Annotated in this window: 58 protein-coding genes and 1 tRNA gene (2 of these 59 cut by a window edge); 29 read left to right on the top strand and 30 right to left on the bottom strand. The window is 62.3% G+C overall.

Going from position 1 to position 55,519, the window contains the following annotated elements:
* The 5 genes from KI610_RS06735 to KI610_RS06715 all read left to right on the top strand — a co-directional run.
* Positions 1–1,275, top strand: partial view of a cyanophycin metabolism-associated ABC transporter gene (locus KI610_RS06735; protein WP_226497890.1) — the 3' portion only. The gene continues 1,023 nt to the left of window position 1, outside the view; 1,275 of the gene's 2,298 nt are visible here — the last part of the coding sequence; its start codon lies beyond the left edge, outside the window; it ends in the stop codon at positions 1,273–1,275.
* A gap of 4 nt (positions 1,276–1,279) precedes the next feature.
* Positions 1,280–1,750, top strand: coding sequence for a cyanophycin metabolism-associated DUF1854 family protein (locus KI610_RS06730; protein ID WP_226497889.1), 471 nt, complete (start codon positions 1,280–1,282; stop codon positions 1,748–1,750).
* Between the two features lie 118 nt (positions 1,751–1,868).
* On the top strand, positions 1,869–4,121 hold the full coding sequence (locus KI610_RS06725; RefSeq protein ID WP_226497888.1) for a cyanophycin synthetase: 2,253 nt from the start codon (positions 1,869–1,871) through the stop codon (positions 4,119–4,121).
* Positions 4,122–4,137: 16 nt separating this feature from the next.
* Complete coding sequence (gene cphA, locus KI610_RS06720) at positions 4,138–6,711, top strand: cyanophycin synthetase (RefSeq protein WP_226497887.1); 2,574 nt, start codon at positions 4,138–4,140, stop codon at positions 6,709–6,711.
* Between the two features lie 147 nt (positions 6,712–6,858).
* Positions 6,859–7,515: a hypothetical protein gene (locus tag KI610_RS06715; protein ID WP_226497886.1), complete on the top strand. Its 657-nt coding sequence runs from the start codon at positions 6,859–6,861 to the stop codon at positions 7,513–7,515.
* On the opposite strand, the gene ahbB (KI610_RS06710) is transcribed toward KI610_RS06715, so the two are convergent.
* From ahbB (KI610_RS06710) to KI610_RS06675, 8 genes are all read right to left on the bottom strand, one after another.
* A complete protein-coding gene (ahbB, locus tag KI610_RS06710; protein WP_226497885.1) occupies positions 7,512–7,988 on the bottom strand; it encodes a siroheme decarboxylase subunit beta in 477 nt (158 codons plus the stop codon). The two genes, KI610_RS06715 and ahbB (KI610_RS06710), sit on opposite strands and share 4 nt — an antisense overlap.
* Complete coding sequence (locus KI610_RS06705) at positions 7,985–8,443, bottom strand: Lrp/AsnC family transcriptional regulator (protein ID WP_226497884.1); 459 nt, start codon at positions 8,441–8,443, stop codon at positions 7,985–7,987. The genes ahbB (KI610_RS06710) and KI610_RS06705 overlap by 4 nt, the downstream gene beginning before the upstream one ends.
* A complete protein-coding gene (gene ahbB, locus KI610_RS06700) occupies positions 8,436–9,407 on the bottom strand; it encodes a siroheme decarboxylase subunit beta (protein WP_226497883.1) in 972 nt (323 codons plus the stop codon). Before ahbB (KI610_RS06700) ends, KI610_RS06705 begins: the two co-directional genes overlap by 8 nt.
* Positions 9,408–9,421: 14 nt before the next feature.
* On the bottom strand, positions 9,422–10,585 hold the full coding sequence (locus tag KI610_RS06695) for a cytochrome D1 domain-containing protein (RefSeq protein WP_226497882.1): 1,164 nt from the start codon (positions 10,583–10,585) through the stop codon (positions 9,422–9,424).
* Positions 10,586–10,592: 7 nt separating this feature from the next.
* The gene (locus KI610_RS06690; protein WP_226498520.1) at positions 10,593–10,871 is read right to left on the bottom strand and encodes a c-type cytochrome; all 279 of its coding nucleotides are present in this window, start codon (positions 10,869–10,871) and stop codon (positions 10,593–10,595) included.
* A gap of 37 nt (positions 10,872–10,908) precedes the next feature.
* Positions 10,909–11,259 carry a plastocyanin/azurin family copper-binding protein gene (locus KI610_RS06685; RefSeq protein WP_226497881.1) on the bottom strand — a complete coding sequence of 117 codons (351 nt, stop codon included), beginning with the start codon at positions 11,257–11,259 and terminating at the stop codon, positions 10,909–10,911.
* Between the two features lie 6 nt (positions 11,260–11,265).
* Positions 11,266–12,099, bottom strand: coding sequence for an ethylbenzene dehydrogenase-related protein (locus tag KI610_RS06680; RefSeq protein WP_226497880.1), 834 nt, complete (start codon positions 12,097–12,099; stop codon positions 11,266–11,268).
* 132 nt (positions 12,100–12,231) lie between these two features.
* The gene (locus tag KI610_RS06675) at positions 12,232–13,917 is read right to left on the bottom strand and encodes a cytochrome D1 domain-containing protein (RefSeq protein WP_226497879.1); all 1,686 of its coding nucleotides are present in this window, start codon (positions 13,915–13,917) and stop codon (positions 12,232–12,234) included.
* A 258-nt stretch (positions 13,918–14,175) separates the two neighbouring features.
* Here KI610_RS06675 and cobA point away from each other — a divergent pair, with 258 nt between their 5' ends.
* The 5 genes from cobA to KI610_RS06650 all read left to right on the top strand — a co-directional run bounded on the left by cobA (position 14,176) and on the right by KI610_RS06650 (position 16,089).
* Entirely contained in the window at positions 14,176–14,940 is a 765-nt protein-coding gene (gene cobA, locus KI610_RS06670; protein WP_226497878.1) for a uroporphyrinogen-III C-methyltransferase, read from the top strand.
* On the top strand, positions 14,937–15,335 hold the full coding sequence (locus KI610_RS06665; protein WP_226497877.1) for a Rap1a/Tai family immunity protein: 399 nt from the start codon (positions 14,937–14,939) through the stop codon (positions 15,333–15,335). Before cobA ends, KI610_RS06665 begins: the two co-directional genes overlap by 4 nt.
* A 25-nt stretch (positions 15,336–15,360) precedes the next feature.
* Positions 15,361–15,445, top strand: a tRNA-Leu gene (locus KI610_RS06660).
* A 161-nt stretch (positions 15,446–15,606) separates the two neighbouring features.
* Positions 15,607–15,813, top strand: coding sequence for a hypothetical protein (locus KI610_RS06655; RefSeq protein ID WP_226497876.1), 207 nt, complete (start codon positions 15,607–15,609; stop codon positions 15,811–15,813).
* A gap of 60 nt (positions 15,814–15,873) precedes the next feature.
* Complete coding sequence (locus KI610_RS06650; RefSeq protein ID WP_226497875.1) at positions 15,874–16,089, top strand: hypothetical protein; 216 nt, start codon at positions 15,874–15,876, stop codon at positions 16,087–16,089.
* A gap of 120 nt (positions 16,090–16,209) precedes the next feature.
* On the opposite strand, the gene KI610_RS06645 is transcribed toward KI610_RS06650, so the two are convergent.
* Entirely contained in the window at positions 16,210–16,716 is a 507-nt protein-coding gene (locus KI610_RS06645; RefSeq protein ID WP_226497874.1) for an OmpH family outer membrane protein, read from the bottom strand.
* Between the two features lie 220 nt (positions 16,717–16,936).
* Here KI610_RS06645 and queA point away from each other — a divergent pair, with 220 nt between their 5' ends.
* Genes queA through secF form a run of 5 tightly spaced genes read left to right on the top strand, consistent with a single transcriptional unit; the run spans position 16,937 to position 22,364 of the window.
* Positions 16,937–18,010 carry a tRNA preQ1(34) S-adenosylmethionine ribosyltransferase-isomerase QueA gene (gene queA, locus KI610_RS06640; protein ID WP_226497873.1) on the top strand — a complete coding sequence of 358 codons (1,074 nt, stop codon included), beginning with the start codon at positions 16,937–16,939 and terminating at the stop codon, positions 18,008–18,010.
* The gene (tgt, locus tag KI610_RS06635; protein WP_226497872.1) at positions 18,000–19,109 is read left to right on the top strand and encodes a tRNA guanosine(34) transglycosylase Tgt; all 1,110 of its coding nucleotides are present in this window, start codon (positions 18,000–18,002) and stop codon (positions 19,107–19,109) included. Before queA ends, tgt begins: the two co-directional genes overlap by 11 nt.
* Before the next feature lie 45 nt (positions 19,110–19,154).
* The gene (gene yajC, locus KI610_RS06630) at positions 19,155–19,481 is read left to right on the top strand and encodes a preprotein translocase subunit YajC (RefSeq protein WP_226497871.1); all 327 of its coding nucleotides are present in this window, start codon (positions 19,155–19,157) and stop codon (positions 19,479–19,481) included.
* Between the two features lie 48 nt (positions 19,482–19,529).
* Positions 19,530–21,407 carry a protein translocase subunit SecD gene (gene secD / locus KI610_RS06625; RefSeq protein ID WP_226497870.1) on the top strand — a complete coding sequence of 626 codons (1,878 nt, stop codon included), beginning with the start codon at positions 19,530–19,532 and terminating at the stop codon, positions 21,405–21,407.
* Positions 21,408–21,419: 12 nt separating this feature from the next.
* Positions 21,420–22,364 (top strand): protein translocase subunit SecF, encoded by a 945-nt coding sequence (gene secF, locus KI610_RS06620; protein ID WP_226497869.1) that lies wholly within the window; start codon positions 21,420–21,422, stop codon positions 22,362–22,364.
* Between the two features lie 105 nt (positions 22,365–22,469).
* Here secF and KI610_RS06615 read toward each other — a convergent pair whose 3' ends face one another.
* The 6 genes from KI610_RS06615 to purB form a co-directional block, all read right to left on the bottom strand.
* Positions 22,470–22,949, bottom strand: coding sequence for a hypothetical protein (locus tag KI610_RS06615; protein ID WP_226497868.1), 480 nt, complete (start codon positions 22,947–22,949; stop codon positions 22,470–22,472).
* Positions 22,950–23,172: 223 nt separating this feature from the next.
* Positions 23,173–23,865: a cytochrome b/b6 domain-containing protein gene (locus KI610_RS06610; RefSeq protein ID WP_226497867.1), complete on the bottom strand. Its 693-nt coding sequence runs from the start codon at positions 23,863–23,865 to the stop codon at positions 23,173–23,175.
* Between the two features lie 73 nt (positions 23,866–23,938).
* On the bottom strand, positions 23,939–24,397 hold the full coding sequence (locus KI610_RS06605; protein WP_226497866.1) for a c-type cytochrome: 459 nt from the start codon (positions 24,395–24,397) through the stop codon (positions 23,939–23,941).
* A gap of 164 nt (positions 24,398–24,561) precedes the next feature.
* Complete coding sequence (locus KI610_RS06600; RefSeq protein WP_226497865.1) at positions 24,562–24,879, bottom strand: DUF2322 family protein; 318 nt, start codon at positions 24,877–24,879, stop codon at positions 24,562–24,564.
* A 118-nt stretch (positions 24,880–24,997) separates the two neighbouring features.
* Positions 24,998–25,273 (bottom strand): zinc ribbon domain-containing protein, encoded by a 276-nt coding sequence (locus KI610_RS06595; protein WP_226497864.1) that lies wholly within the window; start codon positions 25,271–25,273, stop codon positions 24,998–25,000.
* Positions 25,274–26,641 carry an adenylosuccinate lyase gene (gene purB / locus KI610_RS06590; RefSeq protein ID WP_226497863.1) on the bottom strand — a complete coding sequence of 456 codons (1,368 nt, stop codon included), beginning with the start codon at positions 26,639–26,641 and terminating at the stop codon, positions 25,274–25,276.
* A gap of 94 nt (positions 26,642–26,735) precedes the next feature.
* On the opposite strand from purB, the gene KI610_RS06585 reads away from it, so the two are divergent.
* Complete coding sequence (locus tag KI610_RS06585; protein ID WP_226497862.1) at positions 26,736–27,344, top strand: glutathione S-transferase; 609 nt, start codon at positions 26,736–26,738, stop codon at positions 27,342–27,344.
* A 151-nt stretch (positions 27,345–27,495) separates the two neighbouring features.
* Positions 27,496–28,101 (top strand): HD-GYP domain-containing protein, encoded by a 606-nt coding sequence (locus KI610_RS06580; RefSeq protein ID WP_226497861.1) that lies wholly within the window; start codon positions 27,496–27,498, stop codon positions 28,099–28,101.
* 6 nt (positions 28,102–28,107) lie between these two features.
* On the opposite strand, the gene mnmA is transcribed toward KI610_RS06580, so the two are convergent.
* From mnmA to KI610_RS06565, 3 genes are read right to left on the bottom strand one after another with little or no spacing between them, the layout of a single operon-like run.
* A complete protein-coding gene (mnmA, locus tag KI610_RS06575; RefSeq protein ID WP_226497860.1) occupies positions 28,108–29,205 on the bottom strand; it encodes a tRNA 2-thiouridine(34) synthase MnmA in 1,098 nt (365 codons plus the stop codon).
* Positions 29,198–29,752, bottom strand: coding sequence for a hypothetical protein (locus tag KI610_RS06570; RefSeq protein WP_226497859.1), 555 nt, complete (start codon positions 29,750–29,752; stop codon positions 29,198–29,200). The genes mnmA and KI610_RS06570 overlap by 8 nt, the downstream gene beginning before the upstream one ends.
* Complete coding sequence (locus tag KI610_RS06565; protein ID WP_226497858.1) at positions 29,752–30,201, bottom strand: NUDIX hydrolase; 450 nt, start codon at positions 30,199–30,201, stop codon at positions 29,752–29,754. Before KI610_RS06565 ends, KI610_RS06570 begins: the two co-directional genes overlap by 1 nt.
* An 89-nt stretch (positions 30,202–30,290) precedes the next feature.
* Here KI610_RS06565 and KI610_RS06560 point away from each other — a divergent pair, with 89 nt between their 5' ends.
* The 8 genes from KI610_RS06560 (at position 30,291) to KI610_RS06525 (ending at position 37,010) form a co-directional block, all read left to right on the top strand.
* Positions 30,291–31,211 (top strand): branched-chain amino acid transaminase, encoded by a 921-nt coding sequence (locus tag KI610_RS06560; RefSeq protein ID WP_226497857.1) that lies wholly within the window; start codon positions 30,291–30,293, stop codon positions 31,209–31,211.
* A 15-nt stretch (positions 31,212–31,226) separates the two neighbouring features.
* Positions 31,227–31,415: a zinc-finger domain-containing protein gene (locus tag KI610_RS06555; protein WP_226497856.1), complete on the top strand. Its 189-nt coding sequence runs from the start codon at positions 31,227–31,229 to the stop codon at positions 31,413–31,415.
* A gap of 48 nt (positions 31,416–31,463) precedes the next feature.
* Complete coding sequence (waaF, locus tag KI610_RS06550) at positions 31,464–32,477, top strand: lipopolysaccharide heptosyltransferase II (RefSeq protein WP_226497855.1); 1,014 nt, start codon at positions 31,464–31,466, stop codon at positions 32,475–32,477.
* On the top strand, positions 32,474–32,905 hold the full coding sequence (locus KI610_RS06545) for a nuclear transport factor 2 family protein (protein WP_226497854.1): 432 nt from the start codon (positions 32,474–32,476) through the stop codon (positions 32,903–32,905). The genes waaF and KI610_RS06545 overlap by 4 nt, the downstream gene beginning before the upstream one ends.
* Positions 32,902–33,858, top strand: a complete 957-nt coding sequence (locus tag KI610_RS06540; RefSeq protein WP_226497853.1) for a YheT family hydrolase — start codon at positions 32,902–32,904, stop codon at positions 33,856–33,858. Before KI610_RS06545 ends, KI610_RS06540 begins: the two co-directional genes overlap by 4 nt.
* Positions 33,859–33,960: 102 nt before the next feature.
* Positions 33,961–35,337 carry a phosphomannomutase/phosphoglucomutase gene (locus KI610_RS06535; protein ID WP_226497852.1) on the top strand — a complete coding sequence of 459 codons (1,377 nt, stop codon included), beginning with the start codon at positions 33,961–33,963 and terminating at the stop codon, positions 35,335–35,337.
* Between the two features lie 9 nt (positions 35,338–35,346).
* Positions 35,347–36,597, top strand: a complete 1,251-nt coding sequence (locus KI610_RS06530) for an EAL and HDOD domain-containing protein (RefSeq protein WP_226497851.1) — start codon at positions 35,347–35,349, stop codon at positions 36,595–36,597.
* 95 nt (positions 36,598–36,692) lie between these two features.
* On the top strand, positions 36,693–37,010 hold the full coding sequence (locus KI610_RS06525; RefSeq protein WP_226497850.1) for a hypothetical protein: 318 nt from the start codon (positions 36,693–36,695) through the stop codon (positions 37,008–37,010).
* On the opposite strand, the gene KI610_RS06520 is transcribed toward KI610_RS06525, so the two are convergent.
* The 5 genes from KI610_RS06520 to KI610_RS06500 all read right to left on the bottom strand — a co-directional run bounded on the left by KI610_RS06520 (position 37,011) and on the right by KI610_RS06500 (position 42,554).
* The gene (locus tag KI610_RS06520; RefSeq protein ID WP_226497849.1) at positions 37,011–37,313 is read right to left on the bottom strand and encodes a hypothetical protein; all 303 of its coding nucleotides are present in this window, start codon (positions 37,311–37,313) and stop codon (positions 37,011–37,013) included.
* Positions 37,310–39,931, bottom strand: a complete 2,622-nt coding sequence (alaS, locus tag KI610_RS06515; protein WP_226497848.1) for an alanine--tRNA ligase — start codon at positions 39,929–39,931, stop codon at positions 37,310–37,312. The genes KI610_RS06520 and alaS overlap by 4 nt, the downstream gene beginning before the upstream one ends.
* A 165-nt stretch (positions 39,932–40,096) precedes the next feature.
* Positions 40,097–40,450, bottom strand: coding sequence for a hypothetical protein (locus KI610_RS06510; RefSeq protein ID WP_226497847.1), 354 nt, complete (start codon positions 40,448–40,450; stop codon positions 40,097–40,099).
* A 65-nt stretch (positions 40,451–40,515) separates the two neighbouring features.
* Entirely contained in the window at positions 40,516–41,259 is a 744-nt protein-coding gene (gene ugpQ / locus KI610_RS06505; RefSeq protein WP_226497846.1) for a glycerophosphodiester phosphodiesterase, read from the bottom strand.
* Entirely contained in the window at positions 41,259–42,554 is a 1,296-nt protein-coding gene (locus KI610_RS06500) for an extracellular solute-binding protein (RefSeq protein WP_226497845.1), read from the bottom strand. The genes ugpQ and KI610_RS06500 overlap by 1 nt, the downstream gene beginning before the upstream one ends.
* Positions 42,555–42,647: 93 nt before the next feature.
* Between KI610_RS06500 and KI610_RS06495 the strand changes: the two genes are divergently transcribed.
* The 4 genes from KI610_RS06495 to KI610_RS06480 all read left to right on the top strand — a co-directional run bounded on the left by KI610_RS06495 (position 42,648) and on the right by KI610_RS06480 (position 47,637).
* Complete coding sequence (locus tag KI610_RS06495) at positions 42,648–43,064, top strand: hypothetical protein (protein ID WP_226497844.1); 417 nt, start codon at positions 42,648–42,650, stop codon at positions 43,062–43,064.
* Positions 43,065–43,107: 43 nt separating this feature from the next.
* Positions 43,108–45,654, top strand: a complete 2,547-nt coding sequence (locus KI610_RS06490) for a sensor histidine kinase (protein ID WP_226497843.1) — start codon at positions 43,108–43,110, stop codon at positions 45,652–45,654.
* Positions 45,638–46,003 (top strand): response regulator, encoded by a 366-nt coding sequence (locus KI610_RS06485; RefSeq protein ID WP_226497842.1) that lies wholly within the window; start codon positions 45,638–45,640, stop codon positions 46,001–46,003. The genes KI610_RS06490 and KI610_RS06485 overlap by 17 nt, the downstream gene beginning before the upstream one ends.
* Before the next feature lie 161 nt (positions 46,004–46,164).
* On the top strand, positions 46,165–47,637 hold the full coding sequence (locus KI610_RS06480) for a DEAD/DEAH box helicase (RefSeq protein WP_226498519.1): 1,473 nt from the start codon (positions 46,165–46,167) through the stop codon (positions 47,635–47,637).
* 671 nt (positions 47,638–48,308) lie between these two features.
* On the opposite strand, the gene KI610_RS06475 is transcribed toward KI610_RS06480, so the two are convergent.
* From KI610_RS06475 to hyi, 7 genes are all read right to left on the bottom strand, one after another.
* The gene (locus tag KI610_RS06475; RefSeq protein WP_226497841.1) at positions 48,309–49,082 is read right to left on the bottom strand and encodes a PP2C family protein-serine/threonine phosphatase; all 774 of its coding nucleotides are present in this window, start codon (positions 49,080–49,082) and stop codon (positions 48,309–48,311) included.
* Positions 49,083–49,168: 86 nt separating this feature from the next.
* Entirely contained in the window at positions 49,169–50,062 is an 894-nt protein-coding gene (locus KI610_RS06470; protein ID WP_226497840.1) for an HDOD domain-containing protein, read from the bottom strand.
* Positions 50,059–51,294, bottom strand: a complete 1,236-nt coding sequence (glcF, locus tag KI610_RS06465) for a glycolate oxidase subunit GlcF (protein WP_226497839.1) — start codon at positions 51,292–51,294, stop codon at positions 50,059–50,061. The genes KI610_RS06470 and glcF overlap by 4 nt, the downstream gene beginning before the upstream one ends.
* Entirely contained in the window at positions 51,294–52,355 is a 1,062-nt protein-coding gene (glcE, locus tag KI610_RS06460) for a glycolate oxidase subunit GlcE (RefSeq protein ID WP_226497838.1), read from the bottom strand. Before glcE ends, glcF begins: the two co-directional genes overlap by 1 nt.
* Positions 52,355–53,836 (bottom strand): FAD-linked oxidase C-terminal domain-containing protein, encoded by a 1,482-nt coding sequence (locus KI610_RS06455; protein ID WP_226497837.1) that lies wholly within the window; start codon positions 53,834–53,836, stop codon positions 52,355–52,357. Before KI610_RS06455 ends, glcE begins: the two co-directional genes overlap by 1 nt.
* A 5-nt stretch (positions 53,837–53,841) precedes the next feature.
* Positions 53,842–55,098, bottom strand: coding sequence for a glycerate kinase type-2 family protein (locus KI610_RS06450; RefSeq protein ID WP_226497836.1), 1,257 nt, complete (start codon positions 55,096–55,098; stop codon positions 53,842–53,844).
* Between the two features lie 117 nt (positions 55,099–55,215).
* Positions 55,216–55,519, bottom strand: partial view of a hydroxypyruvate isomerase gene (gene hyi / locus KI610_RS06445; RefSeq protein WP_226497835.1) — the 3' portion only. Its footprint extends 482 nt past the window's final position; the window shows 304 of its 786 coding nt (coding positions 483–786); the start codon falls outside the window, past its right edge; its stop codon occupies positions 55,216–55,218.

Here is a 55,519-nt window from a genome sequence, read left to right as displayed (position 1 = left end):
ATCATCGGCTGGCTGATCCACTTCGTGCGCGAGAAGCTGCGCACCGGCTTCGAGAAAATCGACCGCGTCTGGGCCGAAGTGACCAACGTGCTGGCCGACACCATCCCCGGCATCCGCGTGGTCAAGGCCTTTGCCCAGGAAAAGCGCGAAGGCGAGCGTTTCCGCGCCGCCAACGAGCACAACCTGCAGATGAACGACAAGCTCAACAAGACCTGGTCGCTATTCACGCCGACGGTGACGCTGCTCACCGAAATCGGCCTGCTCGTCGTCTGGGTCTTCGGTATCTGGCAGATTTCCAAGGGCGACTCGACGGTCGGCGTGCTCACCGCCTTCCTCGCCTACATCGGCCGTTTCTACACCCGCCTCGACTCGATGAGCCGCATTGTCTCGGCGACCCAGCGTGCCGCATCGTCGACCAAGCGCATCTTCGACATTCTCGACCACGTCTCCAGCGTCCCCGAGCCGACCAACCCGGTGCATCTGTCCGGCGTCACCGGCCGGCTCGAACTGAAAAAAGCCAGCTTCCGCTACGGCACCCGCTCGGTCACCCGCGACGTCGATCTGGTCATCGAACCCGGCGAAATGATCGGTCTGGTCGGCCATTCCGGCTCTGGCAAGTCCACGCTGGTCAACCTGATCTGCCGCTTCTACGACGTTTCCGAAGGCCAGGTGCTGATCGATGGCGTCGATGTCCGCTCGGTGCCGGTCGCCGAATTCCGCAAGCACATCGGCCTCGTCCTGCAGGAACCCTTCCTCTTCTTCGGCACCATCGCCGACAACATCGCCTACGGCAAGCCCAACGCGACGCGCCAGGAAGTCATCGCCGCCGCCCGCGCCGCCCACGCCCACGAGTTCATCCTGCGCCTGCCGCACGGCTATGACTCGCTGGTTGGCGAACGCGGCCAGGGCCTGTCCGGCGGCGAGCGCCAGCGCATTTCCATCGCCCGCGCCCTGCTCATCGATCCGCGCATCCTGATCCTCGACGAAGCGACTTCCGCGGTCGACACCGAAACCGAGAAGGAAATCCAGAAGGCGCTCGACAATCTCGTCAAGGGCCGCACCACCATTGCCATCGCCCACCGCCTGAGCACCCTGCGCAAGGCCGACCGGCTGGTCGTCATGGATCGCGGCCGCATCGTCGAAGTCGGCAACCACGACGAATTGATGGCGACCGAAGGCCATTACTTCAAGCTCTACATGGCCCAGGCCCGCAACGTCGATACCGAGCCGGAACTGCCGCGCTCGACCAGCCTGCCCAAAACTCACGCGGAATAAGCCCATGTCGAACGCCAATTTCCAACTGCAACGCGATTCCTACGGTCGACTGGTATTAACGGCCGAAAATGGAATCGTCCACGAAGGCGTCACGCCGGTGCGCGCCTTCCCCATCGCCGCTCCCGACGAAGGTCTGTCGCTGGTCAATTACGAAGGTCACGAAGTCGCCTGGATCGACAGCCTCGCCGACCTGCCACCGGCCATCGCCGGCCTGATCGAAGCCGACCTCGCCAGCCGCGAGTTCGTCCCGGAAATCGAAGGCATCGAAGACGTTTCCAGCTTCGCCTGCCCGAGCACCTGGCGACTGCGTACCAATCGCGGCCCGGCCGAGCTGATCCTCAAGGGCGAGGAAGACATTCGCCGCCTGAGCCAGACCCGTTTGCTCATCGCCGACGCCCATGGCATCCAGTTCCTGATCCGCGACCTGAGCACCCTCGACCGACACAGCCGCAAGCTTCTCGACCGCTTCCTGTAACGCTTTGTCCTCTTGAGTGACATTTTTAGACAGCGGTCAGCCGCAAGCGGACGAAAGCGTTAATAATGCTGAAATCAAACATTCATCACCGCAGGCCAACGGAGCCAGAGCCAAGAGCATGAAGAAAAAGGACATCATTTTCCGGGACACCATTTCACTGCGTGGCCCCAATATCTGGACCTACCCCCCGGTCATCGAAAGCTGGATCGATATCGGCGAACTCGAAGACTTTCCCTCGGACAAGATTCCCGGCCTTTACGAGCGCCTGAGCGCCTGGCTACCGGGCCTTGTCGAGCATCGCTGCAACTACGGCGAACACGGCGGCTTCCTGCGCCGCCTCAAGGAAGGCACGTGGGCCGGCCACATCCTCGAACACATCGTGCTCGAACTGATGACTCTGGCCGGCCTGCCCGACGGTTTCGGCCGCACCCGCGAAACGACGACGCGCGGCGTCTACAAGCTGGTCGTCTCCAACTTCCACGAAGAAGTGACCCGCATGTCGCTCGATGTCGGCCGCGAACTGCTGCTCGCCGCCATCGCCGACGAGCCCTACGACCTTGACGAAGCCGTCCGCCTGCTTCGCCGCAAGGTCGACCGCAAATACCTCGGCCCATCGACCGCAGCCATCGTTCTGGCTGGCGAAAAGCGCGGCATTCCGCACATCCGCCTGCTCGACGACGGCAACCTCGTCCAGCTCGGCTACGGCGCCGCCATGCGCCGTATCTGGACGGCCGAAACCGACCAGACTAGCGCCATCGCCGAAACCATTTCGCGCGACAAGGATTTGACCAAGGAACTGATCTCCTCGGTCGGCGTCCCGGTCCCGGAAGGCCGCGAAGTCGATAGCGCCGACGATGCCTGGGATGCCGCCGAAGACATCGGCGTGCCGGTCGTCGTCAAGCCGACCGACGGCAATCATGGCCGTGGCGTCTTCATCGACCTGACGACCAAGGAAGAGGTCGCCAAGGCCTACGCCATCGCTGTCGAGGAAGGCTCCGGCGTGCTCGTCGAACGTTCCATCCAGGGCATCGAGCATCGCCTTCTGGTTGTCGGCGGAAAGCTCGTCGCGGCCAATCGCAGCGACCTGATCACCGTAACCGGCGACGGCAAGTCGACCGTGCTGGAACTGATCGACAGCCAGGTCAACATCGACCCGCGGCGCGGCACGACCGAACTGCATCCGCTGTCGATCATCAAGATCGATACCGCTGCCAAGATTGAACTGGAACGCCAGGGCCTTGAGGCCGACAGCGTGCCGGCCAAAGACCGCGTCGTGCTTATCCAGCGCAACGCCAACCACGCCTTCGACTGCACCGACGAAGTCCATCCCGAAACCGCCCAGGTCGCAGCGCTGGCAGCCCGCGTCGTCGGCCTCGACATCGCTGGCATCGACCTGGTCTGCCAGGACGTCTCGAAGCCGCTGGCCGAGCAGGGCGGCGCCATCGTCGAAGTCAACGCCGGCCCCAGCCTGCTCATGCACATCAAGCCAGGCATCGGCAAGCCGCGCCCGGTCGGTCAGGCCATCGTCGACAACCTGTTCGCCCAGAGCGAGAGCGGCCGCGTGCCGCTGGTTGGCGTCACCGGCACCCACGGTCGCAACCCGGTTGCCAAGATGGTCGCCCATCTGGTCTATCTCTCCGGCCGCCATGTCGGCCTGGCCTGCAAGGACGGCATCTACCTCGACCGCCGCCAGGTCCAGAAAACCAGCGCCGCCAACTGGGAAGGTGGCCGTCGCCTGCTGATGAACCGTTCGGTTCAGGCCGCAGTGATCGAAAACGGCGCCGAAGTCATCCTCGGCCAAGGTCTGGCCTATGACCGCTGCTCGATCGGCATCGTCACCAACATCGTTTCGGAAGACGAAGACCTGTCGCGCTGGGATACCCAGCCGACCGGCGGCGAGTATTACACGACACCGCGTTCGATCTACCGGACGCAGGTTGATGTCGTGTTGCCGAGTGGTCATGCCGTGCTCAATGCCGAAGACGAACTGGTCGCCGATTTCGCCGAACTGTGCGACGGCGAAGTGATCTTCTTCGCCTGCGACCCGACCAACCCGACCCTGGTCGCCCATCTCGCCGCCGGCAAGCGCGGTGTCACGGTGGACGACAAGCGCGTCGTGCTACGCACCGGCAGCGATGAAATCCGCCTCAGCCGACTGGTCGATGCGCCCTACATTGGCAAGGCCAAGCAAGCCAAGAACATTGCCAACGTGCTGGCCGGCATTGCCGCCGGCTGGGCCATGGGCCTGAGCAAGGAAGTCCTGACCACAGGCCTCAAGACCTTCGGCCTGGAACTGATCGACCCCGCTTCGCTGATACAGCAGCCCGCCAAAAAGTCGCAACCCAAGAAGCCGGCTACCGCCCGGAAATAACGAGGAATAAAGCGTCATGGACGTTTCCCGCATTCGCGCCCTGCGCGGCCCCAATCTGTGGAGCCGGCACACCGCCATTCAAGCCATCGTTTCCTGCGAAGGAGCCGAAGTCGCCATTTCAGACCTGCCCAATTTCGAAGCCCGCCTGCGCGAGCGCTTCCCGGAACTCGGCGACCTGATTCCCTCCGACCATCTCGACACCGTGTCGATGGCCCACGCCCTCGAATTCGCCGCCCTCGGCCTGCAAGCCCAGGCCGGTTGCCCGGTCACCTTCAGCCGGACAGCGCAGACGGTCGATCAGGGCGTCTATCAGGTCGTCGTCGAATACACCGAAGAAGACGTCGGCCGCCTGGCCTTCGAGCGCGCCGAACAGCTTTGCCTCGCCGCCCTCAACGACACGCCTTTCGATCTCGATGGCACGCTCAAGGAATTGCGCGACCTCGATGAGGACATCCGTCTCGGCCCATCGACCGGCGCCATCGTCTCGGCTGCGCTGGCCCGCGGCATCCCGATCCGCCGCCTGACCCAGGGCAGCCTCGTCCAGTTCGGCTGGGGCAGCAAGCAGAAGCGCATCCAGGCCGCCGAAACCAGCCTGACCAGCGCCATCGGCGAATCGATTGCCCAGGACAAGGAACTGACCAAGAAGCTGCTGCACGCCTCCGGTGTCGCCGTCCCTTACGGCCGCCCGGTCGAGGACGAAGACGATGCCTGGGTCGCCGCCCTCGAAGTCGGCCTGCCGGTCGTCGTCAAGCCGCAGGACGGCAATCAGGGCAAGGGCATTTCGGTCAACCTGACCACCGAGGAACAAGTCCGTCGCGCCTACCGCGTCGCCATCGAATTCCGCGACGACATCATGGTCGAGAAATTCCTCTCCGGCCACGACTGGCGCCTGCTGGTCATCGGCGACAAGCTGATCGCCGCCGCCCGCCGCGATCCGCCACTGGTCATCGGCGACGGCACGCATACCGTGCGCGAACTGGTGGATATCGTCAATCGCGACCCGCGCCGTTCGGACGGTCACGCCACCTCGCTGACCAAGATCCGTTTCGACGAAATCGCCCTCGCCCGTCTAGAAGAGCAAGGCTATACGGCCGACTCCGTGCCCGGCCGCGGCGTTCGCGTCGTCCTGCGCAACAACGCCAACCTGTCTACCGGCGGCACCGCCACCGACGTCACCGACGACGTCCATCCGGAACTCGCCGCTGCCGCCGTCGCCGCCGCCCAGACCGTTGGCCTCGACATCTGCGGTATCGACGTCGTCTGCGACACCATGCACAAGCCGCTCGAAGAACAGGGCGGCGGCATCGTCGAATGCAATGCCGCCCCCGGCCTGCGCATGCACCTCGACCCATCCTTCGGCAAGGGCCGCGCTGTTGGCGAAGCCATCGTCGGCATGATGTTCCCGGATGGCGACAACGCCCGCATCCCGGTCGTCGCCATCGCCGGCACCAACGGCAAGACGACGACCAGCCGCCTGATCGGCCGCATTTTTGAAGCGAATGGCCTGCGTGTCGGCATGACCAGCACCGACGGCATCTACGTCGAAGGCCGGCGCATCGACACCGGCGACTGCTCCGGCCCGCGCAGCGCCCGCAACGTGCTGATGCACCCGGACGTCGACGCGGCCGTCTTCGAAACGGCGCGTGGCGGCGTGCTACGCGAAGGCCTCGGCTTCGATGTGTGCGATGTGGCGGTGATCACCAACATCGGCCTCGGCGACCATCTCGGCCTCAACTACATCACGACGGTCGACGAGCTGGCCGTGGTCAAGCGCGTCATTGTTGAAAACGTTGCACCGAGCGGCACGGCAGTACTCAATGCCGCCGACCCGGTCGTCGCCGCGATGGCCCATCACTGCCACGGCGAGGTCATCTTCTTCGCCCGCGACCGCATGAACCCCGTGCTCGCCACGCACCGCGCCCAGGGCAAACGAGTCGTCCATGTCGAGCGCGATGCCATCGTCTGCAGCGAAGGCCGCAAGAAATACCGCATTCCGCTCGCCAACATTCCGCTCACGCGCAACGGCACCATCGGCTTCCAGGTCGAAAATGCCATGGCCGCCATCGCCACAGGCTGGGCGCTCGGCTACGAGTGGCCGGTGATCGAGAAGGCGCTGGCCAATTTCGTTAGCGACGCAGCGACTGCCCCCGGCCGCTTCAACGTCTTCGACTACAAGGGCGCGACCCTGATCGCCGACTACGGTCACAACCCGGACGCCATCCAGGCGCTGGTCGGCGCCATCGAAAACATGCCGGCGGTGCGCCGTTCGGTGGTGATCAGCGGCGCCGGCGACCGGCGTGACGACGACATCCGCCAGCAGACCGAAATCCTCGGCGACGCCTTCGACGACGTGATTCTTTACCAGGACGCCTGCCAGCGCGGCCGCGAAGATGGTGAAGTGATCGGCCTGTTGCGCGAAGGCCTGACCAACGCCCGCCGCACCAAGCAGATCGACGCCATCACCGGCGAATTCATCGCCATCGATACGGCGCTGGCCCGCCTGCAGCCGGGCGACCTCTGCCTGATTCTGATCGACCAGGTTGAAGAGGCGCTGGCGCATATCGCCCAGCGGATCGGCGAAGCACACTGACCGCCGTCAGGCACCCAGTCAGCCCCCAGAAAGCCCGGCCAGTCCGGGCTTTCTGCTTTCAGCGCGGGGCTTGCCGGTGATCCACCGTCAACGGTATTTCACATTACCGACGCAGAATCTCCCTGTCGCCTGAACCAGACCCGCCGCATGAAATCCCTCCTTGCTCTCCTGCTCCTGCTTGCCAGCGCTGTCGCCGGGGCCGACAACGACGGTTTCGAGGCGCGCTGCGAAAAACTGGCGGCGGAAGCAAATTTCACTGCCGTCTTCGAGGACAAGCCGGTAAGCCGCGACGACGGCATCCGGATAGCTGATCTGGCGCGCTTTGCCAAAGCGGGTAGCAGCCTGAACCACAGCACGCTGGGTGTAACGCGGGCCGAACCGGCCGCCAGCATGGCGCTTTCGGTGCGCACCCTGAGCAATCGCGACGGCCGGGTGTGCGCCGTACCCTCGTTGCAACTGAAACTCGGTTTGTCGAGTTTCGAGGTCCTGCTTGCCCGGGAACTCGGCACCAATCCCTGCCGGCGACGCATCGTCGAGGAACATGAGCAGGAGCACGTCACGGTCTGGCGCAACCATCTCAGGATCGGCGCCCGGCTGATGCCGGTTGCGCTACGCCAGTCACTCGGCCAGGTCGCTTATTTTTCCAGTGTCGGCGAAGCCGAATCCGTGCTGCGCCAACGCGCCGACCAACAGCTCGCCAGCCTGCTGAGCAAGCTCAAGGACGGGATCAATGCCGCGCATCAGCAGATCGACTCGACGGCGTCCTATCGAGATGCGGAAAACCGGATGCGGGCCTGTCCTTAGCTACCTATCCTCAGCCCGGTCTTTTTGAGGATTCTGGTCGAGTAGAGAATGTCGCTGCCCCGGCAAGCCTCACCAAGCAAGCTGCGGATTTCAGCGGCTTTGGCCGAACACTCATCGCGCGAGGCGCCGTGCACCATGGCGAACAGGTTGTAGGGCCAGGCTGGCAGGGCGCGCGGGCGGCGGTAGCAGTGGGTGACGAAATCGAGGGCGCCAATGCGGGCGCCCAGTTCGTCGACTAGCTCGTCGGCGACATCCCAGACAGTCATGCCATTGGCCGTCCAGCCGATGGCGTAATGGTTGGGCACGGCGCCGATACGGCGGACGATGCCGGTTTCGAGCATGACTTTCAGGCGGCGCATGACCTCGTCTGCCGATAGCCCGAGCTGTTCGGCGATGGTGTGATAGGGGCGTGGCACGAGCGGCAGGCCACCTTGCGTGGCGACGATCAGGGCGCGATCAATGTCGTCGATCACAGCCGCGCCTCTAGCTTCATTTCAACAAAAAATTCGCGCTCTTTCGGGAAGGCATAGACCGCCAGGCCGGTGTCGCGCTCGATGCGGGCAATGGCTTCGGCGATGCCTGCCTTCGTTTCGGTGGCGAGCACGAACCACATGTTGAGCACGTGTTCGCGGCGATAGTTGTGGGCGACCGCGGGCAATTCGTTGACCAGTGCCGTCACCTCGTCGTAACGCTCCTCGGGGGCGGCCAGGGCGGCGAGCACGAAGGCTCCACCCATTTCCTCGATCTGAAACATCGGGCCGAAGCGGGTCAGCACCTTGTCGGCGAGCAGTTCCTGCACACGCTGGAGCAATTCTTCTTCGCTGATGCCGATCTGTTCGGCCGCCTCGGCGTAGGGACGTTCGCAGATCGGGAAGTCGCCTTGCAATTTTGCGAGAATTTTCCGGTCGACCGTGGAAAGCTCACGCATAGCGCGCGCCGTTCTGCTTGAAGCGGGTCAGCGAGAAGAGCACCTCGTGGGCAGCCGTTTCGAGACCGTGGCGTTGGCGAAGGTCGGCGATGATGGACTCGACCTCGCCACGTTCGCGGCCATGGATCATGCAGAACAGGTTGTACGGCCAGTCCGGCAGGCGGCGCGGCCGGCGGTAGCACAGCGTGACGGCCGGCTCTTCGGCCAGGGCGCGACCAATCTCGCTGACCTGCTCGTCCGGAATGTCATGGACCAGCATGGCGTTGGCGCGGTAGCCGAGTTCGTGGTGGCGGACGACGACGCCGAAGCGCTTGATGGCGCCCTCTTCGAGCCAGCGGCGGATACGGCCGAGGACTTCCGGCTCGGAGGCGCCAATGCGCTCGGCGATCAGGGCGAAGGGCCGGATGAACAGCGGCAGGCCTTCCTGCAAGACGGAAACGAGGCGGCGCTCGGCTTCGTCGATGAGGGCCGTCGGCTGCACCGGCTGGGCCGTGGCGACGCTTTTTTTCTTGTCACCGTTCAGGCAAAAACCGAGGTCGATGTGGAATTCTTCTTCAAGCGGCAAGGCCAGCAGCGGATAGCCGGCGGCCTTCTCGATGGCGCCGAGGCTGGCTTGCAGGCGCCCTTCGGTCGCGGCGGTGACGACGAACCACAGGTTGTAGCGGTGCTCGCGTTCGTAGTTGTGATTGACCTCGGGGAAGCGGTTGACCGCGGTGGCCACGGCTTCGAGCTTTTCCGGCGGGACGGCCATGGCGGCCAGCGTCGAGGCGCCGATTCGCTTGGGGGCGAAGACGGCGCCGACGCGTGAAATCTTGCCTTCGCGGCGCAGGTTTTCGAGGTGGCCGAGAACGACTTTCTCGCCGACGCCGAGACGCGCCGCCAACTCGGCGAAGGGTGCCGGGACCAGCGGAAAGTCGCGCTGGAAGTCGTTGAGCAACTGGAAGTCGAGGCTGCTGCTGTTCATGGCCAAAGCGTCCATCAGAAACCTATGCGCACGGCGCGCGAGGTGAAGAAAATGCCGGACGGGCTTTCGGCCGGGATTTCTCCCAGTTTGGCAAAATTTTCGGTGTTGTAAATCAAAACCTTGTTGTCGTCGCGCGCCGAGAGCCAGACGTTCTCGCCGCGCGGGGCGAATTCCATGTGCAGGATGCCCTTGCCCGGCTCGAAGGCATGGACGACCTTGCCGGCCAGCGTGTCGATGACATCGACCTTGGCGTTGTCCGGGAAGGCGAAATTGACCCAGATCTGGCGGCCATCGGGGCGGGCCATGACGAAGACCGGCTGGCCGCGCACGGGGATGCGGCCGACTTCTTTCCAGGTGGCGACATCGACGACCAGCACTTCATGACGGCCGATCGCCGGCAGGTAGGCCTTGCCCTGGGCGACCGACCAGCCGCGCAGGTGTGGCATCTTGAAGACGGGCAGTTTTTCCTGGCCGCGGCCGTAGTTTTCGAGAATCTTCTTGGCGCCCTTCTCCGGCTGCCAGAGGTCGAGCATGGCGACACCGTCCTCGCCGAACAGGCCGGCCAGGAAGTAGCGGCCATCCGGCGTCACGAGGCCGTCGTAGGGCTGGCTGCCGGCCGGGAAGCGCTGGGTGGTCGGCTGCCGTGGGTTGCTGAAATCGGTGACGCGGATTTCGCCGCCGTCGAACAGCGCGTAGGCGAACTTGTTGCCACCCGTATCGGCCAGGCCGACAACCTTTGAGAACTGGCCGGGCGCGAATTCGGCTGGCACTTCGGAGAGCAGTTCGAGCGTCTCGCTATCGAAGGCCTTGATGCCACCCGGGGTGTAGTTCTGGGCGACGACGATGCGGCCGTCCTGGGAGATCGACCCCCCGATGGCGTTGCCGGACTGGATGATGCGTTTGACGATTTTCGCTTCGAGCAGATCGATCTTGGTCAGCCCGCCGTCGCGGCCGAAGATGAAGGCGTAGCGGCCGTCTCGGGAATAGACGGCTGAGGCGTGCGATAGGTCGCCGAGGCCGCCAATGCGCGCGTAGGGCTGGCGGGCCGTGGTGTTGACCAGCGTGATGTGGCCGCTGGCCCGTTCAATGATCAGCCCGAGATCGCCGGTGCCGCGCAGTTGCGGGCCGGCGCAGGCGTTGAGAAGCAGGGCAAAAATGGAGATCAGCAGCAGGCGCATGGCGTTCTCACTCGGGGAATTCGGTCATCAGTTTATCGACTATCCAGGCCGCTTCGGCTTCGGACAGGAAGGCTTTCCACGGCGGCATCGGCGTGCCCGGGCGGCCGTAGTAAATGGTCGCGGCGAGGCCTTCGGCCGGCATGTCGCGCAGGGTTTCCGGCAGCAAGGCCGGACCGAGGCCGCCTTTGAGCGTCATGCCGTGGCAGGAGCCGCAATCCTGGCGCACCAGATGCACCAATTCCTTCTGGCGCGCCGCGTCCGGCTCGGCGGCCGACGCTGCGACCATTCCCACGGTCGACAGGAAAAACAGGCCAAAAATGAAATTACTCGGTGACAAGAACAACTCCCGTCATTTCCGGATGCGGCCCGCAATGGTAGGCGTAGCGCCCCGGCTTATCGAAACGACGCTGCCAGCTTTCATCGGGGAACATCCGCTCGGACTCCAGTCCGCCTTCAGCCGGAAAAACAACCGAATGGCTGGTCCGCTTTTCGTGATTGGTCCACCGTACGCTGTCACCCGCCTTGATGCTCACCTCGGCCGGCCGGAATTGATAGCCCTCGATGCGCACCTCGACCACGGTCTCGGCCAGCGCGGCAAAAGAAAAGAGCGCCAGCACAAGCGGCGCTCTTTTCAGGCACAGCCATCCGGAATGCTTCACGAGTCCGGATGGCATGGTGGCTTACTGCTTGGCCGCTTTCACGTCGCCGTCGGCACCCAGACCAATCGTGTGGCCGAAAGAAACGTGATGGAAACGGCCGGCTGCGTTGTCGGCGTGGATGGCGATGCCGAACGGCACAGCCTTGCCCGGAGCCAGAACGGCGTTACCAGCCAGCTTGCGGGTGAAGGTCACGGTGTAGGTATCGCCTGCCTTGGCGCCCTCTGCCGTTCCGCCGGCCTTGCCGCCCGTCATGCTGCGCTTGTCGGCAACGAAACCGTCAGACGACTTGCCACTGCTCGCCCACTGCACCAGATCCATGGCGCCAGCCGAGACGTACTTCGTCTTGTCCTTGCCCTTCGGCATACCCTTGGCGTCGTCGTGACAGGCGGCCCAGCAACCGGCCTGATCGGCCAGCGGCACCTTGTCGTTCGGGAACATCATTGTGGCCTTGAGTTCATTGTCCTTGTCGGATTTGTCGAAGCCGCCGGCCGGGGCCTTGAAGGTCAAGCGAACATACAGATTGGTCGCATCGAAAGCAGCCTGCACGGTGACCGGATAGGTCATCGTCTTGGGCGCGCCCTTCGGCTCCATTTCCTTACTGGCCAGACGCTTCAGGTCAAGACTCAGCTTGCCGTCCTCAACGTGGCAACCAGCACAGGTTTCGCCTTTTTTCAGGCCGCTGGCGCCGCTGTGCTCACCCTTGCCCTGCAGCCACTCGATCGGTGCCGCACCCGGGTGAAAAACGTGGACCGTGCTCTTGGCCGCCTTGTTCCAGTCCGGCGCCGCGATGGCTGATTGCGAACCGAGGGCGACAAAGGCGCCAAAGATAGCCAGGGAAACGAGATTCTTTTTCATCGTACTTATCTCCACCAAAATGATTTGCTCACGGCGCAGGCCATGTCCCCCTGCGCAAATTGCTGCTGATCCATATGCTACGGGGGCTTGCGCCCCCGTAGCTTTAAGTCACATCAAACAAACAGCAGTCGATCAGTAGATGTCGTGCTGGGTGTTATAGACGTTGAATTTGCCGGTCGGGGTGATCATCTTCGGATCGGTGATGACCTTCTTCAAGGTCAGCGTCGCATCGTCATAGACGACGATGGCCGACTGGTCAGCCTTGCCACCCCACAGGGAGATCCAGACTTCCTTGCCGTCGGCGCTGTATTCCGGATGCACGGCGCGCTTGGTAGCCTTGGTCACCGGCAGACCGGAGTCCTTGGCCACGTTGATCACCTTGAACGGCTTGGACAGGTCGGACATCTTCCAGACGGAAACGGATTCAGCCAGTTCCTTGTCCGGATTCTGCGGCGAGTCAGCCCACAGATTCTGCGACTTCGGATGGGTCTTGACGAACAGGTTGCCCGGCACGTGCTTCACTTCCTGAACCACCTTCCAGTTGTACTGCTTGAACTTGGCGTCCGACTTCTTTTCGGAAGGCGTGCTGATCAGGGTCAGGACATCGGCACCGAGGTGACCGGTGGTCCACACCGGACCGAACTGCGGATGGGTGAAGTTGGCGCCACGACCCGGATGCGGGATCTTGGCGGTATCGACCAAGGCAGCCAGCTTGCCGGTCTTGGTATCGACCGCAGCGATCTTGTTGGAGGCATTGGCGGCCACCAGGAAGTAACGCTTGGAAGCATCCCAGCCGCCGTCATGCAGGAACTTGGCGGAACCGACCGTGGTCGTCTTGAGGTTCTCGATGTCGGAATAATCGACCAGCAGGATCTGACCGGTTTCCTTGATGTTGATGACCCATTCCGGCTTGATGAAGGAAGCCACGATGGAAGCCACGCGCGGTTCCGGATGGTATTCGCCATCGACGGTCATGCCACGGGTGGAAACGACCTTGCGCGGCTTGAGCGTGTCGCCGTCCATGATCACGTACTGGGGCGGCCAGTAGGAGCCGGCCACGGCGTACTTGTCTTCGAAGCCCTTGAACTTGGAGGTATCGACCGAACGGGCGTCGAAGCCGATCTTGACTTCAGCCACAACAGCCGGCTTCTCCATCCACAGGTCGATCAGCGACAGACGACCATCACGACCGATCACATAAACGTAGCGGCCGGAAGCCGACAGACGCGAGATGTGAACCGCGTAGCCGGTCTTGACGATGCTGCGGATTTCCTTGGTATCGCCGTCGATCAGAGCCACTTCGCCGGTATCGCGCAGGGTGACCGAGAACATGTTCTTGAGGTTGTACTTGTTCATCTGCTTGGTCGGACGCTGATCGACCGGCACGATGACCTTCCACGAATCCATCGTTTCCTTGAAGCTGTATTCCGGCGGCACATCCGGTGTGTTCTGGATGTACTTGGCCATCAGCGACAACTCTTCCTTGGTCAGGATGTCGTCGAAGTTGACCATGCCACCGTCGGTACCGTAACCGATGATCTTTTCCAGACGCTGCTGGCCGAGCTTGAGCGTGCCGCCCTCGGTGACGTTGCCGTCCTTGTCCTTCTTCGTCCAGTGCGGCTCCAGGTTCTTGCCGGTGGCGCCCTTGCGCAACACACCATGGCAACCGGCGCAACGCTCGAAGTAAATCTTCTTCGCAGTTTCCTTTTCTGCAGCCGTCATGCTCGGCGCCGCCTTGGCGGTTTCCTGAGCGAAGGCCGAACCCATGGCGACAGCCATGGCGCTAAGTGCAAGCATCCCCACTACTGTTTTCTTCATCTTTCTATCTCCTGGATCGAAATAATTCGCGCCCATCTCCCTCAACGCGATGTCCGCAAGGTTGAACCTGAGCCCCTGATGCATCCTTGATACTCATCAATCTTTTCCTGCAGATAAACCCATTACATTCATATAGTTATAGTTCTTTATGACTATGTTGTTAATACTTTGTGGGTATATCGATCATTCATTGACTTCCCGCTATTGGCAGGCGCCCTGTCCCGCATTAGGATGGCCGCCCAAAGGCAGGGATTACGCATGAACAAGCTGAACAAACTCGAAGCCGGAAAAGTCTGGCTGGTTGGCGCCGGCCCCGGCGATCCGGACTTGCTGACCGTCAAGGCGGCGCGCCTGATAGCGGCCGCCGATGCCCTCGTCTACGACCATCTGGTCAGCGACCGCATCATGGATCTGGCGCGCCCCGACGCCCGCCGCATCTACGCCGGCAAGGAAGCGTCGAAGCACACACTGCCCCAGGATTCGATCAACGAACTGCTGGTCAAACTCGCCCAGGAAGGCCTCTCGGTCGTCCGTCTCAAGGGCGGCGACCCGTTCATCTTCGGTCGTGGCGGCGAAGAACTCGAAACCCTCGTCGCCTCCGGCATTCCCTTCGAAGTCGTCCCCGGCGTCACTGCCGCCGCCGGTTGTGCCGCCTACGCCGGCTTCCCGCTGACCCACCGCGACCACGCCCAGTCGGTCACTTTCGTCACGGGGCATCTCAAGGATGGCACGGTCAATCTCGACTGGCCAGCCCTGGCCCGGCCGCGGCAAACCGTCGTCTTCTACATGGGCATCGGCGCCGTCGAAGAAATCTGCCGGCAGATGATCAACCATGGCCTGCCTTCAATGACGCCCGCCGCCGTCGTCCGCAACGGCACGCAGCCCGATCAGAAAACCCTGCTCGCCACGCTTGGCACCCTGCCCCATCGCATCGCCGAATCCGGCATCAAGCCACCGGCACTGATCGTCGTCGGCAGCGTCGTCGGCCTGCACGAAAAACTCAACTGGTTCGAAAAACAATGAAATTTCTCTGGCTCATCGCTCTCCTCTTCGCCACCTCGGCCCAGGCTTATACTGGGCAGGAACTGCGCGGCGACTGCCAGGTAGCCGACGAGATGTACGCCGGACAAAAGTCCAGCGACCCTTTCCAGGCCATTCGCAGCGCCCGCTGTATCGCCTACGTCGCCGGCTTCGCCGACAGCTATGCGGTCAGCGACTTTCTGGCCGAACAGGTCGGCGTCAAACTCAACGCCTTCTGCCTGCCGAAAGACGCCGATCTTTCGCTGCGTCTCGTCCGCGCCGTCGTCATCCATGTCGAACGCGTACCGTCCAACACGACCGTCAGCCCGGCCACACTGGTCGCCGGCGCACTGGCCAAAGCCTTTCCCTGCAGCGATTCACTTGAACCAAAGAAGTGATTCATGGATAATCCGCGCTCCGAATGCCCCGGTGGCGGAATCGGTAGACGCAGCGGATTCAAAATCCGCCGCCGAAAGGTGTGCCGGTTCGAGTCCGGCCCGGGGCACCAGGAAGATCATTCAAGCAGTCCAGGCAAGTCCATTGAACCCGCCCACGTGCGGGTTTTTTGTCGCCTTTCATTCCGGCACGGTCCAGAATGACTGACACGCTCAGAATGTTTAACTTGGCCCCTTCAGAGCGTCACCTCCACCTGACCAAAGGGAGCGAAAAATGAAAATGCTGATTGCTCTTGCCGCCCTGCTTCTCTCCGGCTGCGGCCTGGAAACCGCTGGAAGCGCGGCGACCGTAGGAAAACTTCAGGCCGATCAGGCCAGGCAGGCAAAAGACAACATGGACACGATGAAAGCCAGCCTTGACGCAGCGAACAAGGAGGCCGAGGCAAGAAACAGGGCATTGGAAGAAGCGGGGAAAAACTGAGCCGCCCGTTTCTGGCACGAGACCTGCTGAGCATCAGGGTCACTGTCGATCGAGGTAGCCATGTCCATCAGTTCAATCATGTCCAGCGGCCTGCAAAGTTTGCAGGCCGGCATCAACCGTGCGGCCATCGCCGGAAGCGGCCTCAACGTCGAAAACGATGAATTTGCCGGGAAGATGGTGGCCATGCGCCAAGGAGAAATCGAAGCCAAGGCGGCGGCAAACGTCATCAAGACCGGCGATCAGATTCTCGGCACGCTCATCGACATCCGGGGATAGTGCGGCAACCCTTGCCGCCGCCGGCAAAGAAGTGCCGAGGGGGCGAACGATCATTCGCCTTGCTGACAGGCACAAAAAAAGGCCGGGAAAAACCCGGCCTTCTCGGTGGATTCGAGGCGATCAGTCCCCGGTCATTTTCTTGATGACTTTATCCGTCACATCGATTCTGCTGCTGACGGAAACCGCCTCTTGCACGATGAGGTCCCAACGCTCGGACTTGGCCAGATCGAAAATGGCTTTGTTGGCTTTCTCAAGCACGGCCGATGTCTCTTCGTTCTGCCGAAGTTTGAGGTCTTCCTTGAATTCCTGCTGCTTGCGCTGGAGACTCACCGAGATCTCGGCCAATTCGGCCTCCTTGGCCCGCCGCTGAATATCCGACAGCGAGGCACCCTTGTCCACCAGCGCAGCCTGGCGCGACTTGAAGTCGTTCTCGAGGCGCAGCAAATCCTGCCGGCGACCTTCGAACTCCGCCTGCATTTTCTTGCTGGCCTTGATGGCCGCAGGGGCCTCCCGGAAAACCCGTTCCAGATTGACGTAGCCAATCTTCAGTTCTTCGGCGCCGGCCTTTTGAAAGATGGGCAGAACAAACAGACAGGACAGTAGCGCAAGCCGAAATCCCTTGAGCATGAAGCACCTCGATGTTGGAAATTGGAACTAGTGTAGCAAGCCCGACAGTATCCGACGAATTCCTGTCGGCGGTCCACGGTCGAATGCCGGCGATTGTGCAACGGACGGTGTTTCATGCCGGCCTTGACCCGGCGAATGGTAGAATCCGGGCCTATTTATTGACCAACCGAAACGGCTTTCCCTGCGCAAGGCCGTTCAAGTTTCCACCTGGATTCAGACCATGTCGTTGACCGTCGACGACTTCGACTTCCCTCTCCCGCCCGAACTGATCGCCCAGCACCCGGCCGCCGAACGCACGGGCAGCCGCCTGCTGCATGTCTGCGGCCAATGCCACGGTCAACCGGAAATTGATCGCAAATTTGAAAACCTGCCGGAACTGCTGAAAGTCGGCGACCTGCTCGTTTTCAACGACACCCGCGTGATCAAGGCGCGGTTTTTCGGTTGCAAGGAAACGGGAGGGCTGATCGAAGTCATGCTCGAACGCATCGTCGATGCGACCCATGCCATCTGTCAGATTCGCGCCAGCAAGGCGCCGAAGCCGGGCAGCATTTTGTTGCTGGGCGACGCCTTCGAGGTGTGCATGACCGGCCGGGCCGGCACCGACGGCGATTTTTTTGCGCTGGAACTGGTCGACGCCACAGGCAATTTCTGGGAGCTGGCCGAACAGCATGGCAAGCTGCCATTGCCGCCCTACATCGAGCATCCGGCTGAGGGCGCCGATGAAACGCGCTACCAGACAGTCTATGCCCGCCAGCCGGGCGCCGTTGCCGCGCCCACGGCCGGCCTGCATTTCGACGAGGCCATGCTGGCCAAACTGCGGGCTCAGGGCGTCAATACCGCCTTCCTGACCCTGCACGTCGGCGCCGGCACCTACCGGCCGATGCGCGTCGAGAAGATCGCCGATCACCGCATGCACAGCGAGCGCTTCGAGATTCCGCAAGCGACCGCCGAGGCCATCGCCGCCACCCGGGCGGCCGGCGGCCGGGTCATCGCTGTCGGCACGACCAGCCTGCGCGCCCTCGAATCGGCCGGTAACGATGATGGCACGGTGCGCGTCGGCGGCGCCGAAACGAGCATTTTCATCACCCCCGGCTACCGTTTCAAGGTCGTCGACCGGCTGATCACCAACTTCCACCTGCCGAAATCGACACTGCTCATGCTCGTTTCCGCCTTTGCCGGCTACGACAACATCCGCGCCGCCTACGCCCACGCCGTGGCCGAGCGCTACCGCTTCTTCAGCTATGGCGACGCCATGCTTCTGGAACGAACTGGACAACCCTCCGATGCAATTTGAACTCCTCAAGACCGACGGCGCCGCCCGCCGCGGCACGCTGACACTGGCCCACGGCCAGGTCCAGACCCCCGTCTTCATGCCGGTCGGCACCTACGGCACGGTCAAGGCGATGACGCCGCAATCGCTGCACGACATCGGCGCCCAGATCTGCCTCGGCAACACCTTCCACCTCTGGCTGCGGCCGGGGCTCGATGTCATCAAGGCGCACAACGGCCTGCACGATTTCATGAACTGGCAGAAGCCGATCCTCACCGACTCCGGCGGTTTCCAGGTCTTCTCGCTCGGCGCCATGCGCAAGATCACCGAGGAAGGCGTCAAATTCAGTTCGCCGCACGATGGCGCCAAGCTCTTCCTGACGCCCGAAATCTCGATGCAGATCCAGAAGGTGCTGAATTCCGACATCGTCATGATCTTCGACGAATGCACGCCCTACCCGGCAACGCACGAAGAAGCCGCCAAGTCGATGCGCATGAGCATGCGCTGGGCGCAGCGTTCGCGCGATGAGCACAACAAGCTGGAAAACAGCAACGCGCTGTTCGGCATCGTTCAGGGCGGCATGTACGAAGACCTGCGCGATGAGTCGCTGGCTGGCCTCGACGACATCGGCTTCGACGGCATGGCCATTGGCGGCCTGTCGGTTGGTGAACCGAAGGAGGACATGGTCCGCGTCCTCGCTCACGTCGCGCCGCGCTTACCGGTGCACAAGCCGCGCTACCTGATGGGTGTCGGCACGCCAGAAGACCTCGTCCGTTCGGTCAAGGCCGGCATCGACATGTTCGACTGCGTGATGCCGACGCGCAACGCCCGCAACGGCCACCTGTTCACGCGCTTCGGCGACGTCAAGATCAAGAACGCCCGCTACAAGCTCGATACCGGCCCGCTCGACTCATCCTGCAACTGCTACACCTGTACCCAATTTACCCGTTCCTATCTGCATCACCTCTTCCGCCATGGCGAAATCCTCGGCGGCATGCTCAACACCATCCACAACCTGCATTTCTATCAGGTCATCATGGCCGAAATGCGCGCCGCCATCGAGTCCGGCACGTTCACCGCGTGGTCAGACGAGTTTGTCCGCAAACGGTCATCCGGCGAGTGATAGAATCGCGCGTTCTGAATTTCTTAGTTATCCGGAGTTACCACAATGATTAGCCTTGCCCACGCCCAGACCGCTGCTGCCTCCGCCGACCCGACGGGTGGCCTGATGCAGATGCTGCCGATGATCCTGATGTTCGTCGTGCTGTGGTTCTTCATGATTCGTCCGCAAATGAAAAAGGCCAAGGAACACAAGGCGCTGCTCGCCGCGCTGGCCAAGGGCGACGAAGTCGTCACCCAGGGCGGCATCGTCGGCAAGGTGACCAAGGTCGGTGACAGCTACGTCTCCGTCGAAATCGCCACCGGCACCGAAGTTGTCGTGCAAAAGCCGTCGATCGGCCTGGTTCTGCCCAAGGGCACGCTGAAGTCGCTGTAATCACACCAAAGGGCGGCTTCGTGTCGCCCTTTTTGCTTTGAAGCCGCCATGAATCGCTACCCACTCTGGAAGTACATCACCATCGCCATCGCGCTGCTGCTGGGCTTCGTCTATACCCTGCCCAACTTCTTCGGCGAATCGCCGGCTGTGCAGTTGTCCAGCGCCAAGGTCACGATCAAGGTCGACGCCAGGGCCCAGGCCCGTGTCGAGGATGCCTTGAAGACCGCAGGCATAACGCACAACGGTATCCAGCTCGACAACGTCGGCGTCAAAGTTCGCCTGACTAGCACCGACATTCAGTTGAAGGCCAAGGACATCCTGGAAAAGACCTTCAACCCGGATGCCGCTGACCCGCAGTACGTCGTTGCCTTGAACCTGCTGACCGCCTCACCAAGCTGGCTGACTTCGCTGCACGCGCTGCCGATGTACCTCGGCCTCGACCTGCGCGGTGGTGTGCATTTCCTGCTGCAAGTCGACATGAAGGGCGCGCTGACCAAAAAGCTCGACTCGACCTCGGCCGACCTGCGCACCGTGCTGCGCGACAAGAACCTGCGCCACGGCGGCGTGAATCGTGAAGGCGAGCGCATCGTCGTCAAGTTCCGCGACGCTGAAACCCGCGACAAGGCCCGCTTCGCCATCGGCGACAGCCAGCCCGACCTGCTGGTCACCGAAGCCGGCGATGCCAGCGAACCCAGGTTGGTCGCCACGCTCAAGCCGGAAGCCCAGAACAAGCTCGGCGAATTCGCCCTCAAGCAGAACATCACGACGCTGCACAACCGGATCAACGAACTCGGCGTCGCCGAGCCGATCATCCAGCAGCAGGGTCAGGACCGCATCGTCGTCCAGTTGCCCGGCGTGCAGGACACGGCCAAGGCCAAGGACATCCTTGGCCGCACGGCGACCCTCGAAATCCGCATGGTCGATGACTCGACCGGCGCGCTGGAAGCCGCCCTGGCCGGTAACCCGCCCTTTGGCACCGAGGTTTACAACGAACGTGGCGGCCAGCCGCTGCTCGTCAAGAAGCAGGTCGTCCTCACCGGCGACCGCCTGACCGACGCCCAGCCCGGCTTCGACAACCAGACCAACGAAGCCGCTGTCCATCTGACGCTCGACTCGGCCGGCGCCCGCATTTTCAAGGACGTCACGCGCGAGAACATCAACAAGCGCATGGCCATCCTGCTCATCGAAAAGGGCAAGGGCGAAGTCGTCACGGCCCCGGTCATCCGCAGCGAAATCGGCGGCGGACGGGTGCAGATTTCCGGCCGCATGAGCACCATGGAAGCCAACGACACGGCGCTGCTGCTGCGCGCCGGCTCGCTGGCCGCGCCGATGGACATCATCGAGGAACGGACCATCGGCCCGTCGCTCGGTGCCGAAAACATCAAGAAGGGTTTCCAGTCGACGATGTGGGGCTTCGCCGCCATCGCCGTCTTCATGATCCTTTACTACCAGATGTTCGGCGTCGTTTCGGTCATCGCCCTGGCCTCCAACCTGCTCTTCCTGGTCGCCATCCTGTCGCTGTTGCAGGCCACACTGACCCTGCCCGGCATCGCCGCCATCGCGCTGACCCTCGGTATGGCCATTGACGCCAACGTGCTGATCAACGAACGGGTGCGCGAGGAACTGCGCAACGGCATGCCGCCGCAAGGTGCCATCGCGGAAGGCTACGAACGCGCCTTCGGGACCATTCTCGACTCCAACATCACGACGCTGATCGCCGGCCTCGCCCTGCTGATTTTCGGCTCCGGCCCGATCCGCGGCTTTGCCGTCGTCCATTGTCTGGGCATCCTGACCTCGATCTTCTCGTCGGTCTTCGTCTCGCGCGGGCTGGTCAATCTGATCTACGGCCGCCAGAAGAAGCTGGCCAAGGTCGCCATCGGTCAACTGTGGAAGCCTGCCGCTGCCACGGTCAACGGCAAAAAATAAGGAAAAACGAAAATGGAATTTTTCCGCATCCAGAAAGACATTCCGTTCATGCGCCATGCGCTGACGTTCAATGTCATTTCGCTCCTCACCTTCATCCTCGCCGTCGTCTTCCTGTTCACCAAGGGCCTGCACCTATCGGTCGAATTCACCGGCGGCACGCTGATCGAAACCCACTACCAGCAGGCAGCCGATCTCGAAAAGATTCGCGGCGCGCTGGGCAAGGCCGGCTTCACCGACTACGCCGTGCAGAATTTCGGCTCGTCGCAGGACGTCATGATCCGTCTGCCGCTCAAGAGCGACCAGAACAGCAATCAGATCGGTGAATCGGTCATGAAATCGCTCGAAGCCGAAGCGCCGGGCGCCGAACTGCGTCGCGTCGAATTCGTCGGCCCACAGGTCGGCAAGGAACTCGCCGAAAACGGCGCCATGGCCCTGCTGCTCGTCGTCATCGGCATCGTCATCTACCTCGCATTCCGCTTCGAATGGCGCTTTTCGGTGTCAGCCATCATCGCCAACCTGCACGACGTGGTGATCATTCTCGGCTTCTTCGCCTTCTTCCAGTGGGAGTTCTCGCTCTCCGTGCTGGCCGCCGTCCTCGCCGTCCTCGGCTACTCGGTCAACGAGTCGGTCGTCGTCTTCGACCGGGTGCGCGAAACTTTCAAGAAGGTCCGCGGCCTGACCACGCCGCAAGTCCTCGACCACGCCATCACGAGCACCATCAGCCGGACCATCATCACCCACGGCAGCACCCAGCTCATGGTCCTCTCGATGCTGATCTTCGGCGGCGAAACCCTGCACTACTTCGCCATGGCCCTGACCATCGGCATCTGCTTCGGCATCTACTCCTCGGTCCTCGTCGCCAGCCCGCTAGTCATGTGGCTCGGCGTCTCGCGCGAACAGTTCATCACCAAGACCAAGGTCATCGAAGGCGCCAACGAGGACGGCGCGGTCGTTTAAGCGAATCCCACGGTCAACCGGAAAAAAGCCGCCAAATTGAAATTTGGCGGCTTTTTTATTTTGGGCGATGGCTAGGTGCCTCAAATTGATCGACTGAACGCACCTTCATTCATAGGGATACAGACTCAATAAATACTTGGCGACTTCATCCTTGCCGAAGAATTTCCCATCGATGGTCTCCCCATCTCCGAACAGGAAACTATTTACCGAGGCCCCCGACTGGAGGCGGATGATCCTAGCAAGGCCATGATCCTTGATGGTTAGCCACCGAACATCCGAGCGAGCAACCTCATAAGCCAGCAAAAACGAGTTTGTAGCATCGTCAAACACGGCAAAGGTTAACCGCTCTGGCGAAACGAACAAACGGCCGGGCGTAGAACTCGCATGGAAAGAATCAACGCTTCCTAACATTGTGTTCGGATACCAGGTCGATGAAATCGTATAGACCGCGGTTTTGGCTGCTGGAAGGGTACGGGCTGCCAGAGAAAAACCAGAATCTTTTGGCCCAGGTCCGGTGACAGCGCAACCACCAACTGTGACAAAAAGAATGAAAATATAAATCCATCTTGCGTGATACGCGTTCATTACATACATTCCCAATTACGTTTGAGGAAACGACAAAACGTCGGACGATGATCAGCGCTCATAGTAATTTGCCTTGCATCTGCCAAAACCAAACAACCAAAAACATTCAGACGCAGCATTGATAGCGCAAACGAAAATTCGCCCTAATGCATACGACGTTATGCCCGAACGTCAGTTTCAGGATATAGCCACAGATAGCGGCTCCCGGCAGATCACCAGGCAATCACCAGCTCGGCGTTTCGACCGCTGCCGGCGAGGGTGGCGGCTCGGGTAGCCAGGCGCCGCTGGCGCCATAGACGGCCAAACCGGCAATGAGCAAGGCCACCACCAAGGCGATGATGCCGCCGCCGCTGGCCGGCTCGCCGGTCGCGCCTTCCTTCCAGCCGGTCAGCATCGGCTTGACCAGATCATCCTTCTTGACGCGGCCATGGAAGATGACTGCGCCGACATGGAGGACGACGAGGGCGATCAGGACATTGGAGAGCAGGTGGTGGACGCCGCTCAGGCGGTCGCTGAGCGATTTGTCGATCAGTTCGAACAAAGGGCCGACGAAGGCGATGTCGTCGTTGGCGAACAGGCCGCTGAGCACTTGTACGGTCAACAGGAAAATAAGGCTAAAAACGGAGAGTCCGCCGAGCGGATTGTGGCCGAGGCCGCGCCATTCGCCTTTCAGATAGACCTTGATTCTGGCCGGCGTCGGGAAGAACTGGGCGAAGCGCGCGTAGGTCGAACCGGCGAAGCCCCAGACGAGACGAAAGGCAATCAGGCCAACGATGGCCAGGCCGATCTTCCCGTGCACGTCAATCAGCTTGCCGCCCAACTGGCCGCTAACGACGGCCGCGATGACGGCCAGCACGAGCAGCCAGTGAAACAGGCGAGTCGGCAGATCCCAGAGGCGAATTCGTTGGCGGTTCATGGTCGGGCCTTGTAGTTAGCTTGGTAAAAAAACAGGCACCCGCAGGTGCCCGTACTGGCGATTTTAAATCGCTTTATTTCTTGGCCTTGTAGTCGTCGTGGCAACCCTTGCAGGAGCCGCCCAGCTTGCCCAACTGAGCGCCAACGGCAGCTGCATCGCCGGTGGCAGCGACCTTGGCCATTTCGTTGGCTTCCTTGTTGAAGGCCATGGCGAGCTTGCCGACATTTTCCTTGTCGGTAAAGATGCCCGGCTTGGCGCGGGTGGCTTCCCAGCCGGTGCCCTTGTCGCTACCCGGCACGTAGAGCGCGCCCATGCCGGAATTGGCGATAGCCTGGATGGCGTTGGCCGCCTTGATGACCTCTTCCTTGTTGAACTGGCCACCCTCAACGTTCATCTTGATGCGGCCCATATTCCAGGCCATGAAGCCATAGCCGGACTGGCGGAACTTGATGGCGTCTTCAACCTTGACCTGAGCGGCGGCAGTGCCAGCCAGGGTGACGGTCAACAGGGCGAGCAGAAGCTTGGATTTCATTGCGTATTCTCCGTTTTCATTGAGGAAAGGTGGGCTGCGTCGGGTAAACGACCAAAACCCGCGATTTATTCCATGAAAATTATAACTTGCTAATATGACATCGCCGTTGATCTTTGCCGTGAGCATTTTTCACGGACATCCTGAGCCATTTTGAATAGTCTGAATCAGACTGCGAAAACGTGCTTGACGCGCAGCGCCGGGGCGCCTTGCTCGATGGCGATTAGGCGGGCGATGTTCGGATGTTTGCCCGGATTGGCGCGTTCATCCTCTGTGTGCTCGGCGAAGACTTCCATGCCCTTTTTGGCGGCCTCGACGTTGATCGAGCCGTAGGTTTGCGCCAGATGGTTATACACCGCCAGAGAACCCTGGCTGCCCGCCTTGTTTTCGATGGCGGCGACGACATTGCCCTCGGCGTCGAGCAGGTTGATGGCGGCCAGGTGTGAAATTCCCGGCAATTTCTTGAGGTTTTCGGCAAAAGACATGGATGACCTTTCGTGGATGCGGACGGGGAAGCCGCCCCCGCCCCAACTATTTCATTTTTCGGCGTTTTTTACGTTTCACGTAGTAAACCCGGTTGACCGTGGCAATCGGGCGGACGCCCTACTTCCACTCCCGCTTGGCTTTGACCAGACCGATGATCAGCCCGGTGGTAAACGTGACGGCCGGCACGATGAAGGCAATCGCCTTGATGCCGCGCTCGGCACCAAAATCAAAGAGCAGCCAGGCGGCGGGCAGCAGACCGAGGAACAGGCCGATCAGCCCGCCCCGGATGCCGCCGTTGATCACCTGGCGGTCAGTCGTCTTCCGCTCACCGGTGCAATGCGGACAGTAGATGGCGTCGGCCGGCACTTCCTGCCCGCATTTGGCGCACTGCATTTAGATGCGCTTCGCCAGTTCGGCCGCCTTGCCGGTGTAATCCCACGGCGTCAGCTTGAGCAATTCGGCCTTGGCGGCCTCCGGAATTTCCAGCGTCGAGACAAAAGCCTGCATGCCTTCGCGCGAAACGCGGGTGCCGCGGGTCAGTTCCTTGAGCTTTTCGTAGGCATTCGGCACGGCGTAGCGGCGCATGACGGTCTGGATCGGCTCGGCGAGCAGTTCCCAGTTGGCGTCGAGGTCGGCTTTCATGTTGTCGGCATTGACCTCCAGTTTGCCCATGCCCTTGAGCAGCGAATCGTAGGCAAGCAGCGTGTAGCCGAGGCCGACGCCCATGTTGCGGAGCACCGTCGAATCGGTCAGGTCGCGCTGCCAGCGCGAGATCGGCAGCTTTTCAGCGAGGTGCTTGAGGACGGCGTTGGCCAGGCCGAGGTTGCCTTCGGAATTCTCGAAATCGATCGGGTTGACCTTGTGCGGCATCGTCGACGAGCCAATTTCACCGGCCTTGACCTTCTGCTTGAAGAAACCGAGCGAGATGTAGCCCCAGATGTCGCGGTCGAGATCGATCAGAATGCTGTTGGCGCGGGCGAAGGCGTCAAACAGCTCGGCCAGCGCGTCGTGCGGCTCGATCTGGATGGTGTAGGGGTTGAAAGTCAGGCCGAGCGATTCGACGAAACGCTTGGCGAAGCCTTCCCAGTCGTAGCCGGGGTAGGCGATCAGGTGGGCGTTGTAGTTGCCGACCGCACCGTTGATCTTGCCAAGCAGTTCGACGGCGGCGATGCGGGTACGGGCGCGCTCCAGGCGGTAGGCAACGTTGGCCATTTCCTTGCCGAGCGTCGTCGGCGTTGCCGGTTGGCCGTGCGTGCGGCTCATCATCGGGACTTCGGCGTTGACGTGGGCCAGTTCCTTGAGGCGGGCGATGACCTTGTCGAGCGACGGCAGCATGGCCTGCTCGCGGGCGCCCTGGCACATCAGCGCGTGCGACAGGTTGTTGATGTCTTCGGAAGTGCAGGCGAAGTGGATGAACTCGCTGACCTTGGTCACTTCGGCGTTGCCCTTGGTGTTCTTCTTGATCCAGTATTCGAGCGCCTTGACGTCATGGTTGGTGACGGCTTCCTCGGCCTTGACCTCGGCCGCCTGCTCGACGGTGAAGTTGGCGACCAGCGCATCAAGCTCTGCCACGGTAGACGGCGAAAAAGCGGCAATTTCCGAAAAGTGTGGCTCGGCGGCCAGCGCCTTGAGCCACTCGATCTCGACCTTCAGACGCGCCTTGATCAAGCCGAATTCGGAAAAATGCTCGCGCAGGGCGTCAACCTTGCCGGCATAGCGGCCGTCGAGCGGGGAAAGGGCAACCAGGGGATTGAAGGTCATCGAATCATCCTTTTCAGTAAGCCCGCCATTTTACCCGCCCGGCGAAGGCGTCGCCATACGCTATAATCGAACTCCCCAAATCAGAGAGCTCACGATGAAGCTGATCGGCTCCCATACCAGCCCGTTTGCACGAAAAGTGCGGATCGTGCTGGCCGAAAAAAAGATCGACTACGAATTCGTCATCGATTCACCGTGGACGGAAGACAGCAAGGTTCCCGACATCAACCCGCTCGGCAAGATTCCCGTGCTGGTGCTCGACGACCAGACGCCGCTGTTCGATTCGCGCGTCATCGTCGAGTACATCGACAACGTCACGCCCAACAACAAGCTGTTCCCCGCCCCCAATCGCGAACGCACCGAGGTCAAGCGCTGGGAAGCCCTGGCCGACGGCGTGCTTGATGCCGCGGTGAGCGCCCTGCTCGAAGGCAAGCGCCCGAAAAAAGAGCAAAGCGCCAGCTGGATCACGCGCCAGCACGGCAAGGTCTTGCGCAGTCTCGACTTCATGGCCAGGGAACTCGGTGAAAAGAGCTTCTGCATGGGTACCCACTTTTCGATGGCCGACATCGCCGTCGGCACTGCGCTCGGCTACCTGCGCTTCCGTTTCCCGGAAATCGACTGGCAGGAAAACCACGCAAATCTGGGCAAGCTCTACGACAAGCTGATGCAGCGCGCGCCGTTTGCGGATACCGTGCCGCACGACTGAGATGCCCTATCGGCCGGCAAAACGTGGGCACATGCGATCCTCATGGTCATTGGCCGATCAGTTTTCATTGGCCAATCGCCAAAGAGTTGAACCCTTGGCACAAACCGAAGGTCGACTTCTGCATGAACTGATTTGCACGAGGAGTCCGACCGTGAACTGCACCCCAGATACCAGCCCGCTAAGCAGCATTGCCCGCACCCTGACCGTTGCTCTCGGGCAGCGCGACCATCACACCCGCGCGCATTCCGACCGGGTCGTCCAACTGGCGGCCGGCCTGGGTTATCACATTGGCCTGAGCGAAGACGAAATCGAACTGTTGGCGCTCGGCGCCCAGTTTCACGACATCGGCAAAATCGGCATTCCCGACCGCGTTCTGCACAAACCGGCGTCGTTCGAAGAAGACGAGTGGGCCTGCATGAAACAGCACGCCGAAATCGGCGAACGCATCATTCTCGCCATCGATGGTGACAAGGCCTCGACCGTGGCCAAGACCGTCCGTCACCACCATGAGCATTTCGATGGCTCCGGCTACCCGGACCGACTCTCCGGAACCGACATTCCGTTGTACGCCCGGATCATTTCGCTGACCGACAGCTACGACGCGATGATCGACACCCGCGCCTACCAGCGTGCCCGTTCGCACGGCGTGGTCATGGGCATCCTTGAGCAGGAAAGCGGCATCAAGCACGACCCCGACCTGCTCCACGCCTTCACGAACGCCATCGAAAAATCGTCCCTGCGCGGCAAGGACGTTTGATTCCGCTCAGCGGATAACGCCACCCCCCAGACAAACCCGGCTCTCGTAGAGCACGACCGATTGTCCCGGGGTGAGTGCCCACTGCGGCTCGGCAAAGCGGATTTCGCAGCTTTCGCCATCGACGCGCTCGACCTCGCAAGGCTGATCGGCCGTCCGGTAACGTGGCTTGGCGGTATAAACCCAGTGCGTGTGCGGCGCCCGGCCGGAAACCCAGCTCAGTTGTTCGGCGACCAGATCATCCTTGAGCAGGGCCCGATGGTCGTGCCCCTGAACGACGTACAACACGTTCTTTTCCATGTCCTTGCCGACCACGAACCAGGCATCGTGATCGCCGCCGCCGGGCTGGCCTTTTTCCTTCAGGCCACCGATGTGCAGACCCTTGCGCTGGCCCATGGTGTGGTACATCAAGCCATCGTGCTCGCCGAGCACCTTGCCATCATCGAGGCGGCGAATTTCACCTTTTTTCGGCGGCAGATAACGCGACAGAAAATCCTTGAACGGCCGTTCGCCGATGAAACAAATGCCGGTCGAATCCTTCTTGGCCGCGACGTGCAAGCCTTCCGCTTCGGCGATCTTGCGCACCTCGCGCTTGTAGATGTCGGCCAGCGGGAACAGCGTTTTCGACAGTTGCGCCTGATTCAGGCGATAGAGGAAATAGCTCTGATCCTTGGTGCCATCCTCGGCCTTGAGCAACTGGAACTCGCCGTTGAACTCGCGCACGCCGGCGTAGTGGCCGGTGGCGATCTTGTCGGCGCCGAGCTGCATGGCGTGGTCGAGGAAGGCCTTGAACTTGATTTCGGAATTGCACAGGATGTCGGGATTCGGCGTCCGCCCGGCCTGGTATTCGCGTAGGAATTCGGCAAAGACGCGCTCACGGTATTCGGCAGCGAAATTGACCACCTCGACGTCAATGCCGATGCGGTCGGCGACACTCATCACATCAATCAGATCCTGGCGCGACGAACAGTATTCCTCGGTATCGTCGTCTTCCCAGTTCTTCATGAACAGGCCGATCACCTTCCAGCCCTGCTGCTTGAGCAGCAAGGCCGCCACGGACGAATCAACGCCGCCGGACAAGCCGACGACCACGGTTTTTTCAGACATCGGGCCCAGCCCCTTTCTTCCATTCACCCAGCGGCAAAACCACCGCTGGCAGTCCATTATCGACGAACCAGCTATCGACGGCGAAGCGTGGCGCTTCGCCAACCGTTTTTTCCTCGATCACCGCCGACCAGTGCACGAAAAACACCGTCGCGACATCCCGCGCCACCGGTTCAAGAACCCGATGCCAGCGCAAATAGCCGCGCGCTTCGAGCAGCTTGAGCAGGCGCGTCGTCGACGTCGAATGATCGATGCAGTCCATCTTGCCGGAAACATGCCCATCATCGTAATTACCGGCGCGGTCGTTGTGGATATCCGACTGCTCGCCAGCCCAGGCGTAAAGACGCCCGATCGCAGCCGATATCATTTTTCGCTCATTTTCCGGGTTGACCGTGGCAAACAGCATGCGCCGCACCTCGCCGAGCTGCCCCTCGGTGTAACGGATATCCGCCTGCACCAGACAACCGTAGCCGTAGCAGATGCGCACAGTTTCATCGGCATGCAGCACGCCCGTGAGCAGGAACAGAAGCGAAAGCAGCCAGCGACGCATCAGTCGAAATGAACGAGCAGATCGAGCGGACAACTCTTGCCGGCCAAGAAATCCTCGATACAGCGCAGGATCAGCGGGCTGCGGTGCTTTTCCTGTGTCGCCCTGACCTCGTCAAGCGTCAGCCAGCGCGCCGCGACAATGCCGTCATCAAGCGGCCGACCCGCCTCGTAACCGCGCAATTCGCCGGCAAAGGCGAAGCGCAGGTAGGTCGTATCGTCCTTGGTCGGATGCGTCCAGTTATAGACGCCGACCAGATGCGTCGGTTTGAAGTGGTAGGCCGTTTCTTCGAGCGCCTCGCGGGCCACGGCATCGATCAGCGACTCGCCCTCTTCGAGATGGCCGGCCGGCTGGTTGAAGGCCAGTCCGGCCTCGGTTTCTTCCTCGACCAGAAGGAATTTGCCATCGCGCTGGACAACGGCGGCGACGGTAACGTGGGGTTTCCAGACCATGGCAAGGCTCTATCGGCAAAAGCGTTATTTTAACGTCTGATTTCGGCTAGAATTGTGGGCTTTTACAGGCGCAACACGGAGAATCGAACATGTCCATGTCGGATCGCGACGGCTTTATTTGGCAAGACGGAAAACTGGTGCCCTGGCGCGAAGCCACCACCCACGTCCTCACCCACTCGCTGCACTACGGCATGGGCGTATTCGAGGGCGTCCGTGCCTACAAGACCGAACGCGGCACGGCGATTTTCCGTCTCAAGGAGCACACCGAGCGCCTGTTCCGTTCGGCCCACATCTTCCAGATGAAGATGCCGTTCTCGGCCGAAGAGCTCAACGAAGCGCAGAAGGAAGTCATCCGCGCCAACAATCTCGAATCCGGCTATCTGCGTCCGCTCGCCTTCTACGGCTCGGAAAAGATGGGTGTTTCCCCCAAGGGCGCCAAGGTGCACGTCATCATCGCTGCCTGGCCGTGGGGTGCTTACCTCGGCGAAGAGGGCATGGAACGCGGCATCCGCATCAAGACCTCGTCCTTCACCCGCCACCACGTCAATATCACCATGGTCCGCGCCAAGGCCTCGGGCAACTACATGAACTCGATCCTCGCCAACAACGAGGCGACGACCGACGGCTACGACGAAGCCCTGCTGCTTGATCCGGAAGGCTACGTCTGCGAAGGCGCCGGCGAAAACGTTTTCATCGTCAAGAACGGCAAGCTCTACACACCGGACCTGACGGCCTGCCTCGAAGGCATCACGCGCGCCACCGTCATCCAGCTGGCCGGCGAAATGGGCGTTGAAGTCATCGAAAAACGCATCACCCGCGACGAAGTCTATTGCGCCGACGAAGCCTTCTTCACCGGCACCGCCGCCGAAGTGACGCCGATCCGCGAACTCGACAACCGGCAGATCGGCGCCGGCCATCGCGGCCCGATCACCAAAGCGCTTCAGGAAAAGTACTTCGACGTGGTCTATGGCCGCTCCGCTGCCCACGCCGACTGGCTGGCCACCGTCTAATCCAGGGAGAAAACGATGTCCGACAAAAAGACCATTGAAATCACCGCCCACGATCTGCCGCTGCACTGCCCGACGCCGAGCGTCGCGCTGTGGAGCCAGCATCCGCGCGTCTTCCTCGACGTCCTGAAGACCGGCGAAGTCACCTGCCCGTACTGCTCGACCAAGTACGTCTTCACGGGCGAAGCGCCCAAGGGCCATCACTAAGCATCGGGCGGCGGGTCGCGCTTTTTGGCGCCGACCCGCCGTTTTCGCATGAAAAAAGCCCTGATCGTCGCCCCCTCCTGGATTGGCGACACCATCATGGCGCAGCCGCTGTTTGCGCGCCTGCACGCCAGATACCCCGGCCTCCAGCTCGATGCCATCGCCCCGCGCTGGGTGGCGCCCGTCCTGCACCGCATGGCGGAAATCAGCGACGTCCTTGACAGCCCTTTCGGCCACGGCCAGCTGTCGCTCAAGCCACGCTGGAAGCTGGCCCGCCAGCTCGCCGCGCGCCATTACGACGCTGTTTACGTCCTGCCCAATTCGCTCAAGTCGGCACTGGTGCCCTGGCTGGCCGGCATTCCTCAGCGTGTCGGTTTCACCGGCGAATCGCGCTACGGCCTGATCAACGTCCGCCACACGCTGGATAAAACAGCCCTGCCGCTCATGGTCGAACGCTTCGCCCAACTGGCCGAAGCCCCGGGCCAGCCGCTCGGCCATTTCATTTTTAGGCCAAAAATCCGGTCGACCGTGGAAGACCAGCAGAAAGCCCTGGCCGAGCTGGCTATCGAGCGCCCGGCCCGCGTCGTCGCCTTCTGCCCCGGCGCCGAATACGGCCCGGCCAAACGCTGGCCAGCCGCCCATTTCGCCGCGCTGGCCAGAAAGCTGGCCGAACAGGGCTGCACCATCTGGCTCTTCGGCTCGCCCAAGGACCACGCCGTCGCCGAGGAAATCGCGCAACTCGCCCCCGGCCTGTGCCGCAACCTGTGCGGCGCCACCTCGCTGACTCAGGCCGTCGATCTGCTGGCCATGGCCGAACTGGTCGTCTGCAATGATTCCGGCCTCATGCACGTCGCCGCCGCGCTCGACCGGCCGATTGTCGCGCTCTACGGCTCATCGTCGCCCGGCTTCACGCCGCCGCTCTCCGACCGCGCCGACATCCTGAGCCTCAATCTCGAGTGCAGCCCCTGCTTCAAACGCGAATGTCCGCTCGGCCACCTCGATTGCCTCAACAAATTGCTCCCCGATCAGGTCTTCGCCGCCTGCCGGAAGAGGATGGCAGCATGAGCGGACCGACCGTTTACGCCCTGCCCGACGACGTCGAACGCGCCTTCTACGAGGCCATCGCCGAGGGCGACGCCGACCGCATGATGCTCATCTGGGCCGAAGACGACGACACGCTGTGCGTCCATCCGACCGGCGTCCGTCTGCTCGGCCTGATCCCCATCCGCGAAAGCTGGCGCAGCATCTTTGCCAATGCCCGCCTGCGCGTCCAGGCCGAACCCGTCGCCCATTGGAACGGCACGATCATCGCCGTCCATCACCTGACCGAAATCCTCTTCGTCGGCGACGACCCGAGCCCGCACGGCCCACTCTACGTCACCCACGTCTATGTCCGCGGCCCGCATGGCTGGCGCCTGGCCAGCCGCCACGCCTCGGCCGCCGACGACGGCCATCAGGCGATGGCCGAGGCCGTGCCGCACACCCTGCATTGAAACCCTACCGCGCGCCTAGCTGGCTGCCCGGCGGTCAGGCGCAAACGCTGTGGCCGCTGCTCATCAAGCCGCGCCCGCTCAAACTGCGCCGCGAACGCTGGGAAACGCCCGATGGCGATTTCATCGACGTCGATCACCTTGACGGCCCGGCAGACTCACCACTACTCGTCCTATTCCACGGCCTCGAAGGCAGCGCGCGCAGCCATTACGCCATCTCGACCGCCCACGCCTGCAAGGCCGCCGGCTGGCGTCTCGCCCTGCCGCATTTCCGCGGCTGCTCGGGCGAACTGAACTGCCGGCCACGCGCCTACCATTCCGGCGACGCCGAAGAAATCGACTGGATCCTGCGCCGCCTTCACGCCGCCAACGGCGGCCGCAAGCTCCACGCCGCCGGCGTTTCGCTCGGCGGCAACGCCCTCCTCAAATGGGCCGGCGAACGTGGCAGCGCAGCCAGCGAACTGGTCACCGGCGTCGCCGCCTTCTGCCCCCCGCTCGACCTCGCCGCCTGCGGCCACCATCTGGCCAACGGTTTCAACCGGATTTACACCCGCCACTTCCTGACCACGCTGAAAGCCATCTCGGCCAGCCGCCTGCAGCAGTTCCCCGGTCTTTTCGACGAAACCCTTATGCGCCGGGCGATCAATCTCTACGAATTCGACGACGCAGTGACCGCCCCCATCCACGGTTTTGCCGGCGCCGACGACTACTGGCGACGCGCCTCGGCCAAACCGTGGCTGAAATCGATCGCCGTGCCAGCTCTCACGGTCAACCCGAAAAATGACCCTTTTTTGCCATCGCGCCATCTGCCGACTGCCGCCGACGTCAGCCCCTTCGTCCGCCTCGAACAGCCCGAAAGCGGCGGCCATGTGGGATTTGTCACAGGTTCTTTTCCGGGAAATCTGGACTGGCTACCGCAAAGGCTTTTACACTTCTTCCTTTTTGAAACGTCATAAATTAATGACATTCGGGCAGCGCGGCGCCAATGCAAAGTTCCTGCAACGAGACCAACGTATCATTCGCCCGTTTCCCGCACAAACCCTCCTGACTGGACAACCATGAGCCAACTTCCTGCTGAAATTTTCAAGGCCTACGACATTCGCGGCATCGTCGATAAATCGCTGACCGCCGACGTCGTGCGCCAGATCGGCCACGCCCTCGGTTCGCTGGCCGTCGAGCAAGGCCAGAAGGCCATCGCCGTCGGCCGTGACGGTCGCCTGTCCGGCCCCGAACTAGCTAGCGCACTGATGGACGGCATCTGCGCCGCCGGTTGCGACGCCATCGACGTCGGCTGCGTGCCGACCCCGGTCACCTACTTCGCCGCCTACGAACTGGGCGTTCATTCCTGCGTCTCGGTCACCGGCAGCCACAACCCGCCCGACTACAACGGCCTCAAGATGGTCATCGGCGGCAACACGCTGGCCCTCGACGCCATCCAGGACCTCAAAAAACGCATCGAAGCCGGCAACCTCAAGCACGGCCAGGGCGCGCGCAGTTCGGCCGACGTCCTCGGCGCGTACGTCGAGAAGATCATCGGCGACGTCAAGCTAGCCCGCCCGATGAAGATCGTCATGGATTGCGGCAACGGCGTCGCCGGCGCGATTGCCCCTGAGCTCTTCAAGGGCCTCGGCTGCGACATCGTGCCGCTGTTCTGCGAAGTCGATGGCAATTTCCCGAACCACCACCCGGACCCGTCCAAGCCGGAAAACCTGGCCGACGTGATCAAGGCCCTCCAGGAAACCGACGCTGAAATCGGCATTGCCTTCGACGGCGACGGCGACCGCCTCGGCGTCGTGACCAAGGACGGCGAAATCATCTTCCCGGACCGCCAGCTCATGCTCTTCGCCGCCGACGTGCTGTCGCGCGTGCCCGGTGGCACGGTCATTTACGACGTCAAATGCACGCGCCTGCTCGCCCCGTGGATCAAGCAACACGGCGGCGTGCCGCTCATGTGGAACACCGGCCACGCCCTGGTCAAGGCCAAACTGCGCGAAACCGGCGCCCCGCTGGCCGGCGAAATGTCCGGCCACACCTTCTTCAAGGAACGCTGGTACGGCTTCGACGACGGTCTCTATACGGGCGCCCGCCTGCTCGAAATTCTCAGCCAGGCAGCCAACGCCAATCCGGTTCTGAAAAACTTGCCGAATTCGCCGTCGACGCCGGAACTCAACATCAAGATGGCCGAGGGTGAGCCCTTCACGCTGATCGACAAGCTCAAGGCCGACGGCAAATTCACTGGCGCCGAGGAGATCATCACCATCGACGGCGTACGCGTAGAATACGCAGACGGCTTCGGTCTGGCCCGCCCGTCGAACACGACACCGGTGGTGGTGCTGCGTTTCGAAGCCGATAATGCCGTCGCGCTCGAACGCATCCAGGCCGATTTCCGTCAGGCCCTCAATGCAGTCTGGCCGGGGATTCAACTGCCGTTTTAAAGGAAATTCGTGAGCGAAAACGCCGCCGACCAGCTATTTCTAGGGCGCCAGCCCATTCTGGACCGCAATCAGCAGCTTTTCGCTTACGAACTGCTTTTCCGCAGCGGTAGCCGCAATTTCGCCGACATCACCTGCGGCGTGCAGGCTACCGCCACGGTCATCGCCAATGCTTTTACCGAGCTCGGCGTCGAAGCGGCGCTGGGCGAATATCGCGGCTTCATCAATGTCGACGAAGCCTTCCTGTTCAGCGACCTGCTCGAGTTGCTGCCGCGCCACTCTGTCGTTCTCGAAATCCTCGAAACCGTCCCGCCAACGCCAGCCGTCATCGAACGCTGTATCGCCCTCAAAGCGGCCGGCTTTACGCTGGCGCTCGACGACGTCATCCAGCTCGAACCCGAATTCGCCGAGCTGCTGGCCTTGGTCGAAATCGTCAAGGTCGATATCCAGCCACTGTCGCGCATCCAGCTCATGCAGCTGGTCATGAAACTGAAGCCGATGGGCAAGCAATTGCTGGCCGAAAAAGTCGATTCGCGCGAGCAGATGGAACAATGTCTGAAACTGGGCTTCACGCTGTTCCAAGGCTACTATTTCGCCAAGCCGACGATCATTTCCGGCAAGAAGCTCGATCATTCGCAGATTTCGCTCATGAAACTCATGGGGCTGCTGCTCGGCGATGCGCCAACGTCGGAAATCGAAACCGCGCTCAAGCCTGAACCCGGTTTGACCATCAACCTGCTGCGCATGACCAATTCGGTCGGCTCAGGCAGCAGCGAAAAAATCACTTCGCTCGGCCATGCCATCACCGTCCTCGGCCGCCGCCAACTGCAACGCTGGTTGCAACTGCTGGTTTTCTCGGCCGGCAACCCGAGTGGCACGAGCAACCCGCTGCTCCTCCTGTCCGCCACCCGCGGCCGACTCATGGAACTGCTCGCTGGCAAATTGCAGCCGGGTGACATCGGCTTTGCCGACCAGGCCTTCATGGCCGGCATCATGTCGCTGATGCCGGCACTGGTCGGCCAGCCCATCGCCGACATCGTCGCCCCGCTCGGTCTCACCGCCAATGTGCGCGACGCCCTGTGCGCCGGCAGCGGCCCACTCGGCGCCCTGCTCCGCCTGGCCGAAAGCAGCGAATCCGGCGATATTTCCGGGTTGACCGTAGCCCTCGGCGAATTGCCGGGGCTTAGCCCGAAAGCGCTGAACCACGCCCAGACCCAGGCGCTGCAATGGTCCAACAGCATTGGGCAGGAAGCTGCGGCTTAAGTAGCGCAGGCCGTTACAAAAAGGCGACAGCTCCCGTACAAATGGTGTCCTGCACTGGTCTACAATCGCCCCATTTTCACGATGTGAGCCAGACCATGGACAGCAGCCAACAAAATCCTCAATTTCGACAAGGCACCCCGCCCGGCCCATTGGCCAAGCTGGCCGCCTTCGTCCTGAGCGCGGGCTTTCTGGTATTGGCTTTCATGTTCTCGCTGGTCGCCCTGGCCGTCGTTGCCGTCGTCGGCGTTGTGCTGGGTGGCTGGCTGTGGTGGAAAACGCGGGCCATGCGCAAGCAGATGCAGCAAATGCGCGAAGCCCGGCAAACCGGCTTTGATCAGCCGACACGCAGCAGCGATCAGGTGATCGAGGGTGAATTCATCCGCGAAGTACCGCCCGACCAGCGCCTGGGCTGATCAGCGCAACTTGGGGTTGAGCGAACCGCGGTTGTAATCCTTGTCGCCGGGCATGATCGTCCGGCCGATGCCGAAAACGCCGCCCTGAGCATCCACCGGACGAGTCTTGTTTTCGGGATAGTCGGCAGCCACTTTCTGTGCCTCGGCCGCCAGCGCGGCATCGACAAACTCCCAGCGACCATTCGGGAAAAGACGCACTTTTTTCCCGTCCACCGTAGCCGCCTCGAGCGGCGTACGGTCCAATTCGGCGGCGAAGCCCTGCCCAGCCGCCAGAACCAGCATCAGTGCAAACGCCGCTTTCACAGCTTGCCTTCGACCCAGGCCGACACCGAAGCCAGTGCCGCCGGCAGGTTTTCCGGCTGCGTACCGCCGGCCTGCGCCATGTCCGGACGACCGCCGCCCTTGCCGCCAACCTGCAGGGCGACCATGTTGACCAGTTCGCCGGCCTTGACCTTGCCGGTCAGATCAGCCGTCACGCCGGCAATCAGCGTCACCTTGCCATCGACCACCGAGGCGAGCAGGATGGCCGCCGATTTGAGCTTGTCCTTGAGCTTGTCCATCGTCTCGCGCAGCGTCGCGACGTCGGCGCCTTCGAGCGTTGCGGCGAGCACCTTGGCGCCCTTGATGTCGGCGGCCTGGCTGACGAGATCATCGCCCTGGGAAGCGGCGAGTTTTGACTTGAGGCGAGCCAGTTCCTTCTCCAGCGAACGAACATTGTCGAGGATGCTGACGACGCGTTCGGCGAGATCGTCCGGCTGGGTCTTGAGCAAGGCGGCGACGCCGGCAACGCGACTTGCCTGCGCCTGCACCCAGGCCAGCGCATTGGTCCCGGTAATCGCTTCGACGCGACGTACGCCGGCAGCGACGCCGCCCTCGGAGACAATCTTGAACAGGCCGATGTCGCCGCTACGGGCGACGTGGGTACCGCCGCACAATTCCTTCGAGGAGCCGATGGCCACGACGCGCACCTCTTCGCCGTACTTTTCGCCGAAAAGCATCATGGCGCCGGATTTCTGGGCGTCGTCGATGCCCATGACACGGCTGTCGGTCGCGGCGTTGGCGAGAATTTCAGCATTGACGATCTCTTCGACCTCGCGGATTTCCTCGGCGCTCATCGGGGTATTTTGTGCGAAGTCGAAGCGGGTCTTGTCCGGATCGACCTGCGAGCCCTTCTGCTGGACGTGCTGGCCGAGAACCTGGCGCAACGCCTTGTGCATGAGGTGGGTGACCGAGTGGTTACGCTGCGTGGCGGCCCGGGCGACGGTATCGACCTTTGCGCCGACTTCCTGGCCGATGACCAGTTTGCCGGTTTTCAGGATGCCGTGATGACCGAAAACGGCGGCCTGGATCTTCAAGGTATCTTCGACGGCGAAAATGCCGCCGACGCCCTTGAGCTCGCCACGGTCGCCGCACTGGCCGCCGGACTCGGCGTAGAACGGCGTGTGGTCGAGAACAATCACGCCGAAATCACCTTCGTTGAGTTCATTGACGGCGGCGCCGTCCTTGTAGAGCGCCAGCACCTTGCCTTTGGCTTCGAGCGACTCGTAGCCGTGGAAGATGGTTTCCTGGCCGGCGTAGTCGAGGTTGAGCGCCATCTTGAATTTGCCGGCGGCGCGCGCCTGTTCCTTCTGGCGTGCCATGGCGGCGTCAAAAGCGGCGCCATCGACTGTGACGTCGCGCTCGCGGCAGATGTCGGCTGTCAGGTCGAGCGGGAAGCCGTAGGTGTCGTGCAGTTTGAAGGCAGTTTCGCCGTTGAAAACGGTGACGCCCTTGGCGGCCATGGCGGCGAGTTCGCCTTCGAGGATTTCCATGCCGTGCTCGATGGTGGCGAAGAAGCGGTCTTCTTCCTGCTTGAGCGTGGCGACGACCTTGGCCTGGTTTTCCTTGAGTTCCGGGTAGGCATCGCCCATTTCGGCAACGAGGTCGGGCACCATCTTGTGGAAGAAGGCGGCGCGTGCGCCGAGCTTGTAGCCGTGGCGGATGGCGCGGCGAATGATGCGGCGCAGGACGTAGCCGCGACCTTCGTTGCCGGGAATAACGCCGTCGGCAATGAGGAAGGAGCAGGCGCGGATGTGGTCGGCCAGCACCTTGAGCGACGGCGAATCCATGTCGGCATCGCTGGTTTCGCGGGCGGCGGCCTTGAGCAGCGCCTGGAACAGGTCGATCTCGTAGTTGGCATGAACACCTTGCAGCACTGCGGAGACGCGTTCGAGGCCCATGCCGGTGTCGACCGAAGGCTTGGGCAGCGGATGCATGACGCCAGCTTCGTCGCGGTTGAACTGCATGAAGACGTTGTTCCAGATTTCGATGAAACGGTCGCCGTCTTCGTCCGGCGATCCCGGTGGGCCGCCCCAGTGCTTTTCGCCGTGGTCGTAGAAGATTTCGGTACACGGGCCGCAGGGGCCGGTGTCGCCCATCATCCAGAAATTGTCGGAGGCGTAGCGGGCGCCCTTGTTGTCGCCAATGCGGATGACGCGCTCGGCCGGCACGCCGATTTCCTTGGTCCAGATGTCGTAGGCCTCGTCGTCCTCGGCGTAGACGGTGACGGTCAGCTTGTCCTTGGGCAGCTTGTAGACTTCAGTGAGCAGTTCCCAGGCGTAGGTGATGGCGTCGCGCTTGAAGTAGTCGCCGAAGCTGAAGTTGCCGAGCATCTCGAAGAAAGTGTGGTGGCGGGCGGTATAGCCGACGTTTTCGAGGTCGTTGTGCTTGCCGCCGGCGCGCACGCATTTCTGCGAAGTCGTCGCGCGGGAATATGGACGCTTGTCGAAACCGAGGAAAACGTCCTTGAACTGGTTCATCCCGGCGTTGGTGAACAGCAGCGTCGGATCTTCGTGCGGCACCAGCGAACTGGAAGAAACGATCTGGTGGCCCTTGGAGGCGAAGAAGTCGAGGAACTGCTGGCGGATTTCGGCGCTTTTCATAAGCTGGCTGCCCTTGCGGCGTTGAATTCGGAATCCGTGATTTTAACGCAGGAGCGGCTGGAACTTGAGCCCCTGAAACAGCTTTCAATTTTGGCCGTTTTTTCCGGTTGACCGTGGAAACGAAAAACCCGCCAATCGGCGGGTTTCATGGGGGGCCAGGAAGCATCAGCGGCGACGCGGACGATCAACGCGGCCGTTGTGGTTGAAATCGTGCTGGCGGTCGTGCTTCTGGGCATAGATACGGCGGCTCTGGACTTCCTGCGCCTGATGCAGGCGGGCGCGTTCACCGCGCGTCACGACGCCGTCGGACTTGGCGCGGTTTTCCATGTTATCAACATGCTGCTGGCCGCGATCCAGACGGTTGGCTTCGCGCTGGGTCAGGCTGCCGGAAGCGACACCCTGATCGATGCGTTGCTCCTGATTGGCCTGGCGCTGATCGACACGCGGCGTATTGGCCTGGGCAAAGGCCAGAGCGGGCAGAACAAGGGAAAGGACAGCGATGGTCTTGACGATTTTCATGTTTTTTCTCCTGATGGTTAGGGCGAACTCCCTGAGCAACATTAGAAGGTAAAACGGGGTAAAAATCAGCCGCCCAAATGCAAGCCTTTGTAAGCACTTGTTTCGGTCACGAAAAGATCAAGGCGATCGGTAAAGACGGCGCTGACCCCACGCTCGAACAGCGATTCTGCGGCTTTTTTCGTGTTGACCGTGTAACACAGCACGGGAATGTCATTGGCTTGCACCTCGGCCAGCACGTCATCGCTCAAATGCTCGACATCGCAATGCAGGGTGACCGCCTGCAGGCGCCGCACCACAGCGAGCCAGTCGGCCGGAACCTGCTCGAAGAGCACACCACGCGGAATCTGCGGTGCCAGATCGCGAGCAATTTCCAGCGCCTCCAGCGATAAGGATGAGATTAGCGGCTGCACTGCAGCCCCCTGCCACAGGCTGGTGCTCAGGCGAGCCACCGTTTCGGCCGTCTGGCGCTCGAAACCCGCCGCCGGCTTGATTTCGACATTGGCCAACAGGCCATATTCGCGGCACATGGCAACCGCCTCGGCATAACGCGGAACGCGCTCGCCATTACCTGCATCCAGCGCAAAGAGCCTGGCATCGGGCGTCTCGCTGACCAGGCCCTGGCCGTTCGTCGTCCGCTCAAGCGTTTCGTCGTGAATGAGTACGGGCGTGCCATCGCCGGACAACATGACATCAAACTCAACCGCCGCAAACCCCAGGCGCGCCGCCAGCCGGAGTCCGGCCAGGGTATTTTCCGGGGCCAGCGCCCCGCCGCCGCGATGGGCAAACCAGCGCGGCAGCGGGAAATCCATCAGAAGGGCTGAGCCTTCTTCAACAGCGGCTTGGCGCCGAGCAGCGCGTTGCCGCGAGTGACCGAGGTATCGAGCGCCGCCTTGGCCGGCTTCTTGTCTTCCCAGACGGCTTCCATCTCTTCGTTGGTGATGAGACGCACCGAGTCGATATTGGCGACGCGCACGGCCGGCTTGCTGCCGTTGCCCTTGAGCGAGGCGTAAGCGATTTCCAGCGTCTTGTCGCCATCCTGCAGCAGCTTGCTGCGCGCCGCGGCGCGGGCGGTCGAGGTCATTGGCAAGCCACCGTAGACCCGGACCATTTCAATCTGCATTTCCGGCGACAGCATGAAATTGACAAACTTGGCCGCCTGCTTGTACTGCACCGGTGTCCGACCTGCGCCGACCCACAGCGAAGCCCCATCGGCCAGCGACGACTGACGACCACCATAGACATCGTCGTGATACGGCATCGGGGCAACGCCCAGCTCGACACCCTTGGCATCGCGGAAATCGACATGTTCACGCGAATCGGTGGTGATCATCGCGCATTCGCCTTCGTTGAACTTGGCGCTGGCCTCATTGCGGCGACCAAACAACTTGAAATAATTAGCCTTGCTCCACGTCGCCATCATCGCCAGATGCTTGACCTGCGGCAGACCGTTGAAGGTCAGCTGGCCCTTGTCGGTCGCTGCCGGCACACCGGAAATGGCGCTGACGTTGTCAACGTGCACCCAGACCGGCCACGACGAGGTGTAGGGACAGGCGTAGCCGGCGTCCTGCAGCTTGTCGAGCATGCCCTGCATCTCGAACCAGGTCTTCGGCGGCTGCTCGGGGTCGAGCTTGGCCTTGCGGAAAGCATTCTTGTTGTAGAACAGCACCGGGGTGGAATAAAGCACCGGCAGGGCAACGACTTTGCCCTTGGCATCGACCACACCGGCCTTCAGATCGCCCGACAGCTCGCCGAACTTGAGCGGCTGGCCGGCCTTGGCCATCATTTGATGCAAAGGCACGAAGGCTTTTGGCTGGCTCAGGACATCGCTCATATCGTAGCGGCGCATCAGGTTGAGCATCGCCGGCTTGTCGCCTTTTTCCAGACGCACCAGCTTGAGCGCGCTGCCCGACTCCTTGTTGAAGCGATCGACAATCGCCTGCAAACGCTCCTCACCCGCCGCGCCAAGATTGTGGGCCAGCTCGAATTCGGCAGAAACCGCCGGCTCCGCCGGTTTGGCCACGGGCTTGGCCGGTTTGGCCTGGACAGCAGAACAGGCCAGGGCCAGTGTGATGGCGACGGTCAGGGGACGAAGGCAATGCGACATGGATACTCCAGCTATTCTTAAAGACCTAAATTATAAAGCCGAGCGCCACCACACAGGCCCCACACTTTTCGCAAATATGCGAAAATCCAGCGCATGATCAAGCGAATTTTTCTTATTCTCGCCATCCTTGGATTGAGCGCCTGTGAGCAGGTGAACCAGAAGCTCGGCCTTGAAGATCCGGCCAAGAAGGAAGCCAAGACAGAACAGGAAGCGAAGGCGGTCGGTAGCGCCTGTCGCCAGTCCGGCCGCGCCATCGAGGACTGCTATTCGATCTACAGCTGGCTGCCCAAGGCTGGCATCTACACCGGCTGGCGCGAGATGGACGAATACATGCGCGAGAACAAGCTGGAAACCATCGTGCCACAACTTCCCCCGCCAGAAGGACCGGGCAGCAAGAAAAGGAAGAAAGCCGCGGAGGCTGCCAGCGAAAGCGAACCCAAGGCTGAAGCCAAGACAGAGTCGAAGAGCGAAGCCAAGGCCGAATCCGAGCCAAAGGCCGAGAAACACTAAGCAGCAGGAATCCCTCGTCGAATCCGTCCGGAAGGCAGGCGACATGAAATTTCCAGCTTTTCTGGGCGGTATTCGCGGCAAGCTGATCGGCATTTTCGTGCTGATCAAGGTTGTTCCGCTGCTTTTGCTGGCCGGATTTGCCTGGTACGCCACCACCCAGCTGGGCGAAGACGTTTCCACGAAGGCAGGCAGCATGGCCGACGCCATGCTCTCGACGATCAAAACGGTCGGCAAGACCGTTACCGATGACTCCATTCGCGCCCTCGACCAGCGCTCGCGCGAAGCCATCGAAGCGCTGACCACGGACGCCGCCAAGGAAATTGCCACTTTCCTGCATGACCGCGACAGCGACATCCGGCAAGCCGCCAGACTGGAGCCCTCAGAGGCGGCTTTCCGCCGGTTCCTGAGCGAACGGAGCCGGCCGATCTATCAACATGGTCCATGGAAGCTGGCCGACGATGGCCAATCGTGGGTACCCGAAACGCCAGTCGTCCGCGAGGCCAAGGTCACCCGTCCGGTTCTGCCGGACAACGCCAGGGATTTCCACGCCCGCCCGCCGGAGTATTTCGGGGAAAGCGAACGACGGCCGCTATTCGTCGAAATGACCTTCGTCGATCTCGACGGCAACGAAAAGATCAAGGTCACGACCGGCCAACTGACCGAAAAAAGGCTTAAAAACGTCGTCGGCCGCAGGAATACCTTCGTCAAGGCAGAAACCTATTTTGCTGAACTGAAAAAACTCAAGGCCGGCGAAATCTACGTATCCGACGTCATCGGCGCCTACGTTCCGACGCAGGCCATCGGCCCCTACCTGCCAGCCGCCCTGGAAAAAGCCGGCAAACCTTTCACGCCGGAAGAGTCGGCCTATGCCGGCACCGAAAACCCGATCGGCAAGCGCTTCCGCGGCATTGTCCGCTGGGCCATGCCGGTCGTCAGGGGCGGCCAGACTGTCGGCTACGTCACGCTCGCCCTCGATCACGACCACATCCGTCAATTCTCCGACCGCCTGATGCCGACCGACGAGCGCTACACGCCGATCGCCGACGCCATCAAGGGCAATTACGCCTTCATCTGGGATTACAAGAGCCGCTCGATTTCCCACCCACGCGACTACTTCATCGTCGGCTACGATCCGCAGACCGGCCTGCCGGCAACGCCGTGGATGGACGCCGAGCTGTACGCTGAATGGCAGGCCAGCGACAAACCGGCCCATGAATTTCTCGCCGGCGTTCCAGCCTTTCGCAACCAGAACCTCAAGCTCAAGCCCGCCAAAGAACTGGTCAAGGCCGGCACGGTCGGCCTTGACTGTCGCTACCTGAATTTTTCGCCGCAATGCGACGGCTGGAACGCGCTGACCGAGCATGGCGGCTCGGGCTCCTTCGTCATTTTCTTCTCCGGCCTGTGGAAACTGACCACGGCTGCCGCCATTCCTTATTACACCGGCCAGTACAGCAAGTCGCCACAGGGTTTCGGCTTTGTCACCATCGGCGCCAATGTCGATGAATTCCACAAGGCGGCAACCGATACGGCAGGCCGGATCAACCAGCTCGTCGAAGAAAATGATGCCAGCCTGAGCATCCAGCGTGGCGAACTGCTCGACCATATCGCCGCAAGCCTGACCTCGACCGGCATCGGCCTGTGGACCTCGACGCTGCTCATGGTGGCCATCGTCATCGGCATTGCCATCTGGATGGCCGGGCTACTGACCCGGCGTATTACGGCAATGATCACCGGCATCCACGCCTTCCAGGAAGGCGACCGGAAACGCCGTCTGGATGTCGGCTCCTCCGACGAAATGGGCGAACTTTCCCGCTCCTTCAACCGGATGGCCGACTCGGTCGAAGAGTCCTTCAATCGACTCGAAGAAGCGAGGGAAAAAGCAGAGGAAGCCAGCCGGCAAAAATCCGCCTTCCTGGCCACCATGTCGCACGAACTGCGCACCCCGCTCAACGGCATCCTCGGCTTTGCCGAGCTGCTCAAAAGCGAACTCGACGACACCGAACATCGTGGCTACGTCGAAATCATCGAGCAGAGCGGCGGCCACCTGCTCAACCTGGTCAATGAAATTCTCGATCTCGCCAAGATCGAATCAGGCGAAATGCGCTTCAACAAGGTGGTCATCTCGCTCGCCGACGTCGTCACCGAAAGCGCGGCCGTGCATCAGGTAAGCGCCGCGGCAAAAGGCTTGCAGTTCGACCTCGAACTCGCAGAAGACCTGCCCGGAGAAATCACCACCGACCCAACCCGCCTGCGCCAGATCCTGAACAACTTGCTGAGCAACGCCGTCAAATTCACCGATAGCGGCCGGATCAGCTTCAGTATCAGCCGTGTCCGCCATGCTGTTGCCTTTGCCGTTCGCGATACCGGCCCCGGCATCCCGCTGGAAAGCCGCGAAACCATTTTCGAGAAGTTCAAGCAACTGGAAAACTTCCTGACCCGCGAACACGGGGGAACCGGACTAGGTCTGGCGCTCGTCCGCCAACTGGCAGAGCATATGGGCGGGAAGGTCACGCTCGAATCTGAAGTCGGCGTCGGATCAACTTTCACGGTTTACCTGCCACTGGATATCAGCCATGACGGAACAACGTAACGCTCTGGTCGTCGACGACCACCCCACCAACCGCCTGCTCGCCTCAGCCTTGCTCAAAAAGCTCGGGTGGATGGTCATGGAGGCGGAGAGCGGCAGTGCGGCATTGACGCTGGCGGCCAAACACCCATTCCGGCTCGTCTTGCTCGACATCAGCATGCCCGGCCTTTCCGGCGAAGACACCTGCGCCCGGTTGCGGGCCGCCGAGGCAAACCCGCCCCTGCACATCGTGGCCTATACCGCCCACGCCTTCCCGGAGGATCGGGAGCGCCTGCTCGCCGAAGGTTTCGACGATGTGCTGGTCAAACCGATCAGCCGTCAGCGCCTCGAAGAGCTCACCGCGAATCTTTGAACGCCGCCCTGCCTGGCGATCATTCGCTATCCGTTTTCAGGCCGGGCATCAAGCTTCCGGGTGCTAAAGGGCTGGTAGGCGTATAATCCTGCCCCATGTCTGAAATCAATACCTTAGCTGGCGAGAACGCCATCATCATCGCTGCCGATGCAGTGCCCGAAATCACCTTTGCCGACCTCGGCCTGGCGCCAGAACTCCTGCGCGCAGTGCTCGACGAGGGCTACACCAAGCCGACGCCGATCCAGGCCCAGGCCATCCCGCTCGTCATCTCCGGCAAGGACATCATGGGCGGTGCCCAGACCGGCACCGGCAAGACGGCCGCCTTCACGCTGCCCATCCTGCAGCGCATCCTGCCCTTTGCCAGCAGCAGCCCATCGCCAGCCAAGCACCCGGTGCGCGCCCTGATCCTCGCCCCGACCCGCGAACTGGCCATGCAGGTCTACGAGTCGGTCAAAACCTACAGCAAGCACACGCCGATCCGCGCCATGTGCGCCTTCGGTGGTGTCGACATCCGGCCGCAGATCGCCGAACTCAAGAAAGGCGTCGAAATCCTCGTCGCCACCCCTGGTCGCCTGCTCGATCACGTCGAAAACAAGAGCGTCAGCTTCAATTCCGTCCAGGCCCTGGTCCTCGACGAAGCCGACCGCATGCTCGACATGGGCTTTGTCCCCGACGTCACGCGCATCCTCAACATGCTGCCGGCCCAGCGCCAGAGCCTGCTGTTCTCGGCCACCTTCTCGGACGAAATCAAGAAGCTGGCCGACACCATGCTCAAGTCGCCGATCCTGATCGAGGTCGCCCGCCGCAACCAGGTTTCCGACACCATCACCCACCGCGTCCATCCGGTGTCCGAATACGGCAAGCGCGGCCTGCTGACCAAGCTCCTGAAGTCCGGCGAAATTCGCCAGTGCATCGTCTTCTGTCGCACCAAGCAGGGCTGCTCGCGCCTGACCCGCGAACTGCAGCGCGCCGGCATCAAGGCCGACGCCATCCACGGCGACAAAAGCCAACTGGAGCGCATCAAGGCGCTCGAAGCCTTCAAGGGCGGCGAAACCGACGCCCTGATCGCCACCGACGTCGCGGCGCGCGGCCTCGACGTTGACGACCTGCCCTACGTCATCAACTACGAACTGCCGCACACGCCGGAAGACTACGTGCACCGCATCGGCCGCACCGGCCGCGCTGGCAAGACCGGCAACGCCATTTCGCTGGTCAGCGCCCGCGAAGTCGTCTATCTGGTCGATATCGAAAAGCTCATCAAGCGGCCGATCGAACAGGTTGAAGTCGCCGGTTTCGAGCCGGAGGCGGAATACGAATATCCCCCGGGCAACAAGAAAAAACGCAGCGCCCCGGTCGTCGCCCCGGTCGCCCAGCGACCGGAACGCGGCGAACGCCCCGAGCGCAGCGAACGTAGCGAACGCACCAGCCGTCCGGAACGCAACGAGCGTTCGGATCGCCGTCCGCCGCGCCGCAACCCGATGATCGCGGCTGACGGTTTCGACTTCAGCAAGCCCTACGAAGACAACTCGCCCCGCGGCGATGTGCCGGATTCCGCCACGGCTGCAGCCAAGGTCGATCCGCACAAGCCGAAGCGGGTTGTTGCGGCGTTATTGGGTGGGCTTGGGCGCAAGTAGGAAGGACCAATCGGCGCCTTCATGGCGCTGGGGTTTTTCCGGTTAATTGGCTTGGGGTTCCGGACAAGCTTGGGGTTCCGCCTTGTTGGCGGGCGTACTTTCTTCTTGCTTCGCCAAGAAGAAAGTAGCCAAAGAAGAAGGCGACCCTGGGTCGGTGCCGGCTACGCCGGTTCCCTGCGCTACTCGCGACTGGCGGGGGCTGCGGAACTCGGGCTTCGCCCTCAGACAGTCCTCGCCCTTTATCCGCCAGCCCCTGCGTTGCTCGGCACCTCTCAAGGGGCCCGGTGAAACGATCCGGGGTGAGGCTGGGGTGCCTGAATGGCCGATTTCATTTTTTACCGTTTTTTCCGGTTGACCGTGGAAACGGCTTTTTGCGCTACTTCCGTCGAGCCCGGACGCCTTTGGGGCCCCCGTGGAAGGCGCTGAGCAACGCAGGAAGGCCGGGGGCAGTCGGCGAGGACTGTTTGAGGGCGAAGCCCGAGTTCCGCAGCCGCCCGGTCTGCCGAGTAGCGCAAGGAACCGGCAAAGCCGGCGCCGACCTTGGGGTCGCCTTTTCTTTGGCTACTTTCTTTTGGCGAAGCAAAAGAAAGTACGCCCGCCAACAAGGCGGAACCCCAAGCCAATTAACCGAAAAAAACCACCCCCAGAAAAGCACCGCTTTTCACAAAGCCTCAGCCCCGCACAGTCCCCTTCGCCGGCAGAGCCTGGACCAGTTTGACGATAGCCAGCGAAAGATTGTCACCGCCGCCATTGGCGCGCCGCCGCGCCTTGTCGATCAATATCTCACAGGCCTGCCGGGCCGAATTCTGGGCGACCAGCATGCCGAGTTCTTCGTCATCAAAGTAAGCCCAGAGGCCATCCGAACAGAGCACGAAGGCATCGCCGGAAACGAGATCGACTGTTTCGGAGAGCGTAATTTTCGGGTCGTCCTGCCCGCCCAGCGACGCCAGCAGCACATTGCGATTGGGGTGAGTCAGCGCCTGCTCTGGGGTGATTTTCCCGAGGGTAACAAGGTGCTCAACGTAAGAATGATCGACTGAGCGCTCGACCAGCTTGTGGCCGCGAAAATGGTAGAGACGACTATCCCCGCAGTGCCCCCAGGTGATTTTTCCCGGCTGTAGAAGCAGCATGACCGCCGTGCTGTGAGGGTCCATTTCGTTCATGAAGCGCGACGCCTTGATCATTGTGTGCGCTTCACGCATGGCGTTTTCGAGCATGCGCTGGGGATTCTCATCGGTGGACGAAAACTGGTCGAGATTGGTTTTGGCGGTATGCACGACCTGCTCGGCCGCCAGTGCACCACCGGTGTGACCACCCATGCCATCGGCAACGACGGCCAGTGCCACGCCGCGTTTGCGGGCGTGCGGGAGGATCGCGACGCGATCCTGTTGTTCCTTGCGATCCCCTTGATGCTGCGCTGCGCAGGCGTCGACTGCTATGGACATCCATTCCCCTTTTTTTGGGGAAGCTTATCACGGAAGGATTGAGCAGCCATTAACACTGTGTCCAGCCCTGGTTTCATTCCCGGCACTCAAGCCTCGACCACGGCGCCGAATCGTTCAAGAACGATATCGACAAATTCGGGCAACGCGTCGTCGTTGAGGCCAAGTTCGGGCAGCACCTCATGCTTTACCCGCTCCCACTCGGGGCTGGCGATGCGCTGATCGCGGTAGTAGATATCGACGGCGAGCTGGACGATGGCCACCATGCTGCGCGCCTCGTGCTGGCCCAGTTCGCCGATGGCGTGGTGATAGCGAATGGCATCGCAAATGAACTCGGGCAGATGCCAGTGACGGGCGACCAGGTAGCCGACGACACAATGGTCGGCATTGAATTTCCGGTCCTCTTCGGCGAGGTCAATCCAGATGCCGGGCGTCCCGAGTTTCATCTCGGCGCAATAGGTCGGGAAGCGCTGCATGAGCAGCGGCACGCCGCAATCGTGAAAGATGCCGGCCAGGTAAGCCTGATCGGGAAAGATGTTGCAGACAGCGATCCGTTCGTCGGCGATCAGCATGGCCAGTTGCCCAACGGCATGCGAACGCGCCCAGAAGGCCTCGTAGACGCGCCGATTTTTCTTGATCTCGCCGGCCCCGGAGAGGGCAATGGCCTGCACGAGGTTGAAGGTTTGACGGACCCCAACGGCATGGAGAATGGTTTCGACCGAATCGAAGGGCTGGTGCTGGCGATAGGCCGAATTGCCGACAACCTTGAAAAGCATCGCCGTCAGCCCCGGATCCTTGTTGATGATGCGGGCCAGCAGCCGGACATCGAGCTCGCTGCGGTTGATGAGCTGGCGTAGCTCGTCGAGGACGCGCGGCTGAGCGGGAATCTTGACGCCATTTTCAAGCAGACGCTTGATGCGGGCCGCATCGTCGGCGCCAAGCGACCGGGTGATTTCAAATACGGATGGTACTTCGTGGCTCATGCCATTGCCTCGTCAATCAATTCAATCCAGTGCCGCACTGGCAGCATACTGCCTGCCTGCAAATGAGTCAGGCAGCCGATATTGGCCGTCGCCGCGAGCGCCGGGCCGCCGGCATTGAGGGCGGCCAGCTTGTTGGCGCGCAGTTTGTTCGCCAGTTCGGGCTGCAGGACGGAATAGGTGCCAGCCGAGCCGCAGCACAGATGGCTGTCGGCGACCGGCGTCAGTTCGTAGCCGGCAGCTTGCAGCAAGACCTCGATGCTGCCCCGAATCTGCAAGCCGTGTTGCAGCGTGCATGGCGAATGGAAGGCCAGCTTGCCGCGTTTTTCGGGATGGAGCGCCAGCAAGGGTAGTAACGCGGCTTTCTCACCGGCCAGAATTTCTGAGGGATCGCGGCAGAGCGCGCTGATTTTTTCCGCTTTTTCGGCGTAGACCGTGTCATCGGCCAGGATATGGGCGTAGTCGCGGACCTGCACGCCACAGCCGGAAGCCGTGACGACGATGGCTTCGACGCCAGCTTCAACGTGCGGCCACCAGGCGTCGATGTTGCGCCGCATGTCGTTCTTCGCCGTTTCGTGGTCATTGAGATGGAAGCGGACGGCGCCACAGCAGACCGCCTTGGCTTCTTCAAACAGCTCGATCCCGAGCTTGTCGAAAACGCGCGCCGTGGCGGCGTTGATATTCGGGGCCAGCGACGGCTGGACGCAGCCGGCCAGGGCCAGCATGCGGCGCGGGTGGGCGGCCTGCTTCGGCCACGGGGCGCCGGCCGGCTGGGCGGGCGGCAGCTTGTCGGCCAGGCTGGTTGGCAACAAGGGCCGGACGGCGCGGCCAAGGGCGACAGCCGGGCCAAACAGCCCCGGGTTGGGCAACACGGTTCTGAGCAGCGCGCGGGTCACGCGGTCGGCGAAACGGCGCGGCAGTTTTGCCTCGACCACGGCGCGCCCGACATCAAGCAGATGGCTGTATTTGACACCCGACGGGCAGGTCGTTTCGCAGGAACGGCAGGTCAGGCAGCGGTCGAGGTGAGTGCGGGTCTTTTCGGTCACCGCCTTGCCTTCAAGCACCTGCTTGATCAGGTAAATGCGGCCGCGCGGACCGTCGAGTTCGTCGCCGAGCAGTTGGTAGGTCGGACAGGTAGCGGTGCAAAAACCGCAATGCACGCACTTGCGCAGGACTTCCTCTGCGATCTGGCCGGCGTGGGTGGCGCGCAGTTCGGCGGTGAGTTTGGTATCCATCAGAACTCCGCGTACAGCCGGCCGGGGTTGAGGATGCCCTGCGGGTCGAAGGCTTTTTTGAGGCGGCGATGCAGGGCGAGCAAGGCCGGAGGCAACTCGGCGAATGCCCCGTCCCGACAGCGCAGCGATTCCGGCGCGCGGTAGAGCACTGCGTGGCCGCCGAGGCTGGCGGCGGCCACGCGCACCGCTTCGTGGTCGCCATCGATTTCGCCGGCGTACCAGCGCAAAGCCCCGCCCCACTCGATAGCGCGCAGGCCGTCGAGTTCCGGACACGGCGCGGTCGAGGGCAAGGCGAGTCGCCACAACGGGCTGGCAGCGAAGGCGGGATGCGTTTGTTCGCGTATCGAATTCCAGTGTTTTTCCGGGGTGACCGTGGAAGACCCGCCGAGCTTGGCCGTGGCCGCCTCAACCGCCGCCCGCGCGCCGGACAGGCGCAGCCAGAGCTGGCCGTCGTGCCAGAACGAGGCCGAAATCGGCAGCGGCTGGCCACCCCAATCGTTGAGTCGGCGAATGGCCTCCGCTGCATCGCATGCAAAAACCAGCGTCGTTTCGGCGACCGGCTTGGGCAGCACCTTGAGCGTAACTTCGGCGATGACGCCCAGCGTGCCGAGGCTGCCGGCAATCACCCGCGACACATCGTAGCCGGCGACGTTTTTCATGACCTGGCCGCCGAAATTGAGCATTTGGCCGGTCCCGTCGACCAGTTTGACGCCGAGCACGAAGTCGCGCACGGCACCGGCCTGTTGCCGACGTGGGCCGGACAGGCCGGCAGCGACGCAGCCGCCAACTGTGGCGCCGCCAAATTGCGGCGGCTCGAAGGCCAGCATCTGGCCTTTTTCGGCCAGCACGGCCTCGATTTCGGCGAGCGGCGTGCCGCATTTTGCCGTGATGTAAAGCTCGGTCGGCTCGTAGGCGACGATGCCGCGATGGCTGGCGACGTCAAGCACCTCGCCGGCCAGCAAACCGCCGTAGAAATCCTTGCTGCCAGCGCCGCGGATGCGCAGCGGCGTGCGGCTGTCGTGAGCTGACTTGACGGCGGAGATGATGTCGTCGAGCTGCATCAGAAGCGCTCCAGCTCTGGGAATTTCACGTCGCCGTGATGCACGTGCATGCGGCCGTATTCGGCGCAGCGGTGCAGGCTGGGCACGGCCTTTCCGGGGTTGAGCAGCCCCGTTTCGTCGAAGGCGGCCTTGACGCGATGGAAGGCTTCGATTTCCGGCGTCGCGTACTGGACGCACATCTGGTTGATTTTCTCGATGCCGACGCCGTGTTCGCCGGTGATTGAACCGCCCAGCGCCACCGACAGTTCGAGGATTTCGGCACCGAAGGCTTCGGCCCGTTCCCAGTCGCCGGGTTTCGAGGCGTCGTACATGATCAGCGGGTGCAGGTTGCCGTCACCGGCGTGGAAGACGTTGGCGCAGCGCAGGCCATATTTGGTTTCCATGGCAGCGATGGCCGAGAGCATTTCGGCCAGCCGCTTGCGCGGGATGGTGCCGTCCATGCAGTAATAGTCGGGCGTAATGCGGCCGACGGCGGGGAACGCCGCCTTGCGCCCGGCCCAGAAGCGCAGGCGCTCGGCTTCTGATTGCGAGACGCGGATGTCGCTGGCGCCGGCGGCGTTGAGCACTTCGGTGACGCGGGCGATTTCCTCGGCGACTTCTTCCGGCGTGCCGTCGGATTCGCAGAGCAAAATTGCTTCGGCGTTCATGTCGTAGCCAGCCTTTACAAACGGCTCGACGGCGGCGGTGGCAGCCTTGTCCATCATTTCCAGACCGGCTGGGATGATGCCGGCGGCGATGATCGCGGCCACCGCATCGCCGGCTTTGGCGACATCGGCGAAGGAGGCCATGACGACCTGGGCCAGTTCGGGCTTGGGCACGAGTTTGACGGTGACTTCGGTGACGACGCCGAGCATGCCTTCGGAGCCGATCATCAGCGCCGGCAGGTCATAACCGGCGGCATCGGGGGCTTCCGAGCCGATCTCGAAGACTTCACCTTCGATGCTAACGACGCGGATGCGCAGGACGTTATGCACCGTCAGCCCATATTTCAGGCAATGCACGCCGCCCGAGTTTTCGGCGACGTTGCCGCCCAGCGTGCAGGCGATTTGCGACGATGGGTCGGGCGCGTAGTAGAGGCCGAAGGGCGCGGCAGCTTCCGACACGGCCAGGTTGCGCACGCCGGGCTGGACGACGGCCAGCCGTGCAGCACGGTCGACGCGCAAAATCTTGTTGAAACGGGCCAGCGACAAAACCACGCCCTGAGCGTGCGGCATGGCGCCGCCGGACAGCCCGGTGCCGGCGCCACGCGCGACGACCGGCACGCCGAGGCTGTGGCAGGTGCGCAGAATGTCGATGACCTGCGCCTCGGTTTCCGGCAGGCAGACGGCGAGCGGCAGTTCGCGGTAGGCGGTGAGGCCGTCGCATTCGTAGGGGCGCAGATCTTCTTCGCCGAGCAGCAGGCAGTGTGGCGGCAGGAACAGGCGGAGCCGTGCCACGAGGGCGGCGAGGTCAGTCGAGAAGGCGGGATCGGGCGAATTCATGGCGGTCATTCTACGAGGATGGCGCGGAAATCATTGACGTTGGTTCGCGTCGGACCGGTGACCAGCAGGTCGCCGAGTTGCGAGAAGGCGGTCCATGCGTCGTTGTTGGCCAACCGGGCGCGCAGGTCGAGGCCGGACGCCCGCGCCCGAGCCAGCGTTTCGGGCGTGATGAAGGCGCCAGCATTGTCCTCGCTACCGTCGATGCCGTCGGTGTCGGCGGCCAGGGCGTGAATACCCGGCGTGCTATCGAGCGCCAAGACCAGGCTGAGCAGGAATTCGGTGTTGCGGCCGCCGCGGCCGTCGCCTTGCATCGTTACTGTCGTTTCACCGCCGGAGAGCAGGACGCAGGGCTTTTGGGCCGGAAATCCGTGTTGACCGCAGGAACGCGCCATGGCGGCCATGACCTTGCCGACTTCGCGCGCCTCACCTTCGATAGCGTCGCCGAGGATGAGCGGCGTGATGCCGAGCCGTTGCGCCTCGGCGGCGGCCGCTTCGAGCATCTGGCGCGGGCTGGCGATGAGGCGGAATTCGCTGTTGGCCAGACGCGGGTCGCCCGGCTTGGGCGTTTCAAGTTCGCCGCATTCGAGGCGGCGGCGCAGGTCGGGCGGGATGGCGATGGCGTAGAAATCGAGGACCTTGAGCGCCTCGGCGCAGGTCGTCGGATCGCCGACGGTCGGGCCGGAGGCGATGACGGCCGGGTCGTCGCCGGGCACGTCGGAAATCGCCAGCGTCAGCACCGAGGCCGGCCAGGCAGCGGCGGCGAGACGGCCGCCCTTGAGGGCGGAGAGGTGTTTGCGCACGCAGTTGATCTCGCCAATGCTCGCCCCCGAGCGCAGCAAGGCCGCGGTGAGCGCCCGCTTTTCGGCCAGCGTGACGCCGGGCGCCGGGGCGGCGAGCAAGGCCGAGCCGCCGCCGGAAATGAGCGCCAGAACGCGGTCTTCCACGGTCAACCGGGAAATTTGCGCAAAAATGGAAAGCGCTGCTGCCTCGCCGGCGGCGTCCGGGACCGGGTGTGCAGCCTCAATGATCTTGATCCGTTCGCACGGCACGCCGTGGCCGTAGCGTGTGACGACCGTTCCTTCGAGCAGCCCGGACCAATGCTGCTCGACAGCCCGCGCCATGGCCGCCGAGGCCTTGCCGGCACCGATGACGATGAGTCGGCCACCGTCATCGGGCGGCAAATGCGGCGGGACACGCAACGCCGGATCGGCGGCGGCGATGGCGGCGTCGAACAGGCGGCGCAGGATGTCGCGTGGGATCAAGCCCCCTCCCCTTCAAGGGGAGGGTTGGGGTGGGGATGGGTCATGAATTCGCGCCCCGTGCAACGACCCATCCCCCACCTAGCCTCCCCCTTGAAGGGGGAGGAATGGTGGCGCCAGTTACCCATGCTGGCTCCCGGCCAGCCAGCCCAGCCCGGCTTCGGTCGTCGTTAGCGGCTTGTATTCGCAGCCGACCCAGCCGGCGTAGCCGAGCCTGTCCATCAGCTCGAACAGAAACGGGTAATTGATCTCCCCGGTGCCCGGTTCATGGCGCCCCGGATTGTCAGCGATCTGGATGTGGCCGATGCGCCCGAGATTGGCTTCGATGGTCCGCGCCAGATCACCCTGGATGATCTGCGCGTGATAGAGGTCGAGTTGCAGTTTGACGTTGGGTCGGGCTATGGCATCGAGCAGGCGCAGCGCC

Source organism: Ferribacterium limneticum, from assembly GCF_020510565.1.
Classification (GTDB): Bacteria; Pseudomonadota; Gammaproteobacteria; order Burkholderiales; family Rhodocyclaceae; genus Azonexus; species Azonexus limneticus_B.
Note: the sequence above shows the minus strand (reverse complement) of the source record. Positions and strands in the feature narration are given on the sequence as shown.

Bases quoted from the DNA above. Each gene is read 5' to 3' on its own strand.
- KI610_RS06730 (WP_226497889.1), top strand. From the start codon at position 1,280: ATGTCGAACGCCAATTTCCAACTGCAACGCGATTCCTACGGTCGACTG.
- KI610_RS06725 (WP_226497888.1), top strand. From the start codon at position 1,869: ATGAAGAAAAAGGACATCATTTTCCGGGACACCATTTCACTGCGTGGC.
- cphA (WP_226497887.1), top strand. From the start codon at position 4,138: ATGGACGTTTCCCGCATTCGCGCCCTGCGCGGCCCCAATCTGTGGAGC.
- KI610_RS06715 (WP_226497886.1), top strand. From the start codon at position 6,859: ATGAAATCCCTCCTTGCTCTCCTGCTCCTGCTTGCCAGCGCTGTCGCC.
- KI610_RS06705 (WP_226497884.1), bottom strand. From the start codon at position 8,443: ATGCGTGAGCTTTCCACGGTCGACCGGAAAATTCTCGCAAAATTGCAA.
- ahbB (WP_226497883.1), bottom strand. From the start codon at position 9,407: ATGAACAGCAGCAGCCTCGACTTCCAGTTGCTCAACGACTTCCAGCGC.
- KI610_RS06695 (WP_226497882.1), bottom strand. From the start codon at position 10,585: ATGCGCCTGCTGCTGATCTCCATTTTTGCCCTGCTTCTCAACGCCTGC.
- KI610_RS06690 (WP_226498520.1), bottom strand. From the start codon at position 10,871: ATGGTCGCAGCGTCGGCCGCCGAGCCGGACGCGGCGCGCCAGAAGGAA.
- KI610_RS06685 (WP_226497881.1), bottom strand. From the start codon at position 11,259: ATGCCATCCGGACTCGTGAAGCATTCCGGATGGCTGTGCCTGAAAAGA.
- KI610_RS06680 (WP_226497880.1), bottom strand. From the start codon at position 12,099: ATGAAAAAGAATCTCGTTTCCCTGGCTATCTTTGGCGCCTTTGTCGCC.
- KI610_RS06675 (WP_226497879.1), bottom strand. From the start codon at position 13,917: ATGAAGAAAACAGTAGTGGGGATGCTTGCACTTAGCGCCATGGCTGTC.
- cobA (WP_226497878.1), top strand. From the start codon at position 14,176: ATGAACAAGCTGAACAAACTCGAAGCCGGAAAAGTCTGGCTGGTTGGC.
- KI610_RS06665 (WP_226497877.1), top strand. From the start codon at position 14,937: ATGAAATTTCTCTGGCTCATCGCTCTCCTCTTCGCCACCTCGGCCCAG.
- KI610_RS06655 (WP_226497876.1), top strand. From the start codon at position 15,607: ATGAAAATGCTGATTGCTCTTGCCGCCCTGCTTCTCTCCGGCTGCGGC.
- KI610_RS06650 (WP_226497875.1), top strand. From the start codon at position 15,874: ATGTCCATCAGTTCAATCATGTCCAGCGGCCTGCAAAGTTTGCAGGCC.
- KI610_RS06645 (WP_226497874.1), bottom strand. From the start codon at position 16,716: ATGCTCAAGGGATTTCGGCTTGCGCTACTGTCCTGTCTGTTTGTTCTG.
- queA (WP_226497873.1), top strand. From the start codon at position 16,937: ATGTCGTTGACCGTCGACGACTTCGACTTCCCTCTCCCGCCCGAACTG.
- tgt (WP_226497872.1), top strand. From the start codon at position 18,000: ATGCAATTTGAACTCCTCAAGACCGACGGCGCCGCCCGCCGCGGCACG.
- yajC (WP_226497871.1), top strand. From the start codon at position 19,155: ATGATTAGCCTTGCCCACGCCCAGACCGCTGCTGCCTCCGCCGACCCG.
- secD (WP_226497870.1), top strand. From the start codon at position 19,530: ATGAATCGCTACCCACTCTGGAAGTACATCACCATCGCCATCGCGCTG.
- secF (WP_226497869.1), top strand. From the start codon at position 21,420: ATGGAATTTTTCCGCATCCAGAAAGACATTCCGTTCATGCGCCATGCG.
- KI610_RS06615 (WP_226497868.1), bottom strand. From the start codon at position 22,949: ATGAACGCGTATCACGCAAGATGGATTTATATTTTCATTCTTTTTGTC.
- KI610_RS06610 (WP_226497867.1), bottom strand. From the start codon at position 23,865: ATGAACCGCCAACGAATTCGCCTCTGGGATCTGCCGACTCGCCTGTTT.
- KI610_RS06605 (WP_226497866.1), bottom strand. From the start codon at position 24,397: ATGAAATCCAAGCTTCTGCTCGCCCTGTTGACCGTCACCCTGGCTGGC.
- KI610_RS06600 (WP_226497865.1), bottom strand. From the start codon at position 24,879: ATGTCTTTTGCCGAAAACCTCAAGAAATTGCCGGGAATTTCACACCTG.
- KI610_RS06595 (WP_226497864.1), bottom strand. From the start codon at position 25,273: ATGCAGTGCGCCAAATGCGGGCAGGAAGTGCCGGCCGACGCCATCTAC.
- purB (WP_226497863.1), bottom strand. From the start codon at position 26,641: ATGACCTTCAATCCCCTGGTTGCCCTTTCCCCGCTCGACGGCCGCTAT.
- KI610_RS06585 (WP_226497862.1), top strand. From the start codon at position 26,736: ATGAAGCTGATCGGCTCCCATACCAGCCCGTTTGCACGAAAAGTGCGG.
- mnmA (WP_226497860.1), bottom strand. From the start codon at position 29,205: ATGTCTGAAAAAACCGTGGTCGTCGGCTTGTCCGGCGGCGTTGATTCG.
- KI610_RS06570 (WP_226497859.1), bottom strand. From the start codon at position 29,752: ATGCGTCGCTGGCTGCTTTCGCTTCTGTTCCTGCTCACGGGCGTGCTG.
- KI610_RS06565 (WP_226497858.1), bottom strand. From the start codon at position 30,201: ATGGTCTGGAAACCCCACGTTACCGTCGCCGCCGTTGTCCAGCGCGAT.
- KI610_RS06560 (WP_226497857.1), top strand. From the start codon at position 30,291: ATGTCCATGTCGGATCGCGACGGCTTTATTTGGCAAGACGGAAAACTG.
- KI610_RS06555 (WP_226497856.1), top strand. From the start codon at position 31,227: ATGTCCGACAAAAAGACCATTGAAATCACCGCCCACGATCTGCCGCTG.
- waaF (WP_226497855.1), top strand. From the start codon at position 31,464: ATGAAAAAAGCCCTGATCGTCGCCCCCTCCTGGATTGGCGACACCATC.
- KI610_RS06545 (WP_226497854.1), top strand. From the start codon at position 32,474: ATGAGCGGACCGACCGTTTACGCCCTGCCCGACGACGTCGAACGCGCC.
- KI610_RS06535 (WP_226497852.1), top strand. From the start codon at position 33,961: ATGAGCCAACTTCCTGCTGAAATTTTCAAGGCCTACGACATTCGCGGC.
- KI610_RS06525 (WP_226497850.1), top strand. From the start codon at position 36,693: ATGGACAGCAGCCAACAAAATCCTCAATTTCGACAAGGCACCCCGCCC.
- alaS (WP_226497848.1), bottom strand. From the start codon at position 39,931: ATGAAAAGCGCCGAAATCCGCCAGCAGTTCCTCGACTTCTTCGCCTCC.
- KI610_RS06510 (WP_226497847.1), bottom strand. From the start codon at position 40,450: ATGAAAATCGTCAAGACCATCGCTGTCCTTTCCCTTGTTCTGCCCGCT.
- ugpQ (WP_226497846.1), bottom strand. From the start codon at position 41,259: ATGGATTTCCCGCTGCCGCGCTGGTTTGCCCATCGCGGCGGCGGGGCG.
- KI610_RS06500 (WP_226497845.1), bottom strand. From the start codon at position 42,554: ATGTCGCATTGCCTTCGTCCCCTGACCGTCGCCATCACACTGGCCCTG.
- KI610_RS06495 (WP_226497844.1), top strand. From the start codon at position 42,648: ATGATCAAGCGAATTTTTCTTATTCTCGCCATCCTTGGATTGAGCGCC.
- KI610_RS06490 (WP_226497843.1), top strand. From the start codon at position 43,108: ATGAAATTTCCAGCTTTTCTGGGCGGTATTCGCGGCAAGCTGATCGGC.
- KI610_RS06485 (WP_226497842.1), top strand. From the start codon at position 45,638: ATGACGGAACAACGTAACGCTCTGGTCGTCGACGACCACCCCACCAAC.
- KI610_RS06475 (WP_226497841.1), bottom strand. From the start codon at position 49,082: ATGTCCATAGCAGTCGACGCCTGCGCAGCGCAGCATCAAGGGGATCGC.
- KI610_RS06470 (WP_226497840.1), bottom strand. From the start codon at position 50,062: ATGAGCCACGAAGTACCATCCGTATTTGAAATCACCCGGTCGCTTGGC.
- glcF (WP_226497839.1), bottom strand. From the start codon at position 51,294: ATGGATACCAAACTCACCGCCGAACTGCGCGCCACCCACGCCGGCCAG.
- glcE (WP_226497838.1), bottom strand. From the start codon at position 52,355: ATGCAGCTCGACGACATCATCTCCGCCGTCAAGTCAGCTCACGACAGC.
- KI610_RS06455 (WP_226497837.1), bottom strand. From the start codon at position 53,836: ATGAATTCGCCCGATCCCGCCTTCTCGACTGACCTCGCCGCCCTCGTG.